The sequence below is a fragment of the Synechococcus sp. CBW1107 genome, assembly GCF_015841355.1.
GTDB lineage: Bacteria > Cyanobacteriota > Cyanobacteriia > PCC-6307 > Cyanobiaceae > Regnicoccus_A.
Genome location: NZ_CP064908.1, coordinates 2375825 through 2430079, shown reverse-complemented (window position 1 = coordinate 2430079; position 54255 = coordinate 2375825). Strand labels below are relative to the sequence as shown.

58 protein-coding genes and 1 tRNA gene (2 of these 59 only partly in view) are annotated in these 54255 nt (G+C 66.9%); 29 read left to right on the top strand and 30 right to left on the bottom strand.

All coding sequences use genetic code 11. The features are described 5' to 3' along the window. Window positions 1-785 carry the 5' portion of a tyrosine--tRNA ligase gene (tyrS, locus tag I1E95_RS12680; protein WP_197162780.1) on the bottom strand. 463 nt of this gene lie to the left of the window's left edge, so only the first 785 of its 1248 coding nucleotides appear in the window; its start codon is at window positions 783-785; its stop codon lies beyond the left edge, outside the window. 170 nt (window positions 786-955) lie between these two features. Between tyrS and I1E95_RS12675 the strand changes: the two genes are divergently transcribed. Next, entirely contained in the window at window positions 956-3037 is a 2082-nt protein-coding gene (locus tag I1E95_RS12675; protein WP_197162779.1) for an acyltransferase family protein, read from the top strand. Between the two features lie 69 nt (window positions 3038-3106). Here the strand turns inward: I1E95_RS12675 and I1E95_RS12670 are convergent, their stop codons facing one another. Continuing rightward, window positions 3107-3430, bottom strand: a complete 324-nt coding sequence (locus I1E95_RS12670; RefSeq protein ID WP_197162777.1) for a DUF1825 family protein — start codon at window positions 3428-3430, stop codon at window positions 3107-3109. A 131-nt stretch (window positions 3431-3561) separates the two neighbouring features. Here I1E95_RS12670 and I1E95_RS12665 point away from each other — a divergent pair, with 131 nt between their 5' ends. From I1E95_RS12665 to I1E95_RS12650, 4 genes are read left to right on the top strand one after another with little or no spacing between them, the layout of a single operon-like run. Next, window positions 3562-4233 (top strand): hypothetical protein, encoded by a 672-nt coding sequence (locus tag I1E95_RS12665; RefSeq protein ID WP_197162775.1) that lies wholly within the window; start codon window positions 3562-3564, stop codon window positions 4231-4233. Between the two features lie 2 nt (window positions 4234-4235). Next, entirely contained in the window at window positions 4236-4865 is a 630-nt protein-coding gene (locus I1E95_RS12660) for a GIY-YIG nuclease family protein (RefSeq protein WP_370594546.1), read from the top strand. Window positions 4866-4904: 39 nt separating this feature from the next. Then, complete coding sequence (locus I1E95_RS12655) at window positions 4905-6380, top strand: leucyl aminopeptidase (RefSeq protein WP_197162772.1); 1476 nt, start codon at window positions 4905-4907, stop codon at window positions 6378-6380. A gap of 32 nt (window positions 6381-6412) precedes the next feature. After that, window positions 6413-6682 (top strand): hypothetical protein, encoded by a 270-nt coding sequence (locus I1E95_RS12650; RefSeq protein WP_197162770.1) that lies wholly within the window; start codon window positions 6413-6415, stop codon window positions 6680-6682. Window positions 6683-6688: 6 nt separating this feature from the next. Here the strand turns inward: I1E95_RS12650 and I1E95_RS12645 are convergent, their stop codons facing one another. The 9 genes from I1E95_RS12645 to I1E95_RS12605 all read right to left on the bottom strand — a co-directional run bounded on the left by I1E95_RS12645 (window position 6689) and on the right by I1E95_RS12605 (window position 15378). Continuing rightward, window positions 6689-6922, bottom strand: coding sequence for a hypothetical protein (locus I1E95_RS12645; protein WP_197162768.1), 234 nt, complete (start codon window positions 6920-6922; stop codon window positions 6689-6691). 106 nt (window positions 6923-7028) lie between these two features. Further along, entirely contained in the window at window positions 7029-7655 is a 627-nt protein-coding gene (gene msrA, locus I1E95_RS12640) for a peptide-methionine (S)-S-oxide reductase MsrA (protein WP_197162766.1), read from the bottom strand. A gap of 89 nt (window positions 7656-7744) precedes the next feature. Continuing rightward, on the bottom strand, window positions 7745-8932 hold the full coding sequence (gene lpxB / locus I1E95_RS12635; RefSeq protein ID WP_197162764.1) for a lipid-A-disaccharide synthase: 1188 nt from the start codon (window positions 8930-8932) through the stop codon (window positions 7745-7747). Beyond that, the gene (gene lpxA, locus I1E95_RS12630; protein ID WP_197162763.1) at window positions 8932-9753 is read right to left on the bottom strand and encodes an acyl-ACP--UDP-N-acetylglucosamine O-acyltransferase; all 822 of its coding nucleotides are present in this window, start codon (window positions 9751-9753) and stop codon (window positions 8932-8934) included. Before lpxA ends, lpxB begins: the two co-directional genes overlap by 1 nt. Before the next feature lie 4 nt (window positions 9754-9757). Next, window positions 9758-10213: a 3-hydroxyacyl-ACP dehydratase FabZ gene (fabZ, locus tag I1E95_RS12625; protein ID WP_231594624.1), complete on the bottom strand. Its 456-nt coding sequence runs from the start codon at window positions 10211-10213 to the stop codon at window positions 9758-9760. Between the two features lie 6 nt (window positions 10214-10219). Then, entirely contained in the window at window positions 10220-11071 is an 852-nt protein-coding gene (lpxC, locus tag I1E95_RS12620) for a UDP-3-O-acyl-N-acetylglucosamine deacetylase (protein WP_197162761.1), read from the bottom strand. Then, window positions 11071-13386 (bottom strand): BamA/TamA family outer membrane protein, encoded by a 2316-nt coding sequence (locus I1E95_RS12615; RefSeq protein ID WP_231594623.1) that lies wholly within the window; start codon window positions 13384-13386, stop codon window positions 11071-11073. Before I1E95_RS12615 ends, lpxC begins: the two co-directional genes overlap by 1 nt. Before the next feature lie 103 nt (window positions 13387-13489). Further along, complete coding sequence (gene purC, locus I1E95_RS12610) at window positions 13490-14245, bottom strand: phosphoribosylaminoimidazolesuccinocarboxamide synthase (RefSeq protein WP_197162757.1); 756 nt, start codon at window positions 14243-14245, stop codon at window positions 13490-13492. Continuing rightward, the gene (locus tag I1E95_RS12605; RefSeq protein ID WP_231594622.1) at window positions 14242-15378 is read right to left on the bottom strand and encodes a hypothetical protein; all 1137 of its coding nucleotides are present in this window, start codon (window positions 15376-15378) and stop codon (window positions 14242-14244) included. Before I1E95_RS12605 ends, purC begins: the two co-directional genes overlap by 4 nt. Window positions 15379-15449: 71 nt before the next feature. On the opposite strand from I1E95_RS12605, the gene purD reads away from it, so the two are divergent. Together purD and I1E95_RS12595 are read left to right on the top strand one after the other, a co-directional pair. Continuing rightward, window positions 15450-16775, top strand: a complete 1326-nt coding sequence (gene purD, locus I1E95_RS12600; RefSeq protein ID WP_197162755.1) for a phosphoribosylamine--glycine ligase — start codon at window positions 15450-15452, stop codon at window positions 16773-16775. Between the two features lie 84 nt (window positions 16776-16859). Next, a complete protein-coding gene (locus I1E95_RS12595; protein ID WP_197167499.1) occupies window positions 16860-18863 on the top strand; it encodes an ATP-binding protein in 2004 nt (667 codons plus the stop codon). Here the strand turns inward: I1E95_RS12595 and kaiC are convergent. The 3 genes from kaiC to I1E95_RS12580 all read right to left on the bottom strand — a co-directional run bounded on the left by kaiC (window position 18860) and on the right by I1E95_RS12580 (window position 21703). Continuing rightward, entirely contained in the window at window positions 18860-20404 is a 1545-nt protein-coding gene (kaiC, locus tag I1E95_RS12590) for a circadian clock protein KaiC (RefSeq protein WP_197162754.1), read from the bottom strand. The two genes, I1E95_RS12595 and kaiC, sit on opposite strands and share 4 nt — an antisense overlap. Window positions 20405-20480: 76 nt before the next feature. Then, on the bottom strand, window positions 20481-20819 hold the full coding sequence (gene kaiB / locus I1E95_RS12585; protein WP_197162752.1) for a circadian clock protein KaiB: 339 nt from the start codon (window positions 20817-20819) through the stop codon (window positions 20481-20483). Then, window positions 20816-21703 carry a circadian clock protein KaiA gene (locus I1E95_RS12580; RefSeq protein ID WP_197162750.1) on the bottom strand — a complete coding sequence of 296 codons (888 nt, stop codon included), beginning with the start codon at window positions 21701-21703 and terminating at the stop codon, window positions 20816-20818. Before I1E95_RS12580 ends, kaiB begins: the two co-directional genes overlap by 4 nt. Before the next feature lie 176 nt (window positions 21704-21879). Here I1E95_RS12580 and rplU point away from each other — a divergent pair, with 176 nt between their 5' ends. Next, window positions 21880-22293, top strand: a complete 414-nt coding sequence (gene rplU, locus I1E95_RS12575) for a 50S ribosomal protein L21 (protein ID WP_231594621.1) — start codon at window positions 21880-21882, stop codon at window positions 22291-22293. Window positions 22294-22346: 53 nt separating this feature from the next. Continuing rightward, entirely contained in the window at window positions 22347-22613 is a 267-nt protein-coding gene (rpmA, locus tag I1E95_RS12570; protein WP_197162748.1) for a 50S ribosomal protein L27, read from the top strand. Between the two features lie 38 nt (window positions 22614-22651). Here the strand turns inward: rpmA and I1E95_RS12565 are convergent, their stop codons facing one another. Together I1E95_RS12565 and I1E95_RS12560 are read right to left on the bottom strand one after the other, a co-directional pair. Further along, window positions 22652-23443 (bottom strand): bifunctional 2-polyprenyl-6-hydroxyphenol methylase/3-demethylubiquinol 3-O-methyltransferase UbiG, encoded by a 792-nt coding sequence (locus tag I1E95_RS12565; RefSeq protein WP_197162746.1) that lies wholly within the window; start codon window positions 23441-23443, stop codon window positions 22652-22654. A 50-nt stretch (window positions 23444-23493) separates the two neighbouring features. After that, window positions 23494-24249, bottom strand: coding sequence for a queuosine precursor transporter (locus I1E95_RS12560; protein ID WP_197162745.1), 756 nt, complete (start codon window positions 24247-24249; stop codon window positions 23494-23496). A gap of 68 nt (window positions 24250-24317) precedes the next feature. On the opposite strand from I1E95_RS12560, the gene truB reads away from it, so the two are divergent. Both truB and I1E95_RS12550 read left to right on the top strand, forming a co-directional pair. Then, entirely contained in the window at window positions 24318-25241 is a 924-nt protein-coding gene (truB, locus tag I1E95_RS12555; protein WP_197162743.1) for a tRNA pseudouridine(55) synthase TruB, read from the top strand. Window positions 25242-25311: 70 nt separating this feature from the next. Further along, window positions 25312-26085 (top strand): YebC/PmpR family DNA-binding transcriptional regulator, encoded by a 774-nt coding sequence (locus I1E95_RS12550; protein WP_197162741.1) that lies wholly within the window; start codon window positions 25312-25314, stop codon window positions 26083-26085. 5 nt (window positions 26086-26090) lie between these two features. Here the strand turns inward: I1E95_RS12550 and I1E95_RS12545 are convergent, their stop codons facing one another. Both I1E95_RS12545 and I1E95_RS12540 read right to left on the bottom strand, forming a co-directional pair. Continuing rightward, window positions 26091-26837 (bottom strand): glucosamine-6-phosphate deaminase, encoded by a 747-nt coding sequence (locus I1E95_RS12545; protein WP_197162739.1) that lies wholly within the window; start codon window positions 26835-26837, stop codon window positions 26091-26093. 81 nt (window positions 26838-26918) lie between these two features. Then, on the bottom strand, window positions 26919-28304 hold the full coding sequence (locus I1E95_RS12540; protein ID WP_231594620.1) for a SpoIID/LytB domain-containing protein: 1386 nt from the start codon (window positions 28302-28304) through the stop codon (window positions 26919-26921). Window positions 28305-28417: 113 nt separating this feature from the next. Here I1E95_RS12540 and I1E95_RS12535 point away from each other — a divergent pair, with 113 nt between their 5' ends. Beyond that, window positions 28418-29380 carry a ribonuclease Z gene (locus I1E95_RS12535; protein WP_197162737.1) on the top strand — a complete coding sequence of 321 codons (963 nt, stop codon included), beginning with the start codon at window positions 28418-28420 and terminating at the stop codon, window positions 29378-29380. Between the two features lie 117 nt (window positions 29381-29497). After that, window positions 29498-30019, top strand: a complete 522-nt coding sequence (gene psbV / locus I1E95_RS12530) for a photosystem II cytochrome c-550 (RefSeq protein ID WP_197162735.1) — start codon at window positions 29498-29500, stop codon at window positions 30017-30019. Between the two features lie 92 nt (window positions 30020-30111). Here the strand turns inward: psbV and I1E95_RS12525 are convergent, their stop codons facing one another. From I1E95_RS12525 to serA, 4 genes are all read right to left on the bottom strand, one after another. Then, a complete protein-coding gene (locus tag I1E95_RS12525) occupies window positions 30112-30498 on the bottom strand; it encodes a hypothetical protein (protein ID WP_197162733.1) in 387 nt (128 codons plus the stop codon). Window positions 30499-30562: 64 nt separating this feature from the next. Further along, a complete protein-coding gene (locus I1E95_RS12520; protein ID WP_006171932.1) occupies window positions 30563-30862 on the bottom strand; it encodes a ferredoxin in 300 nt (99 codons plus the stop codon). Window positions 30863-31004: 142 nt separating this feature from the next. Beyond that, the gene (gene prmA, locus I1E95_RS12515) at window positions 31005-31946 is read right to left on the bottom strand and encodes a 50S ribosomal protein L11 methyltransferase (protein WP_197162731.1); all 942 of its coding nucleotides are present in this window, start codon (window positions 31944-31946) and stop codon (window positions 31005-31007) included. 11 nt (window positions 31947-31957) lie between these two features. Beyond that, window positions 31958-33544: a phosphoglycerate dehydrogenase gene (serA, locus tag I1E95_RS12510; protein WP_197162729.1), complete on the bottom strand. Its 1587-nt coding sequence runs from the start codon at window positions 33542-33544 to the stop codon at window positions 31958-31960. A gap of 123 nt (window positions 33545-33667) precedes the next feature. Here serA and I1E95_RS12505 point away from each other — a divergent pair, with 123 nt between their 5' ends. The 4 genes from I1E95_RS12505 (at window position 33668) to murD (ending at window position 36557) form a co-directional block, all read left to right on the top strand. Next, complete coding sequence (locus I1E95_RS12505; RefSeq protein ID WP_197162727.1) at window positions 33668-34171, top strand: hypothetical protein; 504 nt, start codon at window positions 33668-33670, stop codon at window positions 34169-34171. Beyond that, entirely contained in the window at window positions 34168-34962 is a 795-nt protein-coding gene (locus I1E95_RS12500; RefSeq protein WP_197162725.1) for a photosystem II S4 domain protein, read from the top strand. Before I1E95_RS12505 ends, I1E95_RS12500 begins: the two co-directional genes overlap by 4 nt. A 104-nt stretch (window positions 34963-35066) precedes the next feature. Continuing rightward, a tRNA-Val gene (locus I1E95_RS12495) sits at window positions 35067-35138 on the top strand. Window positions 35139-35165: 27 nt separating this feature from the next. Then, window positions 35166-36557 (top strand): UDP-N-acetylmuramoyl-L-alanine--D-glutamate ligase, encoded by a 1392-nt coding sequence (gene murD / locus I1E95_RS12490; protein WP_197162723.1) that lies wholly within the window; start codon window positions 35166-35168, stop codon window positions 36555-36557. Window positions 36558-36583: 26 nt separating this feature from the next. Here murD and I1E95_RS12485 read toward each other — a convergent pair whose 3' ends face one another. Continuing rightward, complete coding sequence (locus I1E95_RS12485; RefSeq protein ID WP_197162722.1) at window positions 36584-37312, bottom strand: hypothetical protein; 729 nt, start codon at window positions 37310-37312, stop codon at window positions 36584-36586. 136 nt (window positions 37313-37448) lie between these two features. Between I1E95_RS12485 and I1E95_RS12480 the strand changes: the two genes are divergently transcribed. Both I1E95_RS12480 and I1E95_RS12475 read left to right on the top strand, forming a co-directional pair. Next, the gene (locus I1E95_RS12480) at window positions 37449-37910 is read left to right on the top strand and encodes an EVE domain-containing protein (protein WP_197162719.1); all 462 of its coding nucleotides are present in this window, start codon (window positions 37449-37451) and stop codon (window positions 37908-37910) included. Further along, window positions 37907-38728 carry a hypothetical protein gene (locus I1E95_RS12475; protein ID WP_197162713.1) on the top strand — a complete coding sequence of 274 codons (822 nt, stop codon included), beginning with the start codon at window positions 37907-37909 and terminating at the stop codon, window positions 38726-38728. The genes I1E95_RS12480 and I1E95_RS12475 overlap by 4 nt, the downstream gene beginning before the upstream one ends. Here I1E95_RS12475 and I1E95_RS12470 read toward each other — a convergent pair. From I1E95_RS12470 to I1E95_RS12460, 3 genes are all read right to left on the bottom strand, one after another. Next, complete coding sequence (locus I1E95_RS12470; protein ID WP_197167496.1) at window positions 38674-38988, bottom strand: DUF2811 domain-containing protein; 315 nt, start codon at window positions 38986-38988, stop codon at window positions 38674-38676. The two genes, I1E95_RS12475 and I1E95_RS12470, sit on opposite strands and share 55 nt — an antisense overlap. A gap of 361 nt (window positions 38989-39349) precedes the next feature. Beyond that, window positions 39350-39727, bottom strand: a complete 378-nt coding sequence (locus I1E95_RS12465; protein WP_197162711.1) for a DUF1818 family protein — start codon at window positions 39725-39727, stop codon at window positions 39350-39352. A 3-nt stretch (window positions 39728-39730) separates the two neighbouring features. After that, on the bottom strand, window positions 39731-39961 hold the full coding sequence (locus I1E95_RS12460; RefSeq protein ID WP_185465054.1) for a DNA-directed RNA polymerase subunit omega: 231 nt from the start codon (window positions 39959-39961) through the stop codon (window positions 39731-39733). Between the two features lie 104 nt (window positions 39962-40065). Between I1E95_RS12460 and I1E95_RS12455 the strand changes: the two genes are divergently transcribed. From I1E95_RS12455 to I1E95_RS12445, 3 genes are all read left to right on the top strand, one after another. Beyond that, on the top strand, window positions 40066-41649 hold the full coding sequence (locus I1E95_RS12455) for an Hsp70 family protein (RefSeq protein WP_197162709.1): 1584 nt from the start codon (window positions 40066-40068) through the stop codon (window positions 41647-41649). A gap of 116 nt (window positions 41650-41765) precedes the next feature. After that, window positions 41766-42596, top strand: a complete 831-nt coding sequence (locus I1E95_RS12450; protein WP_197167495.1) for a hypothetical protein — start codon at window positions 41766-41768, stop codon at window positions 42594-42596. Between the two features lie 69 nt (window positions 42597-42665). Next, window positions 42666-42887 (top strand): ferredoxin-thioredoxin reductase variable chain, encoded by a 222-nt coding sequence (locus I1E95_RS12445; protein WP_197167494.1) that lies wholly within the window; start codon window positions 42666-42668, stop codon window positions 42885-42887. Window positions 42888-42925: 38 nt separating this feature from the next. Here I1E95_RS12445 and pyrR read toward each other — a convergent pair whose 3' ends face one another. Continuing rightward, window positions 42926-43489 carry a bifunctional pyr operon transcriptional regulator/uracil phosphoribosyltransferase PyrR gene (gene pyrR / locus I1E95_RS12440; RefSeq protein ID WP_197162707.1) on the bottom strand — a complete coding sequence of 188 codons (564 nt, stop codon included), beginning with the start codon at window positions 43487-43489 and terminating at the stop codon, window positions 42926-42928. Window positions 43490-43721: 232 nt separating this feature from the next. On the opposite strand from pyrR, the gene gpmI reads away from it, so the two are divergent. From gpmI to msrB, 3 genes are all read left to right on the top strand, one after another. Next, window positions 43722-45296, top strand: coding sequence for a 2,3-bisphosphoglycerate-independent phosphoglycerate mutase (gene gpmI, locus I1E95_RS12435; protein ID WP_231594619.1), 1575 nt, complete (start codon window positions 43722-43724; stop codon window positions 45294-45296). 21 nt (window positions 45297-45317) lie between these two features. Beyond that, window positions 45318-45548 carry a preprotein translocase subunit SecG gene (gene secG, locus I1E95_RS12430; RefSeq protein ID WP_197162705.1) on the top strand — a complete coding sequence of 77 codons (231 nt, stop codon included), beginning with the start codon at window positions 45318-45320 and terminating at the stop codon, window positions 45546-45548. Between the two features lie 66 nt (window positions 45549-45614). Beyond that, entirely contained in the window at window positions 45615-46094 is a 480-nt protein-coding gene (gene msrB / locus I1E95_RS12425) for a peptide-methionine (R)-S-oxide reductase MsrB (protein ID WP_197167492.1), read from the top strand. 109 nt (window positions 46095-46203) lie between these two features. Here the strand turns inward: msrB and groL are convergent, their stop codons facing one another. Both groL and groES read right to left on the bottom strand, forming a co-directional pair. After that, entirely contained in the window at window positions 46204-47838 is a 1635-nt protein-coding gene (groL, locus tag I1E95_RS12420) for a chaperonin GroEL (protein WP_197162703.1), read from the bottom strand. A 96-nt stretch (window positions 47839-47934) separates the two neighbouring features. Then, window positions 47935-48246 carry a co-chaperone GroES gene (gene groES, locus I1E95_RS12415; protein ID WP_185465164.1) on the bottom strand — a complete coding sequence of 104 codons (312 nt, stop codon included), beginning with the start codon at window positions 48244-48246 and terminating at the stop codon, window positions 47935-47937. Window positions 48247-48503: 257 nt separating this feature from the next. Here groES and atpD point away from each other — a divergent pair, with 257 nt between their 5' ends. The 4 genes from atpD to I1E95_RS12395 are packed head-to-tail and all read left to right on the top strand — an operon-like array spanning window position 48504 to window position 52261. Then, window positions 48504-49982, top strand: coding sequence for a F0F1 ATP synthase subunit beta (atpD, locus tag I1E95_RS12410; RefSeq protein WP_197162701.1), 1479 nt, complete (start codon window positions 48504-48506; stop codon window positions 49980-49982). Between the two features lie 38 nt (window positions 49983-50020). Beyond that, on the top strand, window positions 50021-50428 hold the full coding sequence (atpC, locus tag I1E95_RS12405; protein WP_197162699.1) for an ATP synthase F1 subunit epsilon: 408 nt from the start codon (window positions 50021-50023) through the stop codon (window positions 50426-50428). Between the two features lie 16 nt (window positions 50429-50444). Continuing rightward, on the top strand, window positions 50445-51119 hold the full coding sequence (locus I1E95_RS12400) for a transaldolase family protein (protein WP_197162697.1): 675 nt from the start codon (window positions 50445-50447) through the stop codon (window positions 51117-51119). Then, window positions 51116-52261 (top strand): rhomboid family intramembrane serine protease, encoded by a 1146-nt coding sequence (locus I1E95_RS12395; protein ID WP_197162695.1) that lies wholly within the window; start codon window positions 51116-51118, stop codon window positions 52259-52261. The genes I1E95_RS12400 and I1E95_RS12395 overlap by 4 nt, the downstream gene beginning before the upstream one ends. Before the next feature lie 33 nt (window positions 52262-52294). Here I1E95_RS12395 and I1E95_RS12390 read toward each other — a convergent pair whose 3' ends face one another. After that, window positions 52295-54255, bottom strand: partial view of a transglycosylase domain-containing protein gene (locus I1E95_RS12390; protein ID WP_197162687.1) — the 3' portion only. Its footprint extends 355 nt past the window's final position; the window shows 1961 of its 2316 coding nt (coding positions 356-2316); the start codon falls outside the window, past its right edge — the gene reads right to left on this strand; it ends in the stop codon at window positions 52295-52297.

The following is a 54255-nucleotide window of genomic DNA, read 5'->3' as shown; positions in this document are numbered from 1 at the left end:
TCCGTCAGCCCCACCGTGTTGCCCAGGCTCTTGCTCATCTTCTGCACCCCGTCAAGGCCCGGCAGGATCGGAAGCAGCAGGCCGAACTGGGGCCGCAGGCCGAAATGGCGCTGCAGATCCCGTCCCATGGCCACGTTGAATTTCTGGTCGGTGCCACCCAGCTCCACGTCGGCGCGCACCGCCACCGAGTCGTAGCCCTGCAGCAGCGGGTAGAGGAACTCATGCAGGCTGATCGGCGTCCCGCCGCCGTAGCGGTTGGCGAAGTCCTCCTTGGCCAGCATCTGGCCCACCGTGGCCATGCCCAGCAAATCGATCACCGCCGGCAGGTCCATCCCCGCCAGCCACTCACCGTTGCGGCGCACCTCCAACCGACCGGGGGTCTCGAAATCCAGCAGGGCCCGATCCGGCGACTGCCCGAGCCCCAGCTGCACCAGGTAGGTGTCGGCGTTGGCCTCCACCTGGGCGGCGTCCAGCTGCACCCGGGTGGCGCTCTTGCCGGTGGGATCGCCGATGCGGGCGGTGAAGTCGCCGATGATCAGCACGGCGGTGTGGCCGGCGTCCTGGAAAGCCCGCAGCTTGCGGAACAGGATGCTGTGCCCGAGGTGGATGTCGGAGCCGGTGGGATCGATGCCCAGCTTCACCCGCAGGGGCTGACCTCGGTGATCCGCCTCTGCCAGGCGCGCCACCAGGTTCTGGTCCGGATCCGCCCACGGGCCGGCGGGGAACAGGTCGGCCAGTCCACGCTCCAGCCATGGCGGCAGAGGGGGAGGGGTCGTTTCAGCCATCAGCACGGAACCGTCGGCGCGGATCGTAAGCAGTCGCAGGAGTTCAGGCTTGCCACAGGCTCATGGTGCCGTTGCCGGGCGCTTTCCAGGGGGCGATTGACGGGTCACGGGTCAGCTCCACGAGCTGGCCCTTATAGGTTCATCAGGTATCGGTCACGATTGCGGCCTGAATGGGGACTCGGTACAAGCCGGAGATCGACGGCCTGCGGGCTTTGGCCGTGCTCAGCGTGATCCTGCATCACTTCGACAGCAACCTCCTGCCCAGCGGTTATCTCGGCGTCGACATCTTCTTCGTGATCTCCGGGTTCGTGATCACGGCATCCCTGGCCGCTCGGCCAGCGAGCAAGGGTCTGGGCGACCTGCTGCTGAGCTTCTATGCCCGGCGGGTGCGGCGCATCCTGCCCACCCTGGTGGTGTGCGTGATGATCACCAGCCTGCTGGCCTGCCTGTTCGATCCACTGGCGGGGGTGTCGCTGCGGACCGGCGTCACCTCCCTGCTCGGGTACGCCAATCTCCACCTGCGCGACCTCTCCACCGACTACTTCGCGCCTCCCGCCCAGCTGAATGCCTTCACCCACACGTGGTCGCTGGGGGTGGAGGAACAGTTCTACGTGATCTTTCCTGTGCTGCTCTGGGCCACCGGCTTCACCGCGGCACGGCCAGGTGGCCGTCGTCGCCTGTTCCGGCTGGTGGCCCTTGTCAGCCTGCTTTCGCTGCTGGCCTTCCTTGTGCTGTCGGTGCGTCAGCCGATCGACGCCTTCTACCTGATGCCGGCCCGCTTCTGGGAGCTGGGCTCTGGTTGTCTGCTCTATCTGGGGATGTCTTCGCCCCCTGGGTCGTCGCCTGACCCGCAGGCAGCAGGTTGCCTGCCCCTGTTTCCCTTGCCCGCGCCGGTGATGGTGGGTCTTCTGCTTGCCACGCTCGTGGGGCTTCCCACCAGCGCGATGGCGGTGGGGGCTCCGCTCATGGTGGTGTTGACGACCCTGTTGATCGCGGCGGTGCTCAGGGAACCGGAAGGGAAGGTGTCGGGCCTGCTCCGTCACCCCCATGCCGTGGGGATCGGACTGCTCTCCTATTCGCTCTATTTGTGGCACTGGCCCGTGCTGTATGTCAGTCGTTTCACGGTCGGCGTGCAGTGGTGGACGTTGCCGATCCAGATCGGCCTGATGATCGCCCTGGCCATGACCAGTTACCGCTGGGTGGAAGCCCCGCTGCGCCGGGGCCTGTTTCCCGCAGGGCGCTGGCGCGCCATCTCGGCGGGGGTTCTCACCGTCCTGGTCGGGGCCTGGGTGCTGGTGTGGACGGATCGTCACGCGCAGGCCCAGATCTTCCTGGGCAACCACAACAGCCATGCCCGTCGGGAGCCGTGGAGCAACCTGGCGATCCCCGACACCCGCATCACTCCGCAGGCCTGCGAGCTCAACAACACGGATCAACAGGGACCCACAAGCCCAGAGGGCTTTGCGCGGCTGCTCGAGACCTGCACCGCCCCGCCGGAGCGAACTCCCTCCACGACGGGGAGTCCTGCACCGCCCCATGTGTTTCTGATCGGCGACAGCCATGCCATGGCCTTCTCGCCGGTGCTGGCCCATGTGCGGCAGGCGGGGAACGCCGAAGTGACGCTGCTGGCCCACACCGGCTGCCTCTTCCCCAACACCCCCTACGGCCACAGCCAATCCATCTGCTCCCGGTTCCTCGATCTGGCCGAATCGCAACTGCTCGAATTCATCCGGCCGGGGGATGTGGTGGTGATCACCGGCTACCTGCTCAGTCACCTCGGAGACAGCTCCCAGCTGCGGGACACCCGCAACGACATCCTGGGAAGCGATGGTCGGCCGGTGCTCTCCGGCGAGCGGAAGCTGGAGCTCTATCGCCAGGGTCTCGATCGCTTTGCCATGAAGGCCGCTGCCAGGGGGGGGGCGGTGGTGCTGGTGGGTGCCACCCCTCGTAACCCGGACATCCGCAACTGCGTACCGGATTGGTTCAACGTGCAACCCAAGCAGGACTGCGAGCGCACCGTGACCAGGGAGCTCGACCATGCCATCGCTCTCAATCGCCGCCTGCGGCAGGTGCTTCCAGCACAGGTGCAGCTCTACGACCCCATTCCTGCTCTGTGTGGAAAGGGTTGCGACAATGAGGCCGTACTGGAACTCCTGCGGGACACCGATCACCTCTCCAGCGCCGGTGCTCGGCGGCTGGGGGCCAGTTTCCTGGCCTTTCTCCGGCAGGTCCGCCTGCCGCCCTCAAGCTGACGATCCGAGGTCTGGCCGGGTGGAGACAGGTTGGGAAGAACAGGGAAGCGGAGAAGATCGGGGGCTGCTTCAGGAGCTGGTTTCCAGCTCCCGTTTCATCCGCTCCAGGGTCTGGTGCATCTGGGTGAACATCTGCTCAGGGGTCATGCCGAACTGCCCCAGCTGGGTACGCAGCTGCTCAACGGTGAGCTTCGCCTGGAAATCCTCGGAGAGTTCGAAGCGCTTCATGAACACCCGATAGCGCTCCATCAGGGCTTCCATCTGGTCGATGAACAGTTTTTTGCCTTCGCGGTCGAACTTGCCGTAATCGCCCCCCAGCTGGGTCATCTGCTGGTAATCGGTGAACAGCCGTCTGGCTTCGTCCTGAACGATCTCGGATTCGAAGAAGGCCATGGGGCGTGCCAGGCATGAGGCGATGACGTCGATTCTGGGGTCCTCCACAGCCGGAGGCGAGTACGGATTGGCGTAACAGCCACGCCGCAACCGCTAACTTCGCCCCAGTTGCACAGAGCTGGTTTGCCGCCATGGCCAAGGGGCACTGGTTGGATCCCCTCGCCCGCAGTCTGCTGGAGGCCACGGGTCAGATCCGCCGTTCGCCTGAACCTCCGCAGCCCGCGAGCAGGGGGGACGACAGCGTCGAGCGCGATCTCCTGGCCCTCAAACTCGCCCAGAATCCCGGCCTGCGGCTGAAGACCGCCCAGGACGTGCGCCTGGCAGCGGCCCTGGGCTGGCGCCTGGATGTGAACCGGGCCACCGCCGCCGACTGGCTGCGCCTGCCGGGCTGCACTCCCACCCAGGTGGATCTGCTGCTGCGCCTGCAGAGCGGTGGCGTTCAGCTCAGCGGACCGGAGGACCTCCAGCATCTGCTCGGTCTAGGCGAGGAGCTGATGCACAGCTGGATGCCCTTGCTGGAGTTCCGTTGGTACGGCGACCCGCCTGCGGCTCGGCCGGCACCACTCGATCTGAACCGCTGCAGAGCTGATCAGCTCGGGGCCCAGCTCGATCTTGAGGAGGCCCGTTGCCGGCGCCTGCTGCAGGAGCGCAGCCGCGCCCCCTTCCGTGACCTGGCCGATCTCCAGCAGCGCCTGCAACTGCCGGCCGAGCTGGTGGAGGGTCTGATCGGACGGGTGAGCTTCGGCCAGGGGCCCATCGGCCCGGAGTTGCCGAGGCCGCCCCGGCCACCGGCCTCCCGTTGAGCATGTCCAGGGGACGGCAGCAGGAGCTGTTCGAGGGCGGCGCCCCACCAGGCGGCGGCGGAGTGGGCCCACCACCGCTGCCCCTGCTGCGAGAGCAGCTGCTCGAGTGGCAGCGGCGCCTCGGCGAGTTTCAGGGGCCACTGTTCGAGGGCAGCGCCAGCGGTCATCGGCAGGGTGTCCTTCTCGCCGGCGAAGCCGGTGGCGGCAGTGACAACGGCAGCGAGGATCCCCGGGAGCGGGCGGCCCGGTTCGATCCCCTGGCCTTCGAGGCCCAGAACCTGCAGTTCTGGCGCTGGCCCGAGCCGCCCCAGCTGGGCCCTGCCCTGTACCTGGTGATGGACCGGCCACCGCTGCTGGTCTCACCGTTGCTGCTCTACGTGGGCGAGACCGGCCAGGCCCACCGGCGCTGGAAAGGGGAGCACGACTGCAAGGGCTACCTGGCGTCCTATGCCGAGGCCATGGGTCATGTGGGCCTGGAGTGCCGCTGCAGCATTCGCTTCTGCTGCGACGTGCCGGCCGGGGTGCGCGCCAGGCGAGCCCTGGAGCAGGCCCTGATCCGCCGCTGGCAACCGCCCTTCAACAAAGAGACCCGGCAGCGCTGGAGCACCCCGTTCACCAGTGATGGCGGCTGAATGCCGTCGCTACGATCGCGGCCCGATGTCCGGCCCTCCATGCAGTTCAGCTGTCCCTCCACCCCGCTGGCCGCATGGAGCGGTGACACCCTCGGTGTCGGCCTGTTCCAGGACGAGTCGGGCGAACGCCTCGAGGCCCTCGAAGCCGTCTTCGGGCCAGGACTGCAGTCGCTGCTGGAGCGCCAGAGCTTCAAGGGCAAGCCGGGCGAGTGCGTCAGCCTCACCCGGCTCCAGCCCACCCCCCTGAAGCTGGTGCTGGTCGGGCTGGGGGAAGCCGGCCGCTTCGATCTCGATGCCCTGCGCAACGGCGCGGCCGCCATCGCCAAGGCGGCGGGACCCGGCCGTGAGCTCGGCCTGGCCCTGCCTTGCGAGGGCCTGGAGCCCCAGGCGGCGGCGCGGGCGATGGCCGAAGCCGTGCGCCTGAGCCTCTACGTCGACCAGCGCTTCCGCAGTGAGGCCGAAACCAAGCCGATTCCCGAGGTCGTGAGCCTTCTGGGCCTGGCCGCCGGGGCCGCCGCCGGCCTTGAGGGAGTGGCCGCCACCTGCGCGGGTGTGGAGCTGGCACGGCAGCTGGTGGCGGCGCCTCCGAACGTGGTCACCCCCCAGGCTCTCGCCGACACCGCCGAGGCCATCGCCGGGGAGTTCGGCCTGGAGCTGAAGGTGCTGGAGCGCTCCGACTGCGAAGCCCTTGGCATGGGCGCCTATCTCGGAGTGGCCCGGGGCTCCAGTCTCCCTCCCAAATTCATTCATCTCACCTACCACCCTGAGGGGGGCTCCAGCCGGAGGCTGGTGCTGATCGGCAAGGGACTGACCTTCGATTCCGGCGGCTACAACCTCAAGACCGGCGGTTCTCAGATCGAGATGATGAAGTACGACATGGGCGGCAGTGCCGCGGTGCTGGGGGCAGCCCGGGCAATCGCCGAACTGCGCCCGCAGGGTGTTGAGGTGCACGTGATCGTGGCGGCCTGCGAAAACATGATCAGCGGCGAGGCCATCCACCCCGGGGACATCCTCACCGCCTCCAACGGCAAGACGATCGAGGTGAACAACACCGACGCCGAGGGGCGTCTCACCCTCGCCGATGCCCTGGTGTATGCAGCCAAGCTGGAGCCCGATGCCGTTGTGGATCTGGCCACGCTCACCGGAGCCTGCGTGATCGCCCTGGGCGAGGAGATCGCCGGTCTCTGGTCCCCCAGCGACACCCTGGCCGCAGCACTGCTGGAGGCGGGCCGCAGCGGTGGGGAGGCCTTCTGGCGGATGCCGCTGCAGACCTCCTACAGGAAAGGGCTCAAGAGCCCGGTGGCCGACATGAAGAACACCGGCCCGCGCCCAGGCGGCGCCATCACCGCCGCGCTCTTCCTGCAGGATTTCGTGCCTGACGATCTGGCCTGGGCCCATCTGGACATCGCCGGCACGGTCTGGAGCGAAAATGGTCGGGGACTGGACCCAGCCGGCGCCACCGGTTTCGGCGTCCGCACCCTGGTGGAATGGGTGAGCCGCGAGGGTGCGGCTTAGGGTTGGCACCGCTGACGCCGGACCCCGACGCCATGGCTGCCCAGAAGATCCGCTGGTACATCCGCGCTCAGCTGGGGGTCCTGCTCCTGCCGCTGGGTCTCTGCCTGGTGGGCGAGGCCATCACCCGCCGCACCCTGCACCTGGCGGCACTCAACCAGAAACTGGCGGCACCGGGCCCCTGGTTCTGGTATGGAACCCTCGGCCTGATCTGCGTGACCGCAGGCGTGGGTCTGATGGTGGAGAGCGGGCTGCTGCGCGGCTACCCCCGCAGCGCACGCCCGGGGCCAGACAACCGCGCTTGAACCGGATCAGGCGGCCACAGGGCTCGCCGAAGATCCCATCAACGACTGAGACTCCCGTCGCTTGCCACCTCCGGGCGTGTCCAGGAGGCTGCCCGGTTCCTCCAGCTCATGAATCTGCCAGCGGGCACGCTCCCCGAAGGAGGCCATCAGGCGATCCAGATCATCGACGGCCTGCTTGGGACTCGTGTATGGCCCGATGTGGCGGGTGACCAGACCGTCCCGGATCGTCAGCAGATACATACAACCCACTCAACCTGGTCTCCGTGTCGATTTACCGTAGGCCGATTGCTCTGATCTGGGAAGGGTGTGGGCTCCCCCCCCTTTGCGCTGGTCCATACCAGCGTTCTCAGTTCTTCTGGCGCCACGGAAGCGATCCCCGGGCGTTCGGGCCCCAGACCTGGTCCAGCCGCCGATCGCGCCCGCAGGACCAGCGGTAGTAGGTGTACTGGACCTTGTTGCGCTCGGCGTAGTTCTGGTGATACGGCTCAGCGGGCCAGAAGCGCTCGAGCTCACGGATCTCCACCTTGATGGCGCTGGGCCTGACCCTCAGCTCCCGGGCCGCGGAGGCCAGGCTGGCTCGGGCCTGATCCCGCTGGCTGGTCCCGCGGCTGAAGATCACGGGCCGGTAGCTGGGGCCACGGTCGCAGAACTGGCCGCCGCCATCGAGGGGATCCACGTTGCGCCAGTAGGCGCGCAGGAGTGTGGGCAGGCTGATCCGGGCCGTATCGAAGCGGACCCGCACACTCTCGATGTGGCCGGTGCCGCCGGCCGACACCTGGCGATAGGTGGGGTTGCTGACGCTGCCGCCGCTGAAGCCACTGACCGCCTCCACAACCCCGGGCAGGGTTTCCAGATCGTGCTCGAGACACCAGAAGCAACCGCCGGCCAGGACAGCCTCCTCGACGGCCGCCAGCACCGGTGCCGCGGGAAGCAGCAGCAGCAGCACCGTCAGCAGCACGGGAGCCAAGCCCATGGACACGCGCTGCAGGGGGTGATCGGGCCGGCGTAAACGGCCCCAGTCAGATCCTGATCGGGGCCTGTCCTGGCGTCTGACCCTTGGTGTCACGTCGGGGATCCCGTCAGTTGATCGAGGATCTCACAGGCTGCCCGGCGCGTCACACCCGGCTCACCGAGCAGAGCGCGCAGGCGGCCGTAGCCCTCGAGCATCCGGGTCCGCTCGGGGCTCGGATCGAGGAGGGGCAGCGCCGCGGCCACGATCGCCTCCGGGGTCAGGTCGTCCTGGAGCAGTTCCGGCACGAGCCGCTCTCCCAGCACCAGGTTGACCGGAGAGATGTGGGGCACGTTGAAGCCGAGCAGGCGCTGGGCCACGAAGGCGGTGACCCGGCTGAGCCGGTAGCCCACCACCTGGGGAACGCCGCGCAGGGCAAGCTCCAGGTTGGCGGTTCCCGATTTGGTCAGGGCCAGATCGGCGGCAGCGCAGAGGACCGGCTTGAGGGCATCGGCGCGATCGGCTGGAATCACCGTGGCCTCCACCCCTGCCCGCTCGAGTTGTTCGGACAGGGGAGCCTCGAAGCTGGCCAGTCCGGCAGGCACCATCACCCGCAGCCCTGGCCGCTGTCGCTGCAGTTCGGCCGCGGCAACGGCCATGGACGGCATCAGATAGCGCATCTCCTGGGGGCGGGAGGCGGGCAGCAGCAGCAGCAACTGCTGGCCGGGACTCAGTCCGAGCTGCCCGCGGGCCTGTTCAGGGGTGGGCGGCGAGCCGAGGGTGTCGAGCAGGGGATGGCCGACCCAGGTGACCCGTGCACCGCGGGAGGCGTAGAAGCTGGCTTCCTCCGGGAAAATGGCCAGGATGCGATCGGTGAAGCCGATCAGGCGGGTGGTCCCGCCCTCCCCGAGGCGAAAGGCCCATTCCTGGGGAGCGATGTAGTAGGTGATCGGCACCGCGGGGAAGCGGTGGCGGATGTGGCGGCCCAGGCTCACGTTCGCCCCCATGTAGTCGATCAGCACCACCGCGTCGGGAGGACAGCAGGAGAGCCAGCGGCCCACCCGCCGCTGCAACCGCAGGGTGGGCAGCACCAGGGGCAGAGCCTCCCAGAGTCCGATCGCCCCCATCGGAGCGGTGTTGGCCAGAAGATGGGAACCGGCCTGGCGCATGCGCTCGCCACCGAGGGCATCGATCTGGAGAGGAAGATCACGTCGCTGGGCTTCGGCGTGGAGGGCCTTGATCAGAAGGCCGCCCTGAAGATCCCCCGACACCTCACCGGTGCTGATCAGCAGCCGCACCATCAGCGCTGGTGGGGCAGGGGACCACGGCGTCCTGGGGCGATCGAGGCCTCGAGGAAGCTGCAGAGTTCTTCGGAGGCCGGCAGAAGGGTTTCGGCTCGGATGTGGGCGAGGGCTTCAGCCAGCACCTCATGGCTGCGGTAGAGACGGTTCCACACCTCCAGGAGTTGCTTGAGCTCGGCTCCACCCTCCCGGTCGACCAGGCCATTGCGCTTGAGCCCGATCCGGTTGAGACCGCGCAGGCGGCCTGGGTGCCCCTCGACGATCGCGAACGGGGGAACATCGCGGTCGATGCGGCTCATGCCCCCCACCATCGCCAGCTTGCCGATGTGCACGAACTGGTGGATGCCGAGCACTCCGCCGATCACCGCCCGGTCGCCGATCACCACATGGCCGGCGATCGCCACGCTGTTGGCCACCACGATCCGGTCGCCCAGCAGGCAGTTGTGGCCGACATGGCTGTAGGCCATCAGCAGATTGCCGCTGCCCAGGCGGGTCTGCTCACCGTCGGCCGTGGCCCGGTTGATCGTGACGCACTCGCGGATCGTGTTGTCGTCGCCCATCACCACCTCGGTGGGGGCACCGCCGTACTTGAGGTCCTGGGGCTCAAGGCCGATGCAGGCGCCGGGGAAAATGCGGTTACCGGAGCCCATCGTCACGCGGCCATCGATCACCACATGGGGACCGATCTGGCAGCCGGCGCCGAGCTGCACGTCAGGACCGATCACGGCGAAGGGACCGATCTGAACACCCTGGCCGAGCTGAGCGCGGCTGTCGACCACCGCGGTGGGGTGAATCGTGGTTTCCACGGCTGTGCTGGTCATGGCCTCAGTCAACCAGGGAGAACATGAGTTCCCCGGAGCAGACCAGGTCTCCGTCCACAGTGACTTCAGCCCTCACTTTGCCGAAGCGCTTGCGTTTGAGACCGAGCAGTTCGCAGCTGATGCGCAACTGATCACCAGGCACCACCGGCCGGCGGAAGCGCACCCCGTCGATGCCGGCGAACACGAACAACCCCTTGGGCAACTCCGGCATCTGAGTGACGATCAGACCACCCACCTGGGCCATGGCCTCCACGATCAGCACACCGGGCATCAGAGGGCGGCCAGGGAAATGACCCTGGAACTGGGGCTCGTTGAGGGTGACGTTCTTGAGGGCAACAGCTCGCTTACCTGGTTCGTACTCGATCACGCGGTCCACGAGCGCGAAGGGATAACGGTGGGGCAGGAGGTTGAGGATCTGCTCGGAGGTGAGCAGGGGAGCGCCAGCGGGAGTAACGGACAACGGGCTTCAGGTCGAGCGGGATGGAGCGGCCAGGGCCGCTGCCAGGGCAGTGTGCAGCCCGTGGGATCCACGGAAGGCGAAGACCTGGGCCTGGGGCAAGCCCGCCAGCGCCAGGTCCCCCAGCAGGTCCAAGAGCTTATGGCGCACCGGTTCCTGGGGGAACCGCAGGGGGGGATTGAGCCAGTGATCCCCATCACAGACCAGGGCACTCTCCAGATCTCCGCCCCGGATCAGGCCGGCGGCCCGGAGCTGATCGATCTGATCCCGGAAGCCGAAGGTGCGGGCTGGCGCGATCTGCTCCACGAAGGAGGAAGGGGTGAGCTCAAGCGAGTAGACCTGGCGGCCGATGGCGGGCTGGCTGAATTCGATCGCGGCACCGATCCTTGGCGTGTCACTGGGAAGGGCCGTGGCGAAGCTCTGGCCCTGCTGCAGGGTGATCGGAGCGTCCAGAGGCCGGAGAGGCTCCCGGGGACCCAGGTGTCGCAGACCCGCTGCGGCGATCGCCTCCACCCAGGGCAGAGCAGACCCGTCGAGCAAGGGGATCTCCTCACCCTCCACCAGCAGCTCCACATGGGAGAGGCCGGTGCCGGCCAGGGCCGCCAGCAGATGCTCCACCGTGGCCAGCCGGCGCTGATCCAGCCGCAGGGCCGTGCACAGGCGGGTGTCGCTCACCTGCGACGGGTGCAGGGCCACCGCCTCCAGTGCCGGTGCGTCCAGCCAGCCCACCGAATAACCGGGTCGTTCGCTGGGCTGCAGGCGGACGCGACAGGAGGTGCCGCTGTGCAGCCCGACCCCTGTGCGCTCGACAGACGTCCCCAGGGTCCAGGCCTGGCTGTAGTCCTCGGGCCAGACGGTCACTAGAACTTCCAGCCCACACCGAGGTTGAAGCGCCAGTCACCGGTGAAGCCCTCGCTGGCCACCTCCAGACGCAGCGGACCAACCGGTGTGGTGACGATCAGACCGGTGCCGACCGAGAAGCCGCTGCCGGGCTTGTCGAGCAGCGTGCCCGGACTTCCCGGCACTCCCGACTGGCTGCCGAAGGTCGTGCCGCCATCCACAAACAGCTCTCCGCTGACGATGCTGAACAGGGGGAAGCGGTATTCGATCGTGGCCTCCCCGAAGCTGCGTCCCACGCCCATGTCGCAGTCGGCATAGCCGCGCACGGAGTTGGAACCTCCCAGGCAGAAGGCTTCGTAGGGAGGCAGATCACCGATGTTGGTGCCGGCCGAGAACTGAAACGCCAGGGTCTGCTTGCAGTCGGGAGTTTCACCGGGCTTCGGCCGGCAACCCTTGTAGAACTTCAGCCAGTTGACTGGAATGAAGTAGCTGTAACTGGCGCGCAGGCGGTTGAACGTGGGCGAATCTGGCCCCACAGAGACGTACTGCTCCGTCCCGACGCTGAGGAAGGAGCCGGATGTGGGATTGCGGGGATCGTTGAGGGTGTTGCGGGTGGCCGCCACCCGCAGGGCCACCAACTGATTGGTGGTGGCGCAGTTGAAGGCGATGCAGATCACATCGTCGACTGGAGCATCCGAGCCGTTGAAATCATTGGTACTGACGCCGAAGGGTCGGCTTGAGCCGGCGAAGTTGATCGGCCTGACTTCCTGGGCACTGAGGCCGAGCACCACACTCCAGAGCGCCCGCTTGAAGGGGTTACCGCCGTTGAGAGGGCGCACGAACTGAATATTGCCGCCAGCGCGCTGAATGGCAACGGAGTTACCTTCGTAATCAAACCAGCTGTTGTCGGGAGATTGTGATTCGGCTTCGGAGACCGAGCGGAAGGTTTTGCTCTCAGGGTTGTTGTTGTTGTTGATGTTGTACGCAACGCTGGTACCCGGCGCTTTGTAGAAGTCGGTGACCGTATTGATGTTGCCGTTGTTCTGACTCTGGAAAATCTGGGGAACGTCGCGGCTGAGAAACAGTCGGGCGCGGAAGGCCGTGCGGTACGCATCTCCTTTGATCCAGGGATCCGTGAAGGAGATGTCGGCGAGGCCTCCGAACTGGCCATAGGTGAAGTTGACCCCCAGGTCCCAGGCCCGGCCGAGCAGATTGCTGTCCTGCAGCTGAATCTGGCCGAACACACCCTGGCTCTGGCTGTAACCGAGACCGCCGGAGAGGGATCCCGACGACTGCTCGACGATCCCCAGCACGATCACCACTTCGCCGGGCTTGGCCGGCACGGGCCGCAGGGTCACTTTGATGTCACCGAACAGGCCGGTGCCGTAGAGGCGCTTGATGTCCTCCTCGAGGTTGCGGCGGTTGAAGGTCTCCCCAGGCTTGATCGAGATTTCGCGGCTCACGACCCATGGCTTGGTCTTGCCACGGATCGGCTCGCCCTTGTCGTTGGTGGCCGAGCCTTCCTTGTTGAGGAACTGAACCTCCACCCCCTCGACGGTGCCCTCTCGAACCGTGAGCAGCACCGTGCCATCAGGACTCACCCGGTTGGGACCGGTGACCCGCGCCAGGGAGTAGCCCTGATCGGAATACCACTTCTGCAGCTCCTGCATGCGCGATTGCAGGGTGTTGAGGTTGAGGGTCCTGCCGTAATCCGCGGCGAAGGTGTCCGCCAGGACCGTGGGCGGAAGCTTGACCTTGGCGGCGTCGAACTCAACCTTCTGCAGCACCGGGTTGGCGGTGGCGATGACCACCACCTGCACCCCGAGGGGACCATCCACCGGCTGGATGCGCACATCCGAGAACCAGCCGCTGGCATAGATGGCGGAGAGATCCGTCTGCAACTCGCTGCGCGTCACCCGGCTGCCGGGCCGGACCACCATGGCGTCGTAGACGGCCAGCTCCAGGCGCTCCCGCTCGGGGTGACCCTCGAGGCCCTGAACCACCACCTCACTGACCAGAACCCGCGGTTCATCCGGCTTGGCCGGCGCAAGGCTTTCGGGGCTAGCCGAGCTGGGGGGCTCGCCGGTGGGAGGCGTCGCCGGCGTCTCAGCCGGTGCAGGAACGGGAGTGCCGGCCTCAGGAGTTCCTTCGCCGGCTTCCGGGGCGGCCGTGCCCGGCTCTGAAGCAGTTCCAGGCTCTGAACCGGTGGCGGGAACTGGCTCAGCGGCCTGGGCCACTTCAACAGCCGGTTGCTGGCTCTGGGCAGCGGCCCTCGGGGGACTCAGAACCGCCAGCAGAGCCAGCAGAGGCAGCCCCAGCCAGACGGTGAGGGGCATGGACCGAAGCCCGACATCGGAGAAGGCAGTGCTGGTGCGGGCGTTGGGGATGACACCCATGGTTCTCCGAATCAAAGCGGCATGGCCGCAAATTGCCGTGACCTTACCCGTAGAGGCTGGGACCTTGGATCACCCCTTGGACCCGTTTGAGGACCTCCCCATAGGCCTCGATCACCCCGCCCAGGTCCTGGCGGAACCGATCCTTGTCAAGAATCCGATCCTTGTCATCGTCCACATCGAGGTCCCAGAGGCGGCAGGTGTCCGGACTGATCTCATCGGCCACCACCAGCTGGCCCTCGGCCGTGAAGCCCAGCTCGAGCTTGAAGTCCACCAGCTTCAGGCCGACGCCGGCGAACAGCTCCAGCAGCAGCCCGTTCACCCGGCGGGCGAGGGCTTCCAGCTCCTGGCGCTCTTCGCTGGTCACCAGGGCCAGCCGCTCCAGCCGGGCTTCGCTCAGGAATGGATCCGCGTAGGCATCGTCCTTGTAATACAGATCGAGCAGGGGCGGATCCAGCGGCGTACCCGGCGCGATCGGCATCTGCTTGCACAGCGATCCGGCCGCCACGTTGCGGATCACCACCTCCAGCGGGATCACCCGCACCGGCCGCACCAGCATCCAGTGCCGGCCTTGCATCCCCAGGTAGTGGGTGGGCACCCCCGCGCGCTGGAGGTGCTCGAACAACAGAGCAGAGATGCGGCAGTTCAGGGCGCCCTTCTCCGCCAGTTCGGCCTTCTTGAGGGCGTTGAAGGCGGTGGCCTCGTCCTTGAACTCCACGGCCAGCAGATCTGGCCGGTCGGTCCGGAAAACCCGCTTGGCCTTGCCTTCGTAGAGAAGCGGGCCCAGCTGATAGGCGGTCATGGGGTGATGGGTTCGGCGGACTCGGGGGCTGATGGGACGACTGGATCCTGGGGGGCCGGGTTGGCCGGTTGTGCCGCGGAGGGGGCATGGCCTCCAGGGTCGCGCGGGGAGCGCAGGCGTTGCTCCAGCACCTTGCTGCGCTCCGCCTCGGAGGGATCATCGCGCCGCAGCAGCCATTCGGCGTAGGTGTCGTCAATGCGGCGGCTGAGGCGCAACCGCCGCTGCCGCGCCGGTTCCGGATCCCCCCCCTCGAGCCGCTGCAGGGCCTGCTGATCATCGAGCAGCTGGGCCGCCAGACCCCAGGCCCCACCTGTGGCGGCCTGATCAAGGGCCATCTCCATGAGGGCGTTGCGCTGGGCCAGGGGAAGCTCGTCCAGCAGCGCCACCGCCAGCTTCAGCCGCTCAGCCGCCACCACACCCGGCAGGCGCCCGGCCAGGAGCACCTCAGCGGCTTCCTGGCGTCGGTCCATCGCTGCCAGATGGAAGGCGAGCACGTCGAGGGCCGAGCGGGTGTCGAGCGTGCCGTCGTCGCGCAGCCGCACCGGCAGCGCCATGGTCTCCAGGCGGCTGCGCTCGCCGTCGGCCAGCCGCCGCAGGGCCTCGGCGGCCCGCCGGTGGTTGAGGCCGGCATTGGCCGCCCGCCACTGCAGGGTCAGCCACTGCTGGCGCTCGAGCCCGGGGCCCGGTCCATAGCGGTCAAGCACCGACAGGGCCGCCTCCGGCGCCAGGCAACTGATCAGAGCATTGGCATTGGCGAGCACCACCGGCAGGGGCTGGGGAGCTGGGTACAGGGCCACCAGCCGGTCCTTGAGCTGGCGCAACCGCACGGGCAGATCAAACCGGGCGGCGTCCTGGCAGGCCTGCTCCAGCACCGGCAGCTGATCGGACGCCAGGGCGGCGGCATAGGCCTTCTCGTCCATCGGGAGGGGCACGGCCGGGGACCCTGGGGGGGGCGCCTGGGGGATCGGGACCGGCGCCGATGGACGCGGTTGCTGCTGAGCACGACTGACCCCGGAAACGCCGACGCCCAGCAGCAGCGTCAGCAGACCGGCCGCCCGCCCGACCCAGCGGGCCAGGTCACGGCTGGAAGGCGGTGCAGGGGGAACCACCGGCAAGTAGAGAAGGAATGACACGGCTGGCGGTCCACCGGGGGTCAACCTAAGGGAACCGATCGGCCACGTCCTCTCCGCGCCACCCCGGCCCCATGACAGCTTCGGTCCGCTCCACAGCCCCCGACTCCTCCGAGGCCAGCGCGCGCAGGCTGCTGGTGGTGGGCTCGGGCGGCCGTGAAAATGCCCTGGCCTGGGCCCTGGCCCGCTGTCCGGGGGTGGAGCGTGTCTGGGTGGCTCCGGGCAATGGCGGCACGTCACAGCTGGAGGGTTGTGAGGCCCTGCCCATCGGCGAGTCCGACCAGGAGGGTCTGCTGCGTTCAGCCCTGGAGCTTGGGGTGACTCTGGTGGTGGTGGGCCCGGAAGGTCCGCTCGCAGCAGGACTGGCCGACCGCCTTCGGGCCGGGGGGCTCGCGGTGTTCGGGCCGGGGGCCGACGGGGCCCAGCTCGAAGCCAGCAAACAGTGGGCCAAGGCCCTGATGATGGAGGCGGGCGTGCCCACCGCCAGCTACTGGGCTGCCTCCAGCCGCAGCGAGGCCCTGGCGGTGCTGAAACAGGAGGGGCGACCCCTTGTGGTCAAGGCTGATGGTCTGGCGGCCGGCAAGGGGGTCACGGTGGCTGAGAGCCTCGAGGACACGCGCGCCGCCATCGAGGAGATCTTTGCGGGACGGTTCGGTGAGGCCGGCCACAGCCTGGTGCTGGAGGAACGGCTGAGCGGCCCTGAGGTGTCGGTGTTCGCCCTCACCGACGGCCGGTCGATGGTGCTGCTGCCGCCGGCCCAGGATCACAAACGCATCGGGGAGGGTGACACCGGACCCAACACCGGCGGTATGGGGGCCTACGCCCCTGCCCCACTGCTCGATGCCGAGGCCCTCGAGCAGGTGCGCCGGGAGGTGCTGGAGCCCACCCTGAAGGCCCTGCGCCAGCGCGGCATCGACTACCGCGGCGTGATCTACGCAGGCCTGATGCTGAGCGACGACGGCGCCAGGGTCATCGAGTTCAACTGCCGCTTCGGCGATCCGGAATGCCAGACCCTGATGCCCCTCCTGGGCGGTGAACTGGCGGCAGTGCTGCTGGCCTGCGCCCGTGGGGCCCTGGAGCAGGCGCCACCACTGACCATTGCCGGGGGCTGCAGTGCCTGTGTGGTGGCCGCCGCCGCGGGCTACCCCGGAGAGGTGCGCCGGGGGGATGTGATCCACGCCCAGCCGCTGACCACTTCGCGGCGGCAGCTCTTCCATGCCGGCAGCCGCCTGGAGGAGTCGGGCGCCTGTGTGACCGCCGGGGGACGGGTGCTGGCGGTGGTCGCCCAGGAGGAGGATTTCGATGCGGCGTTCGCCAGCGCCTACGCCGGCCTTGATCAGGTGTATTACGAAGGCATGACCTTTCGCCGAGACATCGGTCACCAGGTCCGGCGCCCCTAGGGTGCCAGGACAGCTTCGCTTCCAGGCGTGAACGACGCCTCGCCGTCCCCGACCACCAGTCCCGATCACGCCGGCGCTGCGCCGTTGCCCCTGGGCTGGTGGGAGCAACTCAACCTCTGGTGGGCGGAGTTCAGCCTCCAGACCAAGCTCCTGGCGGTGGCCACCCTGGTGGTGAGCCTGATGATGACCGGCATCACCTTCTTTGCGCTCAATGGCATCCAGAGGGATGCGCGCATGAGTGACACCCGATTCGCCCGGGACCTGGGCCTGCTGCTCTCAGCGAATGTGACGCCTCTGGTGGCGGAGGGGAACGACCGGGAGCTGGCGGCTGTGGCGGAGCGCTTCTGGCGCTCAAGCCGCAGCCTGCGCTACATCTTCTTCGCCGATCCCGAAGGGGTGATCTACCTCGGGATCCCCATCAGCGCGACCAACGGCGGCAGCGAACTGCTGCTCAGCCGCAAACTCGAACTGCCGGCCGAACTGCAGCGCCGTCCCCAGAACCCCCTGATCCGGCAACACCTCAGCCCCGATGGCCAGGTGACCGATGTGTTCGTGCCGATGGTGAGCGAGGGGCGCTATCTCGGGGTGCTCGCCCTCGGGATAAACCCCAACGAAGCGGTGCTCGCCAGCGCGGCCCTCACCCGTGAGGTGACCGTGGCGGTGTTCATCTCGATCTGGGTGCTGGTGATCCTGGGGGCAGTCTTCAATGCCCTCACGATCACCCGCCCTGTGAAGGAATTGCTGCGGGGTGTGCGCGCCATCGCAGGTGGCGATTTCGAGGCCCGCATCGCCCTCCCCGTGGGCGGAGAGCTGGGGGAACTGCTGAATGGCTTCAACGACATGGCCTCCCAGCTGGAGGCCTACGACGCCGCCAACATCGAGGAGCTCACCGCCGCCCAGGTGAAGCAGCAGAGCCTGATCGCCACCATGGCCGATGGCGCGGCTCTGCTCGATGGTGAAGGACGGATCGTGCTGGTCAATCCCACCGCCAGACGTCTGTTCCGCTGGGAAGGCCGCAATCTCGAAGGCAACGAGCTGGGCAGTGAACTGCCCGACGTGCTGGCGATGGAGCTGCATGGGCCGCTGGACTCCCTCGTGAGCGGGGACAAGGACAGTGCCGATGTGCGCTGCAGTTTCGGCGAACCGCCGCGCACCCTGCGCATCGTTCTGCAGACGGTCAAGGACGCCGCCGGGGAGAGCCTGAAGGGCATCGCCATGACGGTGCAGGACCTGACGCGGGAGGTGGAGCTCAACGCCGCCCAGAGCCGCTTCATCAGCAACGTGTCCCATGAGCTGCGCACCCCGCTGTTCAACATCAAGAGCTACGTGGAGACGTTGCACGATCTGCGCGATCAGCTCAGCGAGGAAGAAACCCAGGAATTTCTGGCGATCGCCAACGCCGAGACCGACCGCCTCACCCGGCTGGTGAACGACGTGCTCGATCTCTCGCGGCTCGAATCCGACCGCACCTGGACGCTTGAGCCGATGGAAGTGCGCCCGGCCATGGAGCAGACCCTGCGCAACTACCGCCTCAACGCCGAGGAGAAGGGGGTGCAGCTGGAGCTGGAGGTGGATGCTCACCTACCCGGAGTGCGGGGCAACTGGGATCTGCTGCTGCAGGTGTTCGACAACCTCGTGGGCAACGGGCTCAAGTTCACCCCAGCCGGGGGCCGCGTGATGCTGCGGGCCTACCCGTGGCCAGATTCCTGCCATCTCGATCCCGCCAACCTGCCGGCGCTGGACGCCCCGAGCTGTGAGCTCAGCTCACCCCTGCCAAGGCTGCGGGTGGAGATCGCCGACTCGGGCACAGGCATTTCGCGGGAAGACCAGCTGCGCATCTTCGAGCGCTTCTACCGGGTGGAGAACGCCGTTCACACCGAAGTGGGCACGGGGCTTGGTCTCTCGATCGTGCGTGGCATCCTTGAGAAGCACGGCACCGCGATCCAGATGGCGAGCGAGCCTGGGGTAGGAACCACGTTCTGGTTCGACCTGCCCCTCGAGCAGGCCGACAGCGATGAATTGATGGTGGAAGGAGAACGCCGCTCCCAGCAGGCCCGTCTGGCGGAGCCGAATCTGGCAGGGGTCTAGAACGACTCCTCACCTTCGAAGCTGCGAGCGATGCGTGAGAGCTCGGTGCGCTCATCGGTGGTGACCCGATGGGGAACACCACTGATGATGCGCTCGAAATTGGAGAAGGAATCCCTGATTTCAGGGCCATTACCGGTGATCACGAATTCACGGATGCCTTTGTCATGCCAGGAACCCCGCATCTTGAACACGTTGATGGCACGCGCCATTTCGCCACGGATTTCCACATACTGAAGTAGGAGAATGGTGTCGGTGATCGTAGAGATGTGGGAGTCGGTAATGGAGTGACTGCCCATGAATTCCTCCGATGTATTGGTAAAGAAACCGGCAATCTCTTCCTGCTTGACATAGCCGGTAACTCCGATCACGAACTGGCGGAAAGCATTGTGGCTGACGCCCCTGGACAGTGCCGACAGAGAATCGATGGCCATCCGTGCCGGCTTGAACTGGCCGATCTCCGTTTTGATGATCTGCAGGTGATCCTCCAGACCGGTGGATTCCGGGTAGGCGCAGATGATCTTGAGCAGCCCATCCTGCTCCATCTGCTCGAAATCAATACCCCAGCTGGTGGCATTGCGCAGCAACTGGGCCCGCGACTCTTCATAGGCAAAGAGGATGGCACGTTCCTTGTTGTTGCAAGCATCTTCAACGAACTTGCTGACCAGCAAGGTTTTACCCGTGCCGGTTGCACCGGTGGCGAGGATGATGGAATCCTTGAAGAAGCCACCGCCGCACATCTCATCGAGCCGCGGTACTCCCGAACTGATGCGCACATTTGAGGACCTCTGGGTGAGCTGCATCGCCCCGAGCGGGAAGATGGCAACTCCGTGGGCTCCCATGGTGAACGGAAATTCACCCTTCATATGGGTGGTACCGCGCAGCTTGAGAATCTCGACCGTGCGCCGTCGGCGCTCGCCTTCAAGTACATTACGCAGAATAATCACATTATCGGAAACAAACTCTTCAACGCCATAACGAGCGATTGGCCCATATTCGTCGATCCGCTCAGTGGTCATCACAGTGGTGACACCGATTTCCTTCAACCTAGCGATCAATCGGAAAATCTCACGTCGCACGACCGAGACGGCGTCATACTGCTGAAAGACGGCGGTGATTGAGTCGATCGCAACGCGCTTTGCCTTATACTTACGGATGGCATAGTTAATCCTCTCGATCAATCCGGAGAGATCGAAATTACCGGCCACATCCTGACCATCTGGATCGGGAGAGGCATCCAGAATGAAGAGCTTACCCTGGGCCACCAGTTCCTGCAGGTTCCAGCCGAAGCTGGCAGCATTACGGATGATATCGAGGGGTGATTCCTCAAAGGTCACGAAGATCCCGGGCTCGTCGAAGTGACGAATGCCATTGTGGAGAAAATGAAGCGAAAATACCGTCTTCCCCGTTCCCGATGTGCCGCTGATCAGGGTGGAACGCCCGATCGGCAAGCCCCCCTGACAGATGTCATCAAGGCCTTCCACACCTGTGGGCAGCTTCTGCAGCTTCATGCTGGGCTGGCTGGTGGCACTGAGATCCTGCATGAGGCCTTGAACTTAGGCCCAGAATCTAGGTCCCAGGCTGGACCAGGACAAAAAAGGCAGGGGTGATCTAAAGAATTCAGATTTCATCAGGCTCGTCCATCATCTCGTCGGCGATCTGGCGGTCGGTGAGCTCGTCATAGAGCAGGTCAAGACCGATCAACACCCGCTCACGGTCGGAGAGATCGCCGATGATGCGACGCACCGGTGGCGGCAGGATCTTGGCCAGAGTGGGGGTCGCCAGGATCTTGTCTTCTTCTGCCAGTTGCGGATTCTTGAGTACATCAATCACCTTGAGGGCATACACGCCCTTGAACTCCTGTTCAAGAATCTGACGCAGGGTCTGGAGAGCCCGCATCGAATTGGGAGTGTTCCCAGCCACGTAGAGCTTAAGAATGTAGGCTTTCTTGGGACTCATGATTTCAGCGGAGATGAGGTGACAACCTTGGCGGTCATTCCTCCGCCAGCCTTGTCGATCGTTTCCGGGGGGAGTGAGCGACGATACATCTCACAGAGATGGGCCATGACATCAAGCAAAGCCAGACGATAGTCCTTCAGAAAATCCTGTTCATGGCCTTCTAGTTGAAGTTTTTTCCAGAATTCGTCGATCATATCCACGTGAATTTCTACTGTTTTAGTGATCGGAAGGTCACTGAAAAAGGCCGTATTCACAAAGCTCTCCAGGGCCTGATTGGCAGTTGCAGGATCTCGAAAGTAGCTGACGAGCAGGTCTCGGTAGGTTCGCCGAAGGGAGCCCAGCAGCACCTTTCGCTCAGCCGCGGAGAGATTGCGCAGAAAGCGGGAGGAATCACGCTTGTAGAAAATCCCAAGGTAGCCAAGCCTCTCGCGCAGGCGATGGGGCAACCTCCAGTTGGATTGGGCACCTTCCCCGACATCGGGATCGCTGGCCTCGGGGTCACCCCCCGATCCGCCTGAACTTCTGCGACGCAGGCAGCGCGAAATGGCCGCATCAAGGCTGTAGCTGAGCTGCTCCATCTGATCAGGAGGGAGATGCACTTCGTCCTGGAAGTACTCCATCGGCCCGCTGAGCTGCCCCAGCACCACCGCCGGCAGGATCCGGCCCTGGGCCCGCAGGCGCTGGAAGGCCTCGATCGAGAGCACCCCGGGCTCCAGGAGTACGGCATCGAACTGTTCCCAGCAGCGCTCCAGCTCAGCGGCGGGATCCTGATGCAGACCCAGCTCGATCAATTCGTAGCGCCCCTGGGGCAACCAGGCGCTGCAGGCCTGGCGCAACTGCTCATCGCGGATCAGCGAGGCCACGGTGAGCGCCGGCTGGGTCATGGGGAGAGAAGCAGCGGCAGCGGTGGTCCGACCTTAGTGTTGACGAGTCGGCAGGCAAAGAGAGAAGATGTTTGCTTGTCGATTGTTCGGTTGTGCGAGAGGCCTGAACAGTGGCGAGCGGATGGCGGCGAAGGCCGGCCTCCACACCCACTGGCCTGTCCACGCCCCCTGAGCCCATGAGTCAAGCCACCGAGAGCCCCGCTCCCGAGAGTCCAGCCACCGCAACGGAGAGCTCCGCTCCCGTTGCCGCCGGAGCCGACCTGTATGCCATCGCCGAGGCTTCCGGCCAGCAGTTCTGGTTCCAGCCGAACCGGTACTACGACCTGGACCGCATCGCCGCTGAGGTGGACGAGACGGTGACCCTGGAGAACGTGCTGTTGGTGCGCGACGGCCAGGGCACGAACCTGGGCCACCCCTACGTGAGCGGAGCCACCATCGAACTCAAGGTGATGGCCCATCGCCGTGGCCCGAAGATCCTGGTGTACAAGATGCGCCCGAAGAAGAAAACCCGCCGCAAGAACGGTCACCGTCAGGAACTCACCCGGGTGATGGTCGAGTCGATCAGCGTCAACGGCAAGGCGATCGCCTGAGCGGCGGCGCTTCAGTCCACCTCCGAATCCATCCCACCACCTCCCCCCACCCCATGGCCCACAAGAAAGGCACAGGCTCCACACGCAACGGACGCGACTCCAACTCCAAACGTCTCGGCGTCAAGCGTTACGGCGGTGAAACCGTCACCGCCGGCTCCATTCTCGTGCGCCAGCGCGGGACCTCGGTGATGCCTGGCGTCAACGTCGGTCGCGGCTCCGACGACACTCTGTTCGCGCTTGTGCCGGGTGTGGTGAGCTTCGAGTCGATCAAACGCGGTCTACGCGCTCGCAAGCGCATCCACGTGTCCGAAGCCGTCTGAAGGTTCCGAGCTGCCGGGGGGTCTTCCCCCCTCCCCGCTCATCCCATCAGCCGATAGGCCCGGGTGGTGATCAGGTAGGGGTGGAAAACCTCCAGAAACCGGCTCTGCAGCGAGCGGAAGAACTGCTCCACCAGCGCAGGATCATCGAAGTGGAACGGGTATTCCCCGTCGAAGCCTTTGAAGAAGTACCAGTTGAGCAGGGCGATGGCCCCTTCGCTCATGCGCGAGGCGAAGCGCTCGAGCTGGCCGGCTGGATCACTCAGATGTTCCAGCACATCCAGGCAGACCACGGTGTCGAAGTGCTGAGGCAGATCTGGATCGTCAAGATCGCGGCAGACCTTCAGACGATCACTGAGCCCGAAGTGTGCGGCCCGCTCCGCCACAAACGCGCGGTTGTGGGGGTTGATGTCCACGAACCAGACCTGCTCCACCTCGGCCAGTGCCGCGGCCGCCAGGGCATGGGTGCCGATCCCACCACCGAAATCGAGCACCGCTCCGCGGGCGAAGCGAGCCTGCAGACGCAGGGTGTCGCCGATGTAGTCCGCACTGCCCAGATGCCAGGCTGCCAACTCGAGCAGGTGTCCGGTGCCCACGGTCTGCTCATAGAACGCCTCCACCCGCTGCGGATCGAAGCCCACCGCACCGGGATGGAGAGAGGCGAGGTCGGCGCAGCTCTGCGGCAGGCGCTCCTCAAGCTGTTCAGCAGTGAGGCCCAGATAGGACGCCAGCTGCTGACGCAAGCCAAAGCCATCGCCGAGAAAATCCTCCAGATCAAGGCCTTCACGGGCCGCTGCTTTCCCTCCCTCCAGGGTCGCCGTGGGCCAGGTCATGGGGCATCCACCTTCTGGCAAATCGTCTGATCGCTGGAACTGAAGCCAGGCTACGGGGAGCCCGGATCCTCCAGCTCCGCACCGGCGCCTGGCACCTCCAGCCATCGGCGCAGCCAGGCCACCAGCAGATAGAACGGCAGGGTGTCGAGCAGGGCCGCCACCAGCTTGAACAGGTAGCCGCTGGCGATGAAACTCCCCAGCTGGGGCAGGATCGCCTCCTCGGCCCGCAGGGGCAGCACGTGGGCGGCGTAGTGGCTGATCAGCACCACCGCCGTGGTGTCCACCAGCTGGCTGATCAGGGTGGACCCGTTGTTGCGCAACCACAGGGCCCGGCCTGCGGTGAGGCGCTTCCAGAAATGAAACAGCCGCACATCGGTGAACTGGGCGGCCAGATAGGCCACCATCGAAGCCCCCACGGCTCCGAACGCCAGGGTTCGCATCTCATAGAAGAGCGGCAGGCGCTCCCCCGCAGCCGCCAGCGGCAGACCGGCACTGCCCCCATGACCATCCAGCCCCGGCAGGACTCCTCCCAGCCAGAGGATGAGAACGATCCAGCCGTTGAGCAGCAGCCCCACCCACACCAGCTGGCTGGCCTGCCGCTCCCCCCAGATCTCGCTGATCAGGTCGGTGCAGAGGAACGTGACCGGGTAGGGAAGGGCCCCCACCGCCACCACGATCGGCCAGCCGCCGATCGAGCCCAGGGTCAGAAAGCGGGTGAGGCCGAGGATGTTGAGCATCCCCATCGTGCCCAGGAAGAGGCCCGCCAGCACGAGAAAAGCCAGGTCACGGCGCTGCTGCAGGGTCACGGGCGAAAGGGGGAACGGGCGCGCCCTCCAGCCTGCAGGCCGGGAGCCCGGATGCAACAGTGCCTGCCATGACCTCGTCCGGCAGCCAGCCCAGAGCGACCCAGCAGGCAAGGACGCCATGCGGTTTCCTCATTCTCGACAAACCGGCAGGCATCACCTCCCATGGCTGTGTGACACGGGTGCGACGCCGCTATGGCCTCAAACGTGTCGGCCATGGCGGCACCCTGGATCCGGCCGTGACCGGCGTCCTGCCCCTGGCACTGGGGTCGGCCACCCGACTGCTGCCTTACCTCGATGGGGCCAAGGCCTACCGGGGGGTGATTCAGCTGGGCCTGACCACCGACAGTGACGACCTCAGCGGCACTGTCCTCAGGCGCCAGCTCCTGCCGCCACTCAGCCGGCAGGAGCTGGCGGCGGCCCTGGCCCCCTTCCGCGGCCCGATCCTGCAGCGACCGCCCCAGGTGTCTGCGGTGCACGTGCAGGGGGAGCGGGCGTACACCAGAGCCCGCCGCGGAGAACACTCGGACCTGCAGGAGCGAGCCGTCATGGTCGAGCGGCTGGACCTGCTGGGCTGGGAGCCCAGCTCCGGGCGGCTGGAGCTGGAGGTGCGCTGCAGCGCCGGCACCTACATCCGCTCCCTGGCGCGGGATCTTGGTGAGGCCCTCGGCTGCGGCGGAGCCCTCGCCGAGCTGCGTCGCACCGAAGCCCTGGGCTTCACCCTCAGCGCAGCCGTGAACCTCGAGGAGCTTGAGGCGGAGCCGCCGCCGCCGCCCCTGGCTCCCCTCCTTGCCCTGGCCCACTACCCCGCCTTCACCCTGGAGCCCGGTGATCTGGTGAGCTGGCGCTGCGGCCGGCGCCTGGCCGGCCCCTCCCACCTGAGCGAGCACCAGGTGGTGGTGGTGCTCGATCCGGATGGCAACCTGGCAGGGATGGCCAGGGCCATGCCCGACGGCTGGCTCCAGCCCCGGCTGGTGCTGGAGGCCATGGGCTGATCCCCTCGGGGATCCACCTGCCGCAACGTGGCGCCCCGCCACGTCCCCACCCTTCATCGATCGATCCGTCATGGCCGGCCACAGCAAGTGGGCCCAGATCAAACGCCAGAAGGCGGTGGTCGACGCGCGGCGCGGGGTTGTCTTCACCCGTCTGGGGCGCGAGATCACGGTGGCGGCCCGCCATGGGGCCGATCCCGCCGGGAACTTCCAGCTGCGCACTGCCATCGACAAGGCCAAGGCTGCCGGCATGCCCAGCGCCAACATCGAGCGGGCCATCGCCAAGGGTTCAGGCCAGGGGGGCGGCGAGGCCGACCAGTTCGAGGCCGTCCGCTACGAGGGCTACGGCCCAGGCGGGGTCGCGGTGCTGGTGGAGTGCTTCACCGACAACCGCAACCGAACCGCCGCCGACCTGCGCCTGGCCTTCAGCAAGCAGGGGGGAAACCTGGGGGAGAGCGGCTGCGTGGGGTACCTCTTCGAGCAGCAGGGGGTCGTGCGGCTGGAGCCCCCGGTGCCCAGCGAAGAGGACCTGCTCGAGAGCCTGCTGAGGCTGGAGGACCAGGGGGGTCCGCCGGTGCTGGGCTACAGCCTGGAGGGGGAGAACGCCGAGGTGTTCTGCCGCTTCACCGATCTGGAGCCCCTGCAGCACCACCTGCGACAACTGGGCTGGGCTGTGCGCGACTGGGAGTCGCGCTGGGTGTCCTCCACGTCCTGCCGTCTGGAGTGCGAGGACCAGCTGCGCCGCTGCCTGCGCATGCTCGACGCCCTCGAGGATCTCGATGACGTGCGCAGCCTCACCTCCAACCTGGAGGCCGACGCCGACCTGCTTGATGCCGTGATGGGCTGAGCCCCTCAGCCCTCCAGGGCGGAGCGATCGACGATCAGACGCAGGCCTGGATGGCCCTGCAGCCAGCTGGCCGGCAGCGACGGCTCCGGAGGCTCCCTCAGCAGCCGCGCCAGGATGCCCGCCTTGGCCGGACCGCTCACCACCAGCAGGATGCGCTCGGCCCCCAGAATCCGGTCCAGGCCAAGGGTGATCGCCCCGGCTGGCACCAGGTCCGGATCCCCCCCGAAGGCCGCCGCGTTCTGGCGTCGGGTGGCGGCGCTGAGGCGGAGGCTGCGACTGGGAGCGTCGGGCGCACAGGGGGGCTCGTTGAAGCCCACGTGGCCGTTGCTGCCCAGCCCCAGCAGTTGCAGTCCGATGCCTCCGGCCGCCTGAACGGCTTCGGCGTAGCGGAGGGCCTCGGCGGCGGGATCCGCCGCCAGACCGTCGGGGAGCTGCACCCGGGCAGGATCCAGGCCGAGAGGCCCGCTCAGCCGGCGGGTCATCTCCGCCGCGAAGGAGCCGCAATCCGCCGGCCCCAGTCCCACATATTCATCGAGGTTGAAGCTCCGCCAGCGCTGGCGCACGGCCTGGAGCTGATCGGGCCCAAGGGCCAGCAGCCTCGCCACCAGCGCTGCGTAGACGGGCTTCATGGTGCGTCCGGTGGCGAGGCCCAGGGGGCGCACCATGGAGCCGCTGAGTTCCAGATGGAGCAGTTCAGCAACGCGACCGGCAAGATCAGACGGCTGCTCGAAGCATTCGAAGCGACCGGCCAACCAGGCGGGAGAAGCAGGCGTTGGCACCGAAGGCAGGCGAGATGGTCAGCCGCTCCGCCGCTTCAGCCGCAGGACCGGTGCTCAGGAGCCTCGCCCAGCGACGGCTCCCGACGCCAGGGGGCCGGATCCCGCCCGGAGCGGTTGCACCTCGACGCCGCGGTAGTAGTGCTGGAGGATCTGGTCGAATCGGCGGCCCTGCTGGGCGAGCGCATAGGCCCCCCACTGGCTCATGCCGACTCCGTGGCCGAAGCCGCGGCCCACGGCGATGATCACCGGCGACGGCGGAGCCAGGGGCCGGGGTGGGGGCGGTGCCAGCAGCGAACCCATGTCAGCTGGCAACGGTGTGCCGTCGGCGAGGGACGGGGCGGTGAAGGTGAAGGGAGCGGCCTTGAATCGCACCAGAGTGCTGCGCAACCCCAGGCGGCTGCGCAGCTGGGCGCCTGTGAGCACCAGGGAGCCGGAGGGTCCGATCACCCGCGCCTGGCGCACCCGGCCGCTGCCCGTGGTTGAGAGAACGTCGATGCGGCTGGCGCCGCCGATCTCCGCGAAGGCTCCGGCCAGCAGCTGGGGGGAGAGGGTTTTCTCCCAGCGGGCCACGGGGCTGGTGTCGTCGTAGTCGGGCACGCTCACCAGGTAGGGCAGCTGACGCGACCAGAGATCACCGCTGTTCTCCGTGCTGCCGCCACTGCTGCTGTGGAAGACGGCATTGATCAGGCTGTTGCCATGCATCAGCACCAGGCCCTGGGTGCTGCGCACCGCCTCGCGGGTGGAGGCGGTCTCCGACTCCAGTCCCTTGTAGGCCTGACTGGTGACGGTGGCGTGCAGATCGAAGGGGGCCGAGGGTTTGCGGTGGCGCAGGGCATAGGTGCGCGCAGCCACAGCCTGGGCCCGCAGAGCCTCCAGGGGCCAGCTGGCGGGCATCTCGCTGCCCACGACACTGGGCAGATAGGTTTCCAGCGCGATGACGTTGATGGCCCTCAGCTTCGAGGCCTCAACCCTCACCTGCAGCCGCCCCCTGTAGCGGCGGTTCTCCACCTGAAGGCTGGCGAGACCGTTCGAATCCGGCAGAGGCTCCAGCCAGAGCTCACCCAGACTGAGGACACCGGGGGTGCCCTGGGTCACGGCCGAGGGCTGGACCTGGATGCGGCCGCCGGCCTGGCGCAGGGCGAGGGTGGCGCCGGCAGGCATCCGCAGCAGCTCCCCGCCCCTGGTGTCGCGCAGACGCAGCCCGCTGCTGCCCGCCACCCTGATCGCCGGCAGGTCCAGCAGCAGCACCCGCATCTGAGGATTGGTGGCCCGGCTGGCCGTCAGGGGCTCGAGCTGGTCAAGGGCCGCCACGTCCTCGGCTCCATCCCCGACCGCAGCCTGGGCTCCTGCCAGTCCGCCTGGCCCCGTCAGCAGCGCCTGCGGCAGCAGGGCCACAGCGAGGAACAGGGTGCGGATCCGACCGGTCTTGGGAACAGCCATCAACGGCAGCAGCCATGAAACGTGCGCGCCATTGTGACCAGCACATCCCGGCGACGCCAGAGCCGACCTGGACAGAGCCTGACGTGGCAGCATGCGCCAAAGGGTCATCCGGAGTGCAAGTCACCTTCCTGGGCACCAGTTCGGGTGTACCCACCCGTTCCCGCAATGTCTCAGCGGTGGCTCTGCGCCTGCCCCAGAGGGCCGAGCTCTGGCTGTTCGACTGCGGCGAGGGAACCCAGCACCAGTTCCTGCGCAGTGAACTGAGGGTGTCGCAGCTGCGGCGCATCTTCATCACCCACATGCACGGCGACCACGTCTTCGGCTTGCCGGGACTGCTGGCCAGCCTCGGGCTGGCCGGAGCCTGCAGCGGCGTCGATCTCTATGGCCCCGATCCCCTGCGCGACTACCTCGAGGGCGTGCTGCGCACCTCCTCGACCCGGATCGGCTATCCCCTGCGCACCCACCGGGTCCACAGGGCCGCCCACGCCGGGACGGTGCTGCTCGACGACGGCGACCTGGTGGTGCGCTGCACCCCGCTCACCCACCGCATCCCGGCCTACGCCTATCGGGTGGAGCAGAAACCCCGGGCCGGCCGCTTCGACATCGAGAAGGCCCGCGAGCTCGGCATCCCGCCGGGGCCGGTCTATGCCGAGCTCAAGGCCGGTCGCGAGGTGTGCCTCGACGACGGACGCATCATCCGGGGCGAGACCCTCTGCGGTCCCGACCGCCCAGGCGTGAGCATGGTGTACTGCACCGACACGGTGTTCAGTGAAGCGGCGGTGGAACTGGCCCGCGGAGCCGATCTGCTCATCCACGAATCCACCTTTGCCCATGGCGAGGCGGAGATGGCCTTCCAACGCCAGCACTCCACCAGCACCATGGCGGCGCAGACGGCGGCTCTCGCCGGGGTGAAGCAGCTGGTGCTCACCCACCTCAGCCCGCGCTACGTGGCCGGCAACACCCTCACCCCCGACGACCTGGTGAACGAGGCCCGTGCGATCTTCCCGAACACCCTCGTGGCCAAGGACTTTCTCAGCCTCGAGGTGAGTGCCGGCGGAGCGGCCAAGGCCGCCTGAGGAGCCGACTGGCAACGGTGATCGCTGCAACAGTTCTTGATTCCCGGCCGGCGGGCCCTTCCCCCGTGATACAAGGTCTCAGGTGCGGTGCCTACCGCCTTTTCGCCGGCTCCCTTCATGGCCTCTATCGTTCTCACTGCCCTTCGGGCGGTTGCCCGGACCCTGCTGGTTCTGCCCCTGGCGCTTCTGCTCAGTCTTGGCTTCTGCGTGACTGCTGCCCAGGCCGCCCAATGGGACACCGCCACCCTCACGGTGCCGGGTGACCCCGACGGCAACCTGGTCACCTTCAGCGAAGCGGAGATCAAGACCGGCCGCAAGCTGTTCAACGACAGCTGCGGCACCTGCCATGCAGGCGGCGTCACCAAGACCAACTACAACGTCGGCCTCGACCCTGAGACCCTCTCCCTGGCCACCCCCTCCCGCGACTCGGTCGAGGCCCTGGTGGACTTCATCAAGGACCCCACCTCCTACGACGGGGAATACAGCATTGCCGACGTGCATCCCAGCATGCGCAGCAGCGATGTGTTCGTGAAGATGCGCGACCTCGACGATGACGACCTGCGCGTGATCGCCGGCTACATCCTGGTGGCCCCGAAAGTGAGCGGCACCCAGTGGGGCGGCGGCAAGGTCTACTTCTGATCCAGCTGACTGAATCCAGCGGCTGATGCCGTGGTCCTCTGGACCACGGTTTTTTTTGGCCTCACGAGGCCCACGCCACGCCAAGGCCAGGCTCAGGCCACCGCAGCGGGAGGCTGGGGCGGGCTCACATTGGTGGCCTCCATGGTTCCAGGCTGCTTGCTGTACCACCACTCCTGCAGGGCCGGGGACAGGCGCTGGGGGAACAGGGTGAGCACGGTGCAGGTGGGCCTGGAGCCAGGCTGGAGCAGTTCCACGGCATAGGAGGGACAGCGCCTGGAGGCCAGATCGGCCACGAAGCGCCGGCCGATGCGGCGCCAGCTGGGCTCCTTGCTGCGCCAGGCCAGACGGCAGCAGGGCCAGGGCAGCTCATCGCGGTCGAAGAGCCGACAGCAGGGACCCAGCACCCGGAAGCTGTACTGGCCTCCAGGGCTGCAGTGCTCACTGCCGGGCTCCATCAGGGTATCCACCAACGCGGGCATGAAAAAGCCACCCCGAAGGGTGGCAGAAGTGGGATCTGGATTCAAGCCAAACCTGGACTGAAGCTCAATAGAGCTCTTCTTCGGCGTGGGTCTTGATGGTGCAGTCGGAGGTGGGGTAAGCCACGCAGGTCAGCACGAAGCCGGCTTCGATCTGGTCGTCGTCGAGGAAGCTCTGATCCGACTGGTCGACAGTGCCGGTGGTGAGCTTGCCGGCGCAGGTGGAGCAGGCACCGGCGCGGCAGGAGTAAGGCAGATCGATGCCCTGCTCCTCAGCGGCATCGAGGATGTACTGATCGTCGGGAACCTCGATGGTCTTGTTGAGTCCCTCGCTCTCGTTGATGAGGGTGACCTTGTAGGAAGCCATGGAAAGGATTGGGGCTCACAGACTCCTGAGTGTTCAGGGCCTGTAGGACCGCACCGTCCTACATCGGACAGGGGCGTTGACGGCGATCCTGGAGGCGCAGCCCCAGAAGCCCAATCAAAGGCTGAGCACGCATAAGCGTGATTTATGCGACATCTCCGGGGATCGCAGCCCGGCACCACTGGATCTGAAGCAGTCCCCAGACGCCCTGGGAGGCCACCAGCTCGGCGCTCCAGCCCTCCAGAGCCAGCAGCCGGCAGAGCTCTTCGGCCTGGTCCACCAGCAGGCCGCTGAGCAGGCCAACGCCGGCTGGTGCCAGCAGGGTGCGGAACTGGCCGGCCAGCTCGGCGATCACCGGCGCCAGGATGTTGCAGAGCAGCAGATCGGCCGGTCCGTCCTCCCCCAGCAGGACCGCCAGCTCCAGGGCCGATCCCTCCACCACCTGCAGCGGTCCGCCGGGCCGCACGGGACAGCCGTTGAGCTCTGCGTTGCTGGCCGTGGCCCGCACCGCCAGGGGGTCGGTGTCGGCCGCGGCCACGAAGCGGGCCCCCAGACGCAGGGCACCGAGGCCGAGGATTCCGCTGCCGCAGCCCAGATCGGCCACCCGCTGATCGATCGGCGCCAGCCGCTCCATCGCCTCGAGGCAGAGGCGCGTGGTGGGGTGGCTGCCGGTGCCGAAGGCGCTGCCAGGATCGATCCGGATTAGCTCACGGCCGGCGTGCTCCGGGGGGGGATCCAGCCAGGCGGGCAGAATCAGCAACCGCTCGCCCACGGGATCAGGCTGCCAGTGGCGCTTCCAGCTGAGGCTCCAGTCCTCCTCGTCCTGCAGCGCCCAGGTCAGGGGAGGCAGGGCGATGGCGAAGGGCTCGGTGAGGCACTCGAGCTCCCGGGCCAGCTTCTGCCGCTCCGGTTCCGGCCAGTCGGCTTCCGGCAGCCAGGCCACCAGCTGGTGGAAACCGGGCTGATCGGGGCTGAACTGGATGGCCACACGGCGGATGCCGAGGGAGGGCAGCTTCCAGAGAAGGGATTCCTCCAGCTCGGGAGGAGCCTCCATCTCCAGACGCCACCAGCGGGGAGCCGGGGACATGGCAGCAGGGCTCAGAGCGTGACCGGATGGGCTTCCTGAATCCCGTTGATCCCGTGGATCGAGATCAGCAGGCTGGGGGGGATCGGATCGTCGAGGCTCAGCACCATCACCGCGTCGCCACGGACGATGCGGCGGCCCACCTGCATCGAGGCGATGTTGACGTTGTGCTCGCCCAGCAGCGAGCCGATGTTGCCAATGATCCCGGGCATGTCGCGGTGGCGGGTGATCAGCATGTGCCGGGTGGGCATCACGTTGACCGGGAACTCGTCGATCGTGGTGATGCGCAGGTCGCCGTCGGCGAACACCGCTCCGGTGACGCTGTGACTGCCCTGGCCGCCTCGGCAGGTGAGTTGAAGGGAGCCGCCGGCGAAGTCGCGGCTGGCGTCGTCTTTGACCTCGAGCACGTGGATGCCGCGACTGCGGGCTTCGATCCCGGCATTGACGTAGTTGATGCGATCGCCCAGGGCGCTCGAGAGCAGGCCCTTGAGAGCGGCCACCACCAGCGGCTGAGAGGGATGGCTGGCGAATTCACCCTGGAGACGCACCTCCAGGTCCTGGATCGAGCCTCCAGCCAGCTGGCTGAGCAGCAGTCCGAGCGTTTCCGCCAGCTGCAGGTGGGGCTTGAGCCGCTCCATCACCTCCGGGGTCAGGCCGGGGATGTTCACGGCACTGCGGGCGGGGAGCCCCAGCAGCACGTCGCGGATCTGCTCGGCCACATCGACCGACACGTTCTCCTGGGCTTCTTCGGTGGAGGCCCCCAGGTGTGGCGTGAGGATCAGGCGGTCGTCCACCTGGCGCAACGGCGAGTCCGCCTCCAGGGGTTCGTTGTTGTAGACATCGAGGGCGGCGCCGGCGATGGTGCCTGAGCTGACGGCCTCGGCCAGGGCCTTCTCATCGACGATGCCTCCCCGGGCGCAGTTCACAAGGCGCGCCGTCGGCTTCATCGTGGCCAGCAGCTCAGCGTTCACCAGGTTCTCGGTGTCCGGGGTGCGGGGCAGGTGCAGGCTGATGAAATCCGCTTCGGCGAACAGGGGGCCGACCGCCATCAGGCGCACCTGCAGCAACTGGGCGCGCTCGGCGGAGATGTAGGGGTCGTAGGCCAGCACCTCCATGCCCATGGCCTTGGCGACGCGGGCCACGTGGGAGCCGATCTTGCCCAGCCCCACCACGCCGAGCTTTTTCTTGTAGAGCTCGTTGCCGACGTACTTCTTGCGGTCCCAGCCCCCGGCCATGGTGCTGACGTGGGCCTGGGGCACGTGGCGGGAGAGGGCCAGCATCATCGCCAGCGCATGTTCCGCTGCCGCGATCGTGTTGCCCTCAGGGGAGTTCACCACCAGCACACCCCGCTGGGTGGCGGCCTCGACATCGACATTGTCGACACCGACACCGGCTCGGCCGATGATCCTCAGGCGGGTGCCGGCCTCGATGATGGCGGCGGTCACCTGGGTGCCGGAGCGGATCATCAGGGCGTCGTAGTCGCCGATGATCTGCTGCAACTGCTCCGGAGGCAACCCGGTTCGCACATCCACCTGCGCCACCTGGGAGAGGATGTCGATTCCCGTCTGGTCGATGGGATCAGAAACCAGAACCTTTGTCATGACCAGGGACGGAGAGAGAGGGGGTCTGGAGAATCCCAGACGCTGCCGGGGGTGAAGTGTAGTGAGCGGTGGCCACGGCATCCCCCGCCAACGCCGAGAATCGGGTCTTTGTGGCTCTGGATCTTGGGACTGTCGGTGGTGGTGGTGATGAAAGACCGGCGCAAGCTGCAGCGGTTGCGCGATCGGCTCACTGAACTCCAGCCCGCCCCCAGGGTCCTGACCATCCTGGGGGAAGGAGAAAGCAGCATCGATTCCGTCGAGCTGCTCAACCCGGCTCTGGCCCGGCAGCGGCGGCAGCGCAGCATGGTGCGCTGGCTGATGCCGTTCGGTTTTTTCGCCGGGCTGATGTTCACCTTCATCACCGACCTTCACACCTTTGCCTTCGCCGGCACCTACGGCGAACCGGTGATCGGCGGACTCCTGGGCATGGGCTCGGGCTGGATGGGCAGCTACGCCGCCGCCGCCAGCGTCCGCTCCGAGGCCGACGACCGCATCCGCAGCCTGCGCAACCGGCTGGAGGAAGGAAGCTGGCTGCTGCTGGTGGAGAGCAGCCCGGGGCAGGAGATTCCCTGGCTGGTGATTCAGCAGGCCGGTCCCCAGGCGGTGGTGCGACTGGGCGAAGGATGAGCTGCACGCCCCCCGGCGCCGACCTGCTGCGCGGCAGCCGTGATCCAGCCGCGCTCGAGCCCCTGATCGCCCTGGCCGAGCAGGCCCTGCGCGACTGGCAGCCCCACTGGTCGTGGTTTCTCTCCGCCGTGACCCGCGAGGAGGCGCTCGAGCGGCTGGGCAGCCTCAGCGAGCTTCATCTGGAGGCTGAGGGCGGCAGACCCCGGGCTGAACGCTGCCGGCTGCTGCTGCTTCGCCGCGATCTGGCCACGGCGTCCGCCCCGCCGACAGCGCCCCTGGCCGGCCTGGACGTCAGCGGCAACTTCCTCTTCGATCCAGCCGGACCGGGCGATGTCCGCGCCGCCCTGCTGGCGGCCGGCGCCCTCGATGGGGAGCTGGGTGATCTCTGGATGCGGGGCGACCGGGGCGCCCAGGTGGTCGTGGACCCCCAGCTGGCCGCCCGCCTGGGGGGCACCACGGCCCGGGTACGCAGCGTGGAGGTGGAGCTGGAGGCCAGGGGTCTGGATCAGCTGCAACCTCCCACCAGGCCCCAACCACGTCTGCTGGCCACCGTGGAAGCCTCCCTGCGGCTGGACGCGGTGGCCTCGGCAGGGTTCGGGCTCTCCCGCAGCCGCATGGCGGAGCTGGTCCGCCGTGGAGCCGCTCGCGTGAACTGGCAGCCCGTGACCACCCCCAGCCGCGAGCTCAGATCCGGGGATCGCATCCAGCTCGAGAACCGCGGGGAGCTGAAGGTGCTCTCGATCCAGCCCACCAAGCGTGAGCGCTGGCGCCTGGAACTGGAACGCCACTGAGTGGAGGCAGGCCGACTGCTAGGTTGCCTGCTTCGACCCTGATGGCACCGCTGAGCGGACGTCATTCCGGGATCTCACCGACGGGACTTTCTGTTCCCGAACCCGGGCGATTAGCTCAGAGGTAGAGCACTACCTTGACACGGTAGGAGTCACTGGTTCGATTCCAGTATCGCCCACTGAATCCTCTGCCTCAGTAGTTCAGTATGCCCAGCACGTCACACCCCCTGGCGGTGGTGATTGGTCTGGGACGTTCAGGCAGCGGTGCCGCCCGTCTGCTCAGGGCCAGCGGCCAGCGGGTGCTGGTTCTGGAGAGCCGCCGCAATCCCGAGCTGGAGCAGCAGGCCGAGGAGCTGAGGGCCCGGGGCGTGGAGGTGGAGCTCGGCCAGTCCCTGGCGACCGGGTCCTTGGCCCAGCTCCGGGCAGGTTCCGACCGGGTGGTGGTGAGCCCCGGCATCCGCTGGGATCATCCTGTGCTGCAGACCCTGAGGGACCGGGGCGTCCGGGTCTGCGGAGAGATGTCGGTGGCCTGGGAGGCCAGCGGCGGGATCCCCTGGATCGGCATCACCGGCACCAACGGCAAGACCACCGTCACCCATCTGCTCAGTCACCTGCTCAGCCAGGCCGGTCTCGACGCGCCGATGGTGGGCAACGTCGGGATTTCGGCCGCCGAGTTGCTGATCGAGCGCCGCGAGGCCGGAACCCCGCCGCCCGACTGGCTGGTGGTGGAGCTGAGCAGCTACCAGATCGAGTCGTCCCCGGAGCTGGCACCACGCCTGGGCCTCTGGACCACCCTCACACCCGACCATCTCGAGCGGCACGGGACTCTGGAGGCCTATCGGGCGATCAAGCGGAGCCTGCTTGAGAACTGCGGGGAGCAACTGCTCAACGCCGACGACGCCGACCTGCGCGCCCATGCCGGCAGCTGGGACCGGGCCAGCTGGGTCACCGCCGGCCCCCGCCAGCAGCTGGGTGCCAGCCTGCAGCCCTTCCTCTGGATTGACCGTGGACTGGTGACGGCAGCCTCCGGCCCCCTCTTCCCTGCCACAGCCCTGGCCCTGCCAGGGGCTCACAACCGTCAGAACATGGTGCTGGCTGCCGCCGCCGCGCTCAGGCTGGGACTGGAGCCCTCCCAGATCGAAGACGCCCTTCGCAGCTTTCCAGGAGTGCCCCATCGGCTCGAGCAGATCCGCCTGCTGGATGGTGTGCGCTGGTTCAACGACAGCAAGGCCACCAACTACGACGCTTCCGAAGTGGGGATCACGGCCGTGGAGGGACCGATGGTGGTCCTGGCTGGAGGTGAGATCAAACAGGGAGACCCCGGGGCGTGGCTCGAGGCCCTGGGCCGCCAGGCTGCTGCGGTGGTGCTGTTCGGCGCGGCCAGGGAGGCCTTCGCCGCCCTGCTGAGCGGCAGCGGCTATCCGGGCACGGTGCACCTGGTGGAAGGCCAGGCTGAGGCGGTTCCGCTGGCCCGGGAGCTGGCCCGCCGCCTCGGCTGCCCCACGGTTCTGCTCTCACCGGCCTGCGCCAGCTTTGATCAATACAAGGACTTCGAGGCGCGTGGAGAGCATTTCCGCGCCCTGGTGGCCGCCCTCTGAACGCCCCTTGCAGAACCAGGCCCCGTTCACAGCAGGGCGGTGACGGCCTCCTCGGTCGGCGGGGGCGGCGCTCCGATCTCCCAGGCTGCCAGATATTGCTGGATGAAGATCGCCGCCAGGGGGACGGTCACCAGCAACGGCAGCAGGCAGAACAGGGCTGAAATGGCGATCAGCAATGCAGAAAGCACTTCATAGCCCACCAGTCCCCAGCTGTGGGGGCTTGAGAAGAGATCGTTGAAACAGGTGCGGAAGGCAGGCCAGAGCGGTTCCTCGCTGGTGAACACCCGCCGCACGTAGATGGGGGTGAGCGCCATCACGATCAGGCCTGGAATCACGCAGAGCAGGATGCCGAGTCCGGCGGCGACGGAGACCAGCAGCCCAGCGAGCACGTAGCGGCGGGGATTGGCGCGCAGCAGGGCCAGGCCTTCGCGGTAGTTCGGATGGTGCCCGGTGGCGAACCAGAGGGCCGGCAGAGCGGACAGCAGCACCCCGACCAGCCCCGCCACCACCTGATAAAGGATCGAGAAAGGCAGGTTCAGCACAGACGACACCAGCTGGGTCACGCTGTCGCGCAGATCAGCGGAGACACCGGCGGTCACCGCCACCGCGATCACGGTGATGATCAGACTGACCGCCACTGAGACCAGCGCCAGCGCCAGCACGGTGAGCTGCAGGGCCAGATAGGTGCGCCAGTGAGCCACGTACAGGTTCCACGCCGACTGGAGGGTGGGCTTCGGTGCTGAGGACAGGCCCATCACAATCATCTCGCCAGGTTGTTCCTGCTGCTGTCTAAGGCAGGGAGCGCGCTCCGGCCAACCCAAACGACACAGAGCCGCTGGATACAATCAAGCTTCCCTGACCCTTCAGCCCAGCAGGGCTCCCCAAGGCGAGATGGCTTACTGGTTGATGAAAAGTGAGCCGGACGTGTATGGCATCGACCATCTCGAACGCGAGGGCAGCACCCTCTGGGATGGCATCCGCAACTACCAGGCGCGCAATTTCATGCGCAGCATGGCGATCGGTGATCAGGCTTTTTTCTATCACTCCAACACCAAGCCCCCTGGCATCATCGGCCTGATGGAGGTGATTGAAACAGGGCTGATTGATCCCAGCCAGTTCGATCCGACCTCGAAATACTTCGATTCAGCGTCAACTCGCGAAGCTCCACGCTGGGACTGCGTCCGCCTGGCCTACCGGCGCACCTATCCCCAGCTTCTCAGCCTGGAAGAGTTGCGCAGCAGCTTCAGTGAGCAGGAACTGGCCGTGGTGCGCCGGGGCAATCGCCTGTCGATCCTGCCGGTCCCCGAGACCACGGCCCTGCGCCTGCTGGAGCTGCTGGATCCCGGCCGATGACCCCTCAGCCCCGAGGACGCGGGGCCCGACTGGTGGATGGCGCTCGGGATGCCCTGGTCGCGATTCAGGCGGTCCGGGGCTGGCTGAGGCAGGGGCGCAGGGCCTACCGGCGCGCTCCGTGGCTGTTCAGCGGTTTCACCCTGATGGGCGGTGGCGCCCAACTGCTGGGCCAGACGGTGCAGAACCGGGCCAGTGATGCCCTGGCCGTGGGGGAGGATCCCGTGGTGGTGTCCATGGGCCTGGTGCTGGGGGGATTGTTGCTCAGCGTGGGCAGCCTTCTCTGGCTGAATGTGGGGCTGCTGCGGGGTGCCTGGATTGCCCTTGACGGTCGAACGCCCCGGCTGGCCGAGCTGGTCCGCTGGCAGGCCGCGGCCATGGGCCGTCTGCTGGCGGTGGCACTGCTGCTGCTGCTGCTGAACCTGCTGATCCTGGCCACGGCCGGTCTGGCGGCAGGGCTGGTGAGCCTGATCCACCCGCTGCTGGCTCTGGCGCCGTTGCTGATCGGCGCCACGTTGCTGGCGGCCCTGTTCGTGACGCAGATCTTTCACCTGCCGCTGACCGTGGCCGGCGGCCTCTCCCCGGTGGCCACCTTCCGCCATGGGCGGATCCTGGCGGCATCCCATGGCTGGGAGTTGCTGGCTCTGAGCCTCAGCCTGGTCCTGATCGTTCTGCTCCCCCTGGGGCTTGCCCTCCTGATCGCCTGGCCCCTCGCTGCAGGCCTGCTGGTGGCCTGGCCCCTGGTCCTCTGCAGCCTGACCGCCGGCTACCGGGAGATCGTCGGCAGCGAAGACCGGGGAGGCCTGGCAGGCGCCACCTGATCGGATCTCCCCTCTGTCGTCCGCTGGAACATGTTGGCCACGTAGCAGCGGGTGACGGCCCGGCTCTGAACCCCGTTCTGCACGAGAAAGCCCGCCAGAGCCGCCTGGATCAGGCGGTACTGATCCCAGTTGGGGTGGGCATCGATGAAGTGAGCCATCGAGTTGAGCAGAGCCTCGGGAACATCGGCCCGGAAACTCACCACACCGGTTTCGGGCTCAGCCTGCGCAGCCTGGGCAACCCCAACGACGGAAGCGGTCATGACCGGGGCGATGTCCATGGACAGGTTGAGCTGGTGATGTCATCCACTTCTCCACAACGCCGGGGCCGCGTCAAATCACTGACCCAGCCGGGCGGCCGTTCCTTCCAACCCTGAGACTGACTGCAGCGCAGGAGCACGGCCCAGCCGCAGTCCCGGCGGGGGATGGCCTTGAAGCCGAACAGGAGGCCTGTCAAGGGGAGAGTCCGGCAAAGGCCGGTTCTCCCCAGACAGCTGCCGCCAGCGGGGTCCCGGAGCCCGAGCCTGTGGAAAACCTGTGCAAAACACTGGAGTGACGGAGCCGTGACTGGGGAGGAGTCAGGCAATCAGCAGTGCTGATCGCTCCGCAATCCCGCAGCCTGTCTCACAGGGGCAAGGGCTCCAGGGCCCGAGTCAGCTCAAGGCCAGCACCCGGGGCCCAGGTGCCCTCCCATCCCCTCAGTCCTGGAGCAGGGAACAGAATGCAGCGCAGGTGCCAGTGGCCCGGGTCGCCATCCAGGCCCAGCCACCAGCCGCCGCTCTCCAGCTCGAGACTGATCAATTCGTCGTCCATCAGCTGATCGGAGATGGCCTCGAGCTGGTCCAGCAGCCGGAGGAGGCCGGCGCGCAGGCTGCTCGCTTCCTCCGAGGTGAGCTCAACCGCCCAGTCGGATCCGCCGATGAGCACAGGAAACGGGGTCCTGGACGGATCCCAGACCAGGCGCCATCCTTCCGCTTCAGCGCTGTACCCACTGGGGGGCAAGGATCAGCCGGGCAGCAGGTCGGGCTGATCCTGCTCGTCGCTGAGCTCAACGATCGCCCGCTGCACGGGCTTCACCATCGAGTCTTCGAGCAGGCCATCAAAATCATCGAAGCGGCGCTGCTTGGCCCGGAAGGCGATGCGAACGGTCGTGAGGTAACGATTGCTCGACTGACCGATCAGACTTTCAGCCCGCTGGGCCAGTTCCTTGGGATGAACAGTCGGACCGGTGTACATCGAAGCGAACCCATTTCCATCACCTTAGTTCAGCTGTCGCCTGGACCCCGGCCCCATCGGCCAAGCTGCGCCGCAACAGGTCCCTTCACCGCAGCTCCCCATCCATGGCCGTGACCGGCACCCTGGCGATCGACCTGGGCAGCAGCACCACGGTGCTGGCCTTTCAGCCCAGCGCAGGCGGTGCACCGGAGCTGCTCGCCATTCCACCCTTCAGCAGCGAAGATCCCTGTGTGGTCCCCAGCCTGATCTGGCTCGCCAGCCCCCGGAGCGATCAGCCCCTGATCGGCCGCCAGGTGCTGGATGCGGGCCTGGCCGCCAGCGGCGGCGAAGGCCTCTGCCGCGACTTCAAACGCAGGATCGGCGCCTTCGCAGGCGAGCCCGGCCCGGCGACGGCTCACGCGGGCTCCAGCGGCGAACCGCTCACACCGGAGCAGGCCGGCAGCCTGCTGATCACCCGGCTGTGGCAGGCCCTTCCCACGGGAGTGGTGCCCACCCGACTCGTACTCACCGCCCCGATCGAGGGCTACCGGGGTTACCGGCAGTGGCTGCAGCAGGTCAGCAGCCAGATTCCCGTGGAGGAAGTGGCCCTGGTGGATGAACCCACCGCAGCCGCCATCGGGGCGGGCTTGCCTGCGGGAAGCCGGGTGCTGGTGGTGGATCTGGGCGGCGGCACGATCGATCTCTCGCTCGTGGCCCTCCAGGGCGGTGAGGGCCGGGCGGCACCGATTGCCCAGTTGCTGCGTTTCGGTGGCCGGGAGCTCGATGGGGGGCGACAGGCCCTGCGCTGCGCCGAGGTGATCGGCAAGGCCGGCGCCGCCCTCGGGGGGCGGGACATCGACCGCTGGATCGCGGCGAGCCTCGCCCCTGACCTTGGAGAAGACCCCGGCCTGCTGGAGATCAGCGAGCGGCTCAAGTGCGGCCTGAGCGAGGCCGAGGAGATGACAGGCATCTGGAGCTCGGCAGAGGCCGACAGCCGAGCTCTGCGCCTCGATCGCACCCAGCTTGACCGGCTGCTGCGTGAACGGGGGCTGCTGCAGTTGCTCGACGGCCTGCTGGAGCGGGTGCTGGCAGCGGCACGCGCGAAGGGACTGGACCGCGATCAGATCGATGCCGTCCTGCCGGTGGGGGGCACCAGCCGTCTGCCCACGATCCGCGACTGGCTGGCGGACCGCTGCGGCTCCATCCCTCTGCGCGACCAGCGGCCGGTGGAAGCGGTGGCCCTCGGGGCCCTCGCCCTCACGCCCGGAGTGCGGCTCAAGGACGTGCTGGCCCGGGGAGTATCGCTGCGCTGCTGGGATCGGCGCGGAGGGGAGCACCGCTGGCACCCGCTCTTCCTGGCTGGCCAGAGCTGGCCCACAGACCAGCCCCTGGAGATGGTGCTCAGCTGCAGCCGCGATGGGCAGAGCCGCCTGGAGCTGGTGCTCGGCGAGCCGGTCGAGGAGGAACGCAGCGAGGTGGTCTTCATCGACGGCCTTCCCCAGGTGCGGCGCCGGCCCGCTGGCGAAGCCAGAATCGAGCCCTGGAGCGTTCAGCCAGCCCCTCTGACCCTCGACCCCCCCGGCAGCTGCGGCACCGACCGCCTGCGACTCCGCTTCAGCATCGACGCCGAAGGGCAGTTGCTGCTCGAAAGTGAAGACCTGATCGTCGGCACGCTCACAGCCCCCAGGGTGCTCGGTCCGGTGCGCTGAAGACTTGACCCGTCGACGCCAGACCGGCGGCAGTGGACGACACGGCGGCTGCCCCCTCGACGTGCTTCCCGGGCCCCTCTGTTCATAGAACGGAGAGACAGAATTGATTGTCCATCTTGGCCATCCGCCGCCACAGGCTTCCGCGCTTCTGGCTGGCTCTTACCCTCGGCCTGGTGGCTGCTGGGGTCGGTGGTGCCTGGTGGTGGGAATCCCAGTTGCCGCGTCGGCTGGAGCGGGCCGCGAACGAGGGGCGGTTCGATGACTGCATCCGCTACAGCGACCAGCTGGCCTCGCTGCGCTGGTTGAGCGGGCGTGCTCCGTCTGAGCAGGGCCGCTGCCGCAGGGCCAAGGCTGAACAGCTCTGGCGACAGCAGAAACCGGAGGAGGCCCTCAAGCTGCAACTGCTGCTGGCCAATTCAGTCGCGGGCACCGAGGCCGACCGCCAGCAGCTGCTGGCCTGGCAGCAGGACCTCAAGAACCGGGCCCTGTCCCGTTTCCAGCAGGGAGACCTGGATGGGGCCCTCGCCCTGCTCAAGCCGATGGGAGAACATCACCGGCCCGACGGCTCAGCCCTCGGCGACAACCTGCGGGAGTTCTGGGCACGGAATCAGCTGCAGCAGCAGCGGGCGGTGAAGTTCGTGGCCGAGAAGCGCTGGTGGGAAGCCCTCGATGCCCTCAACCGGATCGATCACCCCTGGTGGACCACAGCGACGGCACCCCTGTGCAAGCAGGTGGATCAGGCCATCGCCGGGCTGAAGAGCAAGGAACAGGAGCACCACAGCCATGGTGATCAGCCGCTCGACAGCGTGCCGATCGCCAGCCTCGATGCCGCCGTCCAGCGCCAGCTGGCCACGGGCGTTGACGAGTGGACGGCCTTCACCAAGGCCTGTGCCGAGCTGGGCGGACGGGTGGTGGAGGCGGGCCCGGAGACCACCTGCCGCCGCTGAAGGCGCGCAGGGCAGCCCTCAGCACTGAGGCCCATGACAGGATTGGATCTTCCACAGGGTCCCCTGCGCATGAAGCCCGGAGAACAGGTCAAGGTCTGCCAGAGCGTGGTCGTCTACACCCACCCGGAGCACCGCGGCAAGGCCTTCGATCTTCTCGGACAACGGGGTGAAGTGCTGCAGGTCCTGGACGACTGGAAGGGCAAGCCGATCAGCCCAACCCTGCCGGTGATCGTGGCATTCGGACGTTTCCGGGCCCACTTCCGCTCCGACGAACTCGAAGCCGTGGGCTGAGAGGCCAGGCCCGGACTGCCGCTCGTCGAGGACCCGGCTCAACCGGCACGAATCAGGAACACTCCGTCTTCACCATCGGTCTGGCGCAGGCAGAGCTGGATCGACTCATGGCGACTGGTGGGCACCAGACGGCCACAGAAATCGGGCTGAATCGGCAGTTCCCGGTGGCCACGGTCGACCATCACCAGCAGCCGCACCTGATCGGGACGCCCCCAGGTGTGCAGGGCATCCAGAGCCGCACGCACCGTGCGGCCGGTGAAGATCACGTCATCCACCAGCACGAGCTGCCGCCCTTCGATGTCGGAGGGCAGGTGGGTGGCTTCCACCAGGCGGGTGCCGACCCGCTCCAGGTCATCACGGTGGAAGGTGGGATCGAGGCTGCCCTGGTCGATCGGGTGACCACAGAGCTCCTCAAGCTGCTGGGCCAGGACCCGCGCCAGGGCGACCCCACGGGTCGGGATGCCCAGCAGCAGCAACTGGTGGCTGTCGACCACTCCTTCGAGCACCTGGGAAGCAAGACGACGCACCGTGCGGGCGAGATCGTCGGCAGAGAGGATCTCGACCCGCCGCTGATCCGGTGACGGCGCCGTGGAGGTGTTCACAGGGAACCGAAAGGGGTGAGTCCATCGTATGGAGCCGGGAATGTTCCCAAAAGCTGACGGCCCCGGACTGCAGACTGGTTCAACGACCATCAGGAGTAACCTGACCTTGGAAGACGCTTGAACGACCATTCGGGAAGTCAGGGTGAGCGCAATTTCCACCTCCGGATCTCCAACCCTTTCCTCCGGCCGGGAGTCAGCTTCGGTCCCTGGTCATGATGGCTCGGTCGCCCCTGTGGTGCTGGCCATCCTCGATGGCTGGGGCTTTCGGGAGGACGCGCGTCACAACGCCGTTCAGGGTGCCAGCACTCCGGTGATGGATGCCCTCTGGGAGGCCTATCCCCACACCCTGATCCAGGCCAGCGGCGGGGATGTCGGTCTGCCTGACGGACAGATGGGGAACTCGGAGGTGGGTCATCTCACGATCGGCTCCGGCCGGATCATCCGTCAGGAACTGGTGCGGATCGGCAAGGCCGTGCGTGACGGCAGCCTGGCGGCCAATCCTTCCCTCAACGAACTGGCCGATCGGCTGCTGCGCGACGGTGGCACCCTTCACCTGCTCGGGCTCTGCTCCGATGGCGGCGTTCACAGCCACATCGATCATCTCGGTGGCCTGCTGCAATGGGCCGCCTCCCGCGGTCTCAGCGACGTCTGCATCCATGTGATCACCGACGGCCGTGACACGCCCCCCCAGAGTGCCGTCTCCTATCTGGAGCGCATCGAAGCCCAGGTCGAGACGGCCGGAGTGGGGCGGATCAGCACCATCTGCGGCCGTTACTGGGCCATGGACCGGGATAACCGCTGGGAGCGCACCGAAAAGGCCTACCGCCTTCTGTGCGACGAGGGCGAAATCAGCTCTCGCTCCTTCAAAGAGGCGATCGTGGAGGCCTATGCCCAGGGCATCAACGACGAATTCCTCGAACCCCTGCGCCTCGCTCCTGGCTCGCTCAAGCCCGGTGATGGGCTGATCTGCTTCAACTTCAGACCCGATCGGGTGCGCCAGCTGATCCGCGCCCTGGTGCTCGACGACTTCGATCACTTCGAGCGCAAGCGCATCAGCCCCCTGCATGTGGTCACCTTCACCCAGTACGAGCTGGGACTGCCCGTGGCGGTGGCGTTCCCTCCGGAATCCCTTGACGGCCTGCTTGGCCAGGTGGTCTCCGCCCATGGGCTGCGCCAGCTGCGCACCGCCGAAACGGAGAAGTATCCCCACGTCACCTACTTTCTCAATGGCGGCATCGAGCAGCCTTTCCCCGGCGAGGACCGCCATCTCGTTCCATCCCCACGCGTCGCCACCTATGACCAGGCCCCGGCCATGGCGGCTGAGCAACTCACCGACAACTGCATCGCTTCCCTGAACAAGGGCGTGTATTCCCTGGTGGTGATCAACTACGCGAACCCAGACATGGTGGGGCACACGGGCCGGATGGACGCCACCCAGCAGGCGATCGCCACGGTGGACCACTGCATCGGCCGTCTGGTGGAAGCCACCAACCGCCTGGGCGGCACCCTGCTGATCACCGCCGACCACGGCAATGCCGAGCTGATGGAAGGGGAGGATGGGCGCCCCTGGACAGCCCACACCACCAACCCGGTGCCTGTGATCCTGGTGGAGGGGGAGAAACGCAAGATCGGTGGCCACGGGGCCGCACCCCAGCTGCGCCAGGGCGGCGGTCTGGCCGACATCGCCCCCACCCTGCTGCAGATCCTGGGATTGCCCCAGCCTTCGAGCATGACAGGCGATTCCCTGGTGAAGCCACTAGATCTGGTGAGCCCAAAGACCTCCTTCGCCCAGGCACTGCAGGTCTGAGCTGTTCGTTATGTTGTCAGGATGCTCACCACCATTCTGTCCTGGGTCTGGTCTGCCGTCGGCCTTTTGCTGATCGGCAGTGTGCTCTTGCATAGCCCCAAGGGGGATGGCATGGGCGGTCTGGCCAGCAGCGGCGGTTCAATGTTCAGCAGCGCCCGAAGTGCCGAGGCCACCCTGAACCGCATCAGCTGGACCCTTCTCGGACTCTTTCTCGGCCTGGCGATCGTGCTCAGTGCCGGCTGGTTGCGCTGACGGTGCCCCGTCAGGTCAGGTACCCAGTCCGAGTTCCCTTCGCCTCCGTTCCTGCCTGTGGATCCGATCAAACGCCGCGGCCTGCTTGCCACCTTTGCCGTTCTGCTCGGCTCGCTCTGGGGAGGTGCGAGGGCTGAAGCGGCTTCTAAGGCCGCAGATCCCAGCTGGCGGCTCAGTGACAGTGAATGGCGCAGGCGTCTGAGCCCAGCCGCCTACGACGTGCTGCGGCGGGAAGGAACCGAACGACCATTCACCAGCCCCCTCAACAGCGAGAAGCGCCAGGGGACCTACCTGTGCGCCGGCTGCCGCCTGCCTCTGTTCAGCTCCTCGGCGAAGTTCGACAGCGGCACGGGCTGGCCCAGTTTCTGGCAGCCCCTTCCCTCGGCCATCGCCACCAAGACTGATTTCAAACTGCTGGTGCCCCGCACCGAGTACCACTGCAGCCGCTGCGGCGGTCACCAGGGCCACGTCTTCAATGACGGGCCCAGACCCACCGGCAAGCGCTACTGCAACAACGGCGTGGCCCTGGAGTTCAAGGCCGGCTGAAGACCGGCGTCAGCTCCGATCGCTCAACCGCAGGCCAAAAAAAAGGGGAGGCCAAGCCCCCCCGGTTCGATCGTGAGGGAGGAGCGTTGTGACCGCTCCTCCCAGGGGATCAGTAGTCGAAGTCGCCGCCCATGCCACCGCCACCGGCGGGAGCAGCTTCCTTCTTCTCGGGCAGATCGGCCACGATGCACTCGGTGGTCAGCACCATGCCGGCGATCGAGGCGGCATTCTGCAGACCGGAGCGGGTCACCTTGGCGGGGTCGACGATGCCGGCGGCCAGCATGTCGACGTACTCGCCGGTGGCGGCGTTATAGCCCTCGTTGAAGGGCATGCCCTTGACGTGCTCGGCCACGACAGCGCCGTTGACGCCGGCGTTCTCAGCGATGCGCTTGAGGGGCGCGGTGAGCGCGGAAGCCACGATGGTGGCGCCGATCAGTTCCTCGCCGGAGAGGTTGGCGGCCGCCCACTCCTCGAGGGCCGGGGCCAGGTGGGCCAGGGTGGTGCCACCACCGGGAACGATACCCTCCTCAACAGCCGCCTTGGTGGCGTTGATGGCGTCTTCCAGGCGCAGCTTCTTGTCCTTCATCTCGGTCTCGGTGGCGGCACCCACCTTGACCACGGCCACACCGCCGCTCAGCTTGGCCAGACGCTCCTGCAGCTTCTCCTTGTCGTAGGAGGAGTCGGTTTCGTCCATCTGCTTGCGGATCTGCTCGCAGCGGGCCTTCACGGCCACCTCGTTGCCTTCGGCCACGATGGTGGTGGTGTCCTTGTTGATGGTGATGCGGCGGGCGGTGCCCAGCATCTCCAGCTTGGTGTTCTCCAGCTTGAGGCCGGCATCCTCGGTGATCAGCTGACCATTGGTGAGAACGGCGATGTCCTCGAGCATGGCCTTGCGGCGGTCACCGAAGCCGGGAGCCTTGACGGCGGCCACGTTCAGCACACCGCGCAGACGGTTGACCACCAGGGTGGCGAGGGCTTCCTTCTCGATGTCCTCGGCGATGATCAGCAGGGGCTTGCCGGTGCGGGCGATCTGCTCGAGCACAGGCACCAGATCCTGCACCAGGCCGATCTTCTTGTCGGTGAGCAGGATGTAGGGCTCCTCGAGCACCGCTTCCATCCGCTCGGTGTCGGTGGCGAAGTAGGGCGAGATGTAGCCCTTGTCGAAGCGCATGCCTTCGGTGACCTCCAGCTCGGTGGTCATCGACTTCCCTTCTTCCAAGGAAATGACGCCTTCCTTGCCGACCTTGTCCATCGCGTCGGCGATCATCTGTCCCACCTCTTCGTCGTTGCCGGCGGAGATGGTGCCCACCTGGGCGATGGCATTGGAGTCGGAGATCGGCTTGGCGTGCTCCTCGATCTTCTTGACGAGGAAGTCGGAGGCCTTGTCGATACCCTTCTTCAGGGTGATGGCATTGGCGCCGGCGGCGACGTTGCGCAGACCCGCCTTGACCATGGCGTGGGCCAGGACGGTGGCGGTGGTGGTGCCGTCACCGGCGGCATCGTTGGTCTTGGAGGCGGCCTGACGGATCAGGGCGACACCGGTGTTCTCGATGTGGTCCTCCAGCTCGATCTCCTTGGCGATCGTGACACCGTCGTTGATGATCTGGGGGGCGCCGAACTTCTTTTCCAGCACCACGTTGCGGCCCTTGGGACCGAGGGTGACGGCAACGGCTTCAGCCAGGATGTCGATGCCTTTTTCGAGGGCCCTGCGGGCGTTCTCGTTATAGATGATGCGCTTGGCCATGGAGAAATGATCTCTTTGAAGGGAACGAAAATGAAGCGAAGAACTGGCAGGCTACCGATCTGCAGATGGCCTGACTTCGCCGATCAGCAGTGGTGATCAGTTGACGATGGCAAGGATGTCCTTCTCAGAGAGAAGAACAAACTCGTTGCCGCCGAGCTTGATGTCGGTGCCGGCGTACTTGCTGTACAGGACCTTGTCGCCCACGCTCACTTCAGGAGCCTGGCGGGATCCGTCGTCACTGCGCTTGCCAGGGCCGACCTGCACCACTTCACCCACCTGGGGCTTTTCCTGGGCGGTGTCGGGCAGGAGGATGCCGCCGGCAGTCTTTTCGTCCGAATCGGACACCTTGATGAACACGCGATCTCCAAGGGGTTTAACCGTGGAAACACTCAGAGAAACAGCAGCCATGGTTCCATGCAAAAGCGACAAAGTGACGCCTTCGGCGCCACGACAACGGGGAGTTGGCACTCGGGCCCGTCGACTGCCAACCTAGGCGGAGGCCCTGCGCCGCGACAATCAGATCCCTGTGCGGGTCACCGAACCGCCGCCGCCGGTTGCCACCGGTCCTGAGGCTGCGGGGTCCACGCTGAGCCCGGCTGACCGGAGTGGTAAGGTTGCGCCGCTTAAGGCGGGGGGCACCCGCTGCGCGAACCTTTTCTTGACCTATGGCTGCTGCACCCGCAACCTCCGGCGCCTCCACCGGCACCAAGGGCATCGTCCGCCAGGTGATCGGTCCTGTACTGGACGTTGAATTTCCTGCAGGCAAGCTTCCCAAAATTTTCAACGCCCTGCGCATCGAAGGCCGGAACTCAGCCGGACAGCAGATCGCCCTGACCGCTGAAGTACAGCAACTGCTGGGTGATCACCGGGTCCGCGCCGTCTCGATGAGCACCACCGACGGTCTGGTCCGCGGCATGGAAGCTCTCGACACCGGTGCTCCGATCTCCGTGCCGGTGGGTGAAGCCACCCTGGGCCGCATCTTCAACGTGCTCGGCGAACCCGTCGACGAACAGGGTCCCGTCTCCACCACGCTCACTGCCCCGATCCACCGCGACGCTCCCAAGCTCACCGAGCTGGAGACCAAGCCCAAGGTGTTCGAGACCGGCATCAAGGTGATCGACCTGCTGGCCCCCTACCGCCAGGGCGGCAAGGTGGGCCTCTTCGGTGGTGCCGGCGTCGGCAAGACCGTTCTGATCCAGGAGCTGATCAACAACATCGCCAAGGAGCATGGCGGCGTGTCGGTGTTCGGCGGTGTGGGCGAGCGCACCCGCGAAGGGAACGATCTCTACGAAGAATTCAAGGAATCCGGAGTGATCAACTCCGAGGACCTCAGTAAGTCGAAAGTGGCCCTCTGCTACGGCCAGATGAACGAGCCCCCTGGCGCCCGCATGCGCGTGGGTCTCTCGGCACTCACCATGGCCGAGCACTTCCGCGACGTCAACAAGCAGGACGTGCTTCTGTTCATCGACAACATCTTCCGCTTCGTCCAGGCCGGTTCCGAAGTGAGCGCCCTGCTGGGCCGCATGCCCTCAGCCGTGGGCTATCAGCCCACCCTCGGCACCGACGTGGGTGAGCTCCAGGAGCGCATCACCTCCACCCTCGAAGGTTCGATCACCTCGATCCAGGCGGTCTACGTTCCGGCCGACGACCTCACCGACCCGGCTCCCGCCACCACCTTCGCCCACCTCGACGCCACCACGGTGCTCAGCCGCGGCCTGGCCTCCAAGGGCATCTACCCCGCTGTGGATCCCCTCGATTCCACCAGCACCATGCTCCAGCCCTCCGTGGTGGGTGATGAGCACTACCGCACCGCCCGGGCTGTCCAGAGCACCCTTCAGCGCTACAAGGAGCTTCAGGACATCATCGCGATTCTGGGTCTCGACGAACTTTCCGAAGATGATCGCCGCACGGTGGATCGGGCCCGCAAGATCGAGAAATTCCTCTCCCAGCCCTTCTTCGTGGCTGAGATCTTCACAGGCCAGTCCGGTGAATACGTGAAGCTGGAGGAAACCATCAAGGGCTTCAACATGATCCTCGCTGGCGAACTCGACGATCTTCCCGAACAGGCGTTCTACCTGGTGGGCACGATCGATCAGGTCAGGGCCAAAGCTCAGAAGATTGCCTCCGAAGCCAAGAAGGGCTGAGTTTCACCATCCCATCCCCTTCCTGAGCACCCACCCCCATGACTCTCAACCTGCGTGTTCTGGCTCCCGACCAGAGTGTCTTCGACGGCACCGCCGATGAGGTGATCCTGCCGAGCACCTCCGGTCAGGTGGGAATCCTCACCGGCCACGTCTCCATGCTCACCGCCCTTGATGTGGGCGTGATGCGTCTGCGGGCCGGCAAGGACTGGACCAGCATTGCCCTGATGGGTGGCTTTGCTGAAGTGGAGGCCAATGAGGTCACCGTGCTGGTCAACGGTGCGGAGCTCGGCTCGCGCATCGATGCCAGCAAAGCCGAGCAGGAGCTGGAGATGGCCGAGCAGAAGGCCGCCGACTTTGAGGGTCAGCCTGCCAGCACCGAGAAGGTGAAGGCGCAGCAGAACCTGGCCCGCTCCCGTGCGAGGCTCCAGGCCACCCGCGCCAACTGAGGACGCGGGGCTCTCCATGAGCCTGCGTTTCTTCCTCGATTCAGCCGATCCTCTCACCTGGGAGGAGTGGATGCCCTGTGGGTTGTTCCACGGCATCACCACCAATCCCTCGCTTCTGAGGCAGGCCGGCCAGGATTGTCGGATCCCTGCGTTGCGTTCCCTCACCGGCCAGGCTCTCGATCTCGGCTGTCAGGAGCTGCACCTGCAGGCCTGGGGACGTGAGCCGGAGGCTTTGCTGGATTGTGCCCTGGCCCTTGCGGAGATGGCCCCGGGGAGGATCACCGTCAAGGTTCCGCTCACCAGGGCCGGCACCGGGGCGGCGGTGAAGGTGATCGCCCAGGGCATTCCACTCACCTTCACCGCCTGCTACGAGCCGCCCCAGGTGCTTGTAGCTGCTGCTCTCGGTGCGCGCTACATCGCTCCCTACCTGGGCCGGATCCAGGATCTGGGCCGGGACGCACACCAGGAGCTGATCACGATGCAGCAATGCGTTGACCGCAGTGGATCGAGCCTGCGACTGCTTGTGGCCAGCCTGCGGGCCACCAGCGACCTCAGCCGTCTTGCCGCCGCTGGGATGACCACCTTCACCCTCTCTCCCAGGCTGGCAGCGGCCCTGTTCAGCTGCGCCGCCACTGAAGCCGCCGCCGCACGCTTTGAGGACGACGCCGACACCACCCTGGTGGAGCGGTGAAGGGCAAGGGACGGGAGCTGGGACTGCAGCTGCGGGCCTGGCACGAGGCCCGCAGCCCGGGGCTGAACAACGGCAGGGCCATCGCCAACCGGCTGGTGGATCTGCTCGGGGCCGAGGAGCGCCTCAAGGGGCCCGTGCGTGACCTGGCGGACCAGCCCCTGCTGCTGAGGGCTCTTGAGGACAGCGGGGCAGGCCGCAGCACCTCCGTTCAGCTGCTGGCCCAGCAGCTGGGGAGCACCTATGCCCCGGCGGTGCTGGAGGAACTGCTTGATCTGCTGGAGGCCGCCACGGGGGTGCCGCTCTCCCGGCCCCAGGGCCCTGGGGCCGGCGCTGAGGCCGGTTCATCAGCACAACAGCTCACCCCTGCCGCCCTGCGGCCTCGAGGGGAGTCTCTTTGGCACTCGCTGCAGGCCATGGGACCGGGCCTGGCCCTGGCAGCGGGTGCTGCCCTGGTGCTGCGCTGGCTCAGCGGCGAGCTCGACCACTGGCTGTTCAGGTCGTGGAACTGGCAAGGCTGGCTGGTGCTGGCGCTCACCCTGGCCCTGCTGCAGGCCCTCAGCCTCGGCCCGCTGAAGTGGGCGCGGCGTCAGTGGCCCCTGGAGCAGGCCGATGCCACCGAGCCCCGTCAGGCCTGGCGCTGGATCACGGCCCCCTGGATCCATCACAACCATCTCGAAGCGGTGGTGAACGTGGCGCTGCTGCTGCTGATCCTGCGCACTCCCTCACCGTTGCCGCTTCCCGATGTGGTGCTGCGCTACGCGCTCACCAGCCTGGCTACCACAGCTCTGGCCCTGCTGCTGGCGGAGCGGCGCACCACGGAACGCCACTGGGATGGTGCCGCCGGGGCTGTGAGCGCCCTGATCGGGCTGGCGGCCGCCTCCAGCCTGCTGCGTTGGCGGGCTCTGTCCTTCAGCCTGGGCCCGATCGACATTCCCACCTGGGTGCTGCTGCTGGTGTACGGCGCCCTGCAGATGGGCTGGCAGCTGCCCCGCCAGAGCGAGGACGACGTCAGCCGTCCCCTCGATCGCCTGCTCAGCAGCCAGTGGTGGTGGGGGCTGGTGCTCGGGGTGGCCTGGGCGATGGTCAACCGGTTGGAGACCCTGGTCCAGCTGGCTCTGAAGTCGAGGGCTGCCGGCGGATGAGCAGCTGGTGAGGACCGGCCTCAGGGGCTGGTCTCAGGTCTGGCGTCCTGACCCGATCGCGGCCATGTACCGCCCCCAGAACTCGGCCACCAGGGCACCGCTGGCCGCCTGCGCCGGTCGGTTGTCGTCGTTGCCCATCCAGACGGCGGTGAGGATCTCCAGCGCCGGGGAGTACCCGATGAAGAGCACATCCACACCGTTGTCGGTGGTGCCGGTCTTGCCGCGGGCATCGGCCACGACCGCGGCGGCCCGTCCCGTGCCGCTGCGCACCACCTCCGCCAGCAGAGCGTCCATCACGGCAGCATCCTCCCCACGAAGCAGCTGGCGAGGCTGCTCACCGATGGGGGTCGTCACCCCCCGCTCCGGGCAGCTGGCAAGGCTGTAGATCGAGCGGCAGATGCCCAGGTCGTAGATCCTGCTCACGCCATGCATCGGTACGCTGCGACCCCCGTTGGCCACCACGGCATAGGCCCGGGCCATCTCGTACAGCAGGGTTTCACGGCCGCCGAGCATGGTGTTGAAGTCGGGGTCGAGGGGGGTGCTGAGTCCCAGCTGGCGGGCTTTGCGCACCACCTGTTTCAGGCCCGCGATCTCCGCCAGGCGCAGAGCCACAACGTTCTCGGAATCGGCGAAGCCCCTGGCCACGCTGACGCTGCCCCCTGCAGCTCCATGGCGGCAGCCCGCCACATAGGCCAGGGGGGCGCAGGAGATGAGCTGGTCGGGCCTGGTGCCGGCCTCGAGCGCCGCCAGGTAGGGGAAGAGCTTGAAGGTGGAGCCGGGCTGACGCATGGCCTGGACCCGGTCGAAGCTGGAGCGGGAATAGTCGCCGCCGCCGACATAGGCCAGGATCTTGCCGCTGCGGAAATCAAGGGAGATCAGGGCACCCTGGGTGAGGCCCACCCGCGCGGCCGGCCCCTCCAGGAAGCGCTGCAACTGCTGCTGGGCGAGCCGCTGCAGCGTCGGATCGATCGTGCTCACCACGTAGTAATTGCCGCCTGAAGCCTTCTCCGAGAGATTGAGGCCGAAGCGGGTGCCCTCCAGTTCCCCGAGCACGTAGTCGCTGAAGAAGGGATAGCTGGAGAAGCTGGACTCGCGGCAGGCCGAGGGATCGATGTTGAGGGGACGCCGTAGAGCATCGATCAGCTGCTGATCGCGCAGGTACCCCTGTTCGTGCATGAGCTTGAGCACCAGATCGCGGCGCTCGCGGCCTGCGGTGGGGTCCTTGACATTGCAGGGGCTGTACCCGTTGGGACTGGGCAGCAGACCCACCAGGAAGGCCGCCTGACCCACGTCCAGGTCACTGGCCGACTTGCGGAAGTAGAGCCTGGACGCCTGCTCGAAGCCATCGGTGCCGAGGCCCAGGTGGGCCCGGTCGAGATACATTTTCAGGATCTGGTTCTTGCTGTAGCCCACCTCCAGCTGCAGGGCCACCCACAACTCCCGCAGCTTGCGGCTGAGGCTGTAGTCGGTGCCCACTTCGGGGTAGTAGATGCGGGCCACCTGCTGGGTGAGACCGCTGCCACCGCCGCTGCCCAGCAGAACCGAGCGCAGGGTGCCGAACAGGTCGATGCCGCTGTTCCAGCCGAAGCGCGCCTCCTCCGAGGCCAGCAGCGCCTGGCGCAGGTGCAGGGGATAGGCCTGCAGGGAAGGCAGGGCCGTGGCGGAGCCCTCCCTGGCGTCGATCTGCTGCCCCGAAGCCGAAACGATCTTCACCGGGCCTGAGATCAGGCGAATCCGGGAACCGCCGCCGACGGTGGAGGCCAGCAGCAGTCCCCCCACCAACAGCCCCGACCCCAGCAGACTGCCCAGCCCCAGCAGGTGCACCGCCTGCTCCAGCGGGCTGCGGGGGTGCAGATAACGCAGGCGCGGAGCCGAGCCCTTGAGGGGCGAACCCAGCTGCACCTGATCGCCGTGGCGCAGACGAATGGCGCGGATGCGGCGGTCGCGGTGGAAGAGCCCGTTGGCGGAGTTGAAGTCTTCGAGGGCGAAATCGC

Excerpts from the sequence above, each read along its gene's own strand:
- I1E95_RS12675 (WP_197162779.1), top strand. The coding sequence starts at position 956 with ATGGGGACTCGGTACAAGCCGGAGATCGACGGCCTGCGGGCTTTGGCC.
- I1E95_RS12670 (WP_197162777.1), bottom strand. The coding sequence starts at position 3,430 with ATGGCCTTCTTCGAATCCGAGATCGTTCAGGACGAAGCCAGACGGCTG.
- I1E95_RS12665 (WP_197162775.1), top strand. The coding sequence starts at position 3,562 with ATGGCCAAGGGGCACTGGTTGGATCCCCTCGCCCGCAGTCTGCTGGAG.
- I1E95_RS12660 (WP_370594546.1), top strand. The coding sequence starts at position 4,236 with ATGTCCAGGGGACGGCAGCAGGAGCTGTTCGAGGGCGGCGCCCCACCA.
- I1E95_RS12655 (WP_197162772.1), top strand. The coding sequence starts at position 4,905 with ATGCAGTTCAGCTGTCCCTCCACCCCGCTGGCCGCATGGAGCGGTGAC.
- I1E95_RS12650 (WP_197162770.1), top strand. The coding sequence starts at position 6,413 with ATGGCTGCCCAGAAGATCCGCTGGTACATCCGCGCTCAGCTGGGGGTC.
- I1E95_RS12645 (WP_197162768.1), bottom strand. The coding sequence starts at position 6,922 with ATGTATCTGCTGACGATCCGGGACGGTCTGGTCACCCGCCACATCGGG.
- msrA (WP_197162766.1), bottom strand. The coding sequence starts at position 7,655 with ATGGGCTTGGCTCCCGTGCTGCTGACGGTGCTGCTGCTGCTGCTTCCC.
- lpxB (WP_197162764.1), bottom strand. The coding sequence starts at position 8,932 with ATGGTGCGGCTGCTGATCAGCACCGGTGAGGTGTCGGGGGATCTTCAG.
- lpxA (WP_197162763.1), bottom strand. The coding sequence starts at position 9,753 with ATGACCAGCACAGCCGTGGAAACCACGATTCACCCCACCGCGGTGGTC.
- I1E95_RS12615 (WP_231594623.1), bottom strand. The coding sequence starts at position 13,386 with ATGCCCCTCACCGTCTGGCTGGGGCTGCCTCTGCTGGCTCTGCTGGCG.
- purC (WP_197162757.1), bottom strand. The coding sequence starts at position 14,245 with ATGACCGCCTATCAGCTGGGCCCGCTTCTCTACGAAGGCAAGGCCAAG.
- purD (WP_197162755.1), top strand. The coding sequence starts at position 15,450 with ATGACAGCTTCGGTCCGCTCCACAGCCCCCGACTCCTCCGAGGCCAGC.
- kaiC (WP_197162754.1), bottom strand. The coding sequence starts at position 20,404 with ATGCAGGATCTCAGTGCCACCAGCCAGCCCAGCATGAAGCTGCAGAAG.
- kaiB (WP_197162752.1), bottom strand. The coding sequence starts at position 20,819 with ATGAGTCCCAAGAAAGCCTACATTCTTAAGCTCTACGTGGCTGGGAAC.
- I1E95_RS12580 (WP_197162750.1), bottom strand. The coding sequence starts at position 21,703 with ATGACCCAGCCGGCGCTCACCGTGGCCTCGCTGATCCGCGATGAGCAG.
- rplU (WP_231594621.1), top strand. The coding sequence starts at position 21,880 with ATGAGTCAAGCCACCGAGAGCCCCGCTCCCGAGAGTCCAGCCACCGCA.
- rpmA (WP_197162748.1), top strand. The coding sequence starts at position 22,347 with ATGGCCCACAAGAAAGGCACAGGCTCCACACGCAACGGACGCGACTCC.
- I1E95_RS12565 (WP_197162746.1), bottom strand. The coding sequence starts at position 23,443 with ATGACCTGGCCCACGGCGACCCTGGAGGGAGGGAAAGCAGCGGCCCGT.
- truB (WP_197162743.1), top strand. The coding sequence starts at position 24,318 with ATGACCTCGTCCGGCAGCCAGCCCAGAGCGACCCAGCAGGCAAGGACG.
- I1E95_RS12550 (WP_197162741.1), top strand. The coding sequence starts at position 25,312 with ATGGCCGGCCACAGCAAGTGGGCCCAGATCAAACGCCAGAAGGCGGTG.
- I1E95_RS12540 (WP_231594620.1), bottom strand. The coding sequence starts at position 28,304 with ATGGCTGTTCCCAAGACCGGTCGGATCCGCACCCTGTTCCTCGCTGTG.
- psbV (WP_197162735.1), top strand. The coding sequence starts at position 29,498 with ATGGCCTCTATCGTTCTCACTGCCCTTCGGGCGGTTGCCCGGACCCTG.
- I1E95_RS12525 (WP_197162733.1), bottom strand. The coding sequence starts at position 30,498 with ATGCCCGCGTTGGTGGATACCCTGATGGAGCCCGGCAGTGAGCACTGC.
- I1E95_RS12520 (WP_006171932.1), bottom strand. The coding sequence starts at position 30,862 with ATGGCTTCCTACAAGGTCACCCTCATCAACGAGAGCGAGGGACTCAAC.
- prmA (WP_197162731.1), bottom strand. The coding sequence starts at position 31,946 with ATGTCCCCGGCTCCCCGCTGGTGGCGTCTGGAGATGGAGGCTCCTCCC.
- serA (WP_197162729.1), bottom strand. The coding sequence starts at position 33,544 with ATGACAAAGGTTCTGGTTTCTGATCCCATCGACCAGACGGGAATCGAC.
- I1E95_RS12500 (WP_197162725.1), top strand. The coding sequence starts at position 34,168 with ATGAGCTGCACGCCCCCCGGCGCCGACCTGCTGCGCGGCAGCCGTGAT.
- murD (WP_197162723.1), top strand. The coding sequence starts at position 35,166 with ATGCCCAGCACGTCACACCCCCTGGCGGTGGTGATTGGTCTGGGACGT.
- I1E95_RS12485 (WP_197162722.1), bottom strand. The coding sequence starts at position 37,312 with ATGGGCCTGTCCTCAGCACCGAAGCCCACCCTCCAGTCGGCGTGGAAC.
- I1E95_RS12480 (WP_197162719.1), top strand. The coding sequence starts at position 37,449 with ATGGCTTACTGGTTGATGAAAAGTGAGCCGGACGTGTATGGCATCGAC.
- I1E95_RS12475 (WP_197162713.1), top strand. The coding sequence starts at position 37,907 with ATGACCCCTCAGCCCCGAGGACGCGGGGCCCGACTGGTGGATGGCGCT.
- I1E95_RS12470 (WP_197167496.1), bottom strand. The coding sequence starts at position 38,988 with ATGACCGCTTCCGTCGTTGGGGTTGCCCAGGCTGCGCAGGCTGAGCCC.
- I1E95_RS12460 (WP_185465054.1), bottom strand. The coding sequence starts at position 39,961 with ATGTACACCGGTCCGACTGTTCATCCCAAGGAACTGGCCCAGCGGGCT.
- I1E95_RS12455 (WP_197162709.1), top strand. The coding sequence starts at position 40,066 with ATGGCCGTGACCGGCACCCTGGCGATCGACCTGGGCAGCAGCACCACG.
- I1E95_RS12445 (WP_197167494.1), top strand. The coding sequence starts at position 42,666 with ATGAAGCCCGGAGAACAGGTCAAGGTCTGCCAGAGCGTGGTCGTCTAC.
- secG (WP_197162705.1), top strand. The coding sequence starts at position 45,318 with ATGCTCACCACCATTCTGTCCTGGGTCTGGTCTGCCGTCGGCCTTTTG.
- groL (WP_197162703.1), bottom strand. The coding sequence starts at position 47,838 with ATGGCCAAGCGCATCATCTATAACGAGAACGCCCGCAGGGCCCTCGAA.
- groES (WP_185465164.1), bottom strand. The coding sequence starts at position 48,246 with ATGGCTGCTGTTTCTCTGAGTGTTTCCACGGTTAAACCCCTTGGAGAT.
- atpD (WP_197162701.1), top strand. The coding sequence starts at position 48,504 with ATGGCTGCTGCACCCGCAACCTCCGGCGCCTCCACCGGCACCAAGGGC.
- atpC (WP_197162699.1), top strand. The coding sequence starts at position 50,021 with ATGACTCTCAACCTGCGTGTTCTGGCTCCCGACCAGAGTGTCTTCGAC.
- I1E95_RS12400 (WP_197162697.1), top strand. The coding sequence starts at position 50,445 with ATGAGCCTGCGTTTCTTCCTCGATTCAGCCGATCCTCTCACCTGGGAG.